The organism is Clostridium homopropionicum DSM 5847, assembly GCF_001263795.1.
GTDB classification, from domain to species: domain Bacteria; phylum Bacillota; class Clostridia; order Clostridiales; family Clostridiaceae; genus Clostridium_H; species Clostridium_H homopropionicum.
In genome coordinates this window covers 1-57671 of the sequence record NZ_LHUR01000010.1, presented here as the reverse complement: position 1 = coordinate 57671, position 57671 = coordinate 1, and the positions used below count along the sequence as shown (strand labels likewise).

Annotated in this window: 56 protein-coding genes and 1 pseudogene (1 of these 57 running past the window's edge); 55 read left to right on the top strand and 2 right to left on the bottom strand. The window is 34.3% G+C overall.

All coding sequences use genetic code 11. The annotated features are described in order from the left end of the window. The 4 genes from CLHOM_RS01550 to CLHOM_RS01535 form a co-directional block, all read left to right on the top strand. Positions 1-3324, top strand: partial view of a phosphoribosylformylglycinamidine synthase gene (locus tag CLHOM_RS01550; protein ID WP_052219922.1) — the 3' portion only. 435 nt of this gene lie to the left of the window's left edge; only the last 3324 of its 3759 coding nucleotides appear in the window; the start codon falls outside the window, past its left edge; it ends in the stop codon at positions 3322-3324. A 135-nt stretch (positions 3325-3459) separates the two neighbouring features. Continuing rightward, positions 3460-4509 carry a [FeFe] hydrogenase H-cluster radical SAM maturase HydE gene (hydE, locus tag CLHOM_RS01545; RefSeq protein WP_052219921.1) on the top strand — a complete coding sequence of 350 codons (1050 nt, stop codon included), beginning with the start codon at positions 3460-3462 and terminating at the stop codon, positions 4507-4509. A gap of 246 nt (positions 4510-4755) precedes the next feature. Then, on the top strand, positions 4756-6957 hold the full coding sequence (locus CLHOM_RS01540; RefSeq protein ID WP_052219920.1) for a methyl-accepting chemotaxis protein: 2202 nt from the start codon (positions 4756-4758) through the stop codon (positions 6955-6957). 37 nt (positions 6958-6994) lie between these two features. Beyond that, positions 6995-7783: a carbon-nitrogen family hydrolase gene (locus CLHOM_RS01535; RefSeq protein WP_052219919.1), complete on the top strand. Its 789-nt coding sequence runs from the start codon at positions 6995-6997 to the stop codon at positions 7781-7783. A 57-nt stretch (positions 7784-7840) separates the two neighbouring features. Here CLHOM_RS01535 and CLHOM_RS01530 read toward each other — a convergent pair whose 3' ends face one another. After that, complete coding sequence (locus CLHOM_RS01530) at positions 7841-8731, bottom strand: MBL fold metallo-hydrolase (RefSeq protein ID WP_052219918.1); 891 nt, start codon at positions 8729-8731, stop codon at positions 7841-7843. Positions 8732-9020: 289 nt separating this feature from the next. Between CLHOM_RS01530 and CLHOM_RS01525 the strand changes: the two genes are divergently transcribed. The 5 genes from CLHOM_RS01525 to dcm all read left to right on the top strand — a co-directional run bounded on the left by CLHOM_RS01525 (position 9021) and on the right by dcm (position 15079). Further along, positions 9021-9284, top strand: coding sequence for an ATP cone domain-containing protein (locus tag CLHOM_RS01525; protein WP_052219917.1), 264 nt, complete (start codon positions 9021-9023; stop codon positions 9282-9284). Between the two features lie 128 nt (positions 9285-9412). Beyond that, entirely contained in the window at positions 9413-9841 is a 429-nt protein-coding gene (locus tag CLHOM_RS01520; RefSeq protein WP_052219916.1) for an RDD family protein, read from the top strand. Positions 9842-9859: 18 nt separating this feature from the next. After that, positions 9860-11215: a 23S rRNA (uracil(1939)-C(5))-methyltransferase RlmD gene (gene rlmD, locus CLHOM_RS01515; protein WP_052219915.1), complete on the top strand. Its 1356-nt coding sequence runs from the start codon at positions 9860-9862 to the stop codon at positions 11213-11215. Positions 11216-12223: 1008 nt separating this feature from the next. Then, positions 12224-13645 carry a Sau3AI family type II restriction endonuclease gene (locus tag CLHOM_RS01510; RefSeq protein ID WP_052219914.1) on the top strand — a complete coding sequence of 474 codons (1422 nt, stop codon included), beginning with the start codon at positions 12224-12226 and terminating at the stop codon, positions 13643-13645. Between the two features lie 138 nt (positions 13646-13783). Next, entirely contained in the window at positions 13784-15079 is a 1296-nt protein-coding gene (dcm, locus tag CLHOM_RS01505; RefSeq protein ID WP_052219913.1) for a DNA (cytosine-5-)-methyltransferase, read from the top strand. Positions 15080-15315: 236 nt separating this feature from the next. On the opposite strand, the gene CLHOM_RS01500 is transcribed toward dcm, so the two are convergent. Beyond that, positions 15316-18102 carry an NACHT domain-containing protein gene (locus tag CLHOM_RS01500; protein WP_052219912.1) on the bottom strand — a complete coding sequence of 929 codons (2787 nt, stop codon included), beginning with the start codon at positions 18100-18102 and terminating at the stop codon, positions 15316-15318. Positions 18103-18535: 433 nt separating this feature from the next. Between CLHOM_RS01500 and CLHOM_RS01495 the strand changes: the two genes are divergently transcribed. The 46 genes and pseudogenes from CLHOM_RS01495 to CLHOM_RS01270 all read left to right on the top strand — a co-directional run. Beyond that, positions 18536-19027: a sigma-70 family RNA polymerase sigma factor gene (locus CLHOM_RS01495; protein WP_052219911.1), complete on the top strand. Its 492-nt coding sequence runs from the start codon at positions 18536-18538 to the stop codon at positions 19025-19027. 114 nt (positions 19028-19141) lie between these two features. After that, positions 19142-19348 carry a hypothetical protein gene (locus CLHOM_RS01490; protein WP_052219910.1) on the top strand — a complete coding sequence of 69 codons (207 nt, stop codon included), beginning with the start codon at positions 19142-19144 and terminating at the stop codon, positions 19346-19348. Beyond that, entirely contained in the window at positions 19341-19682 is a 342-nt protein-coding gene (locus CLHOM_RS01485) for a hypothetical protein (protein ID WP_052219909.1), read from the top strand. Before CLHOM_RS01490 ends, CLHOM_RS01485 begins: the two co-directional genes overlap by 8 nt. Continuing rightward, on the top strand, positions 19675-20811 hold the full coding sequence (locus CLHOM_RS01480; protein ID WP_052219908.1) for a DUF2800 domain-containing protein: 1137 nt from the start codon (positions 19675-19677) through the stop codon (positions 20809-20811). Before CLHOM_RS01485 ends, CLHOM_RS01480 begins: the two co-directional genes overlap by 8 nt. A 4-nt stretch (positions 20812-20815) precedes the next feature. Further along, positions 20816-21364 (top strand): DUF2815 family protein, encoded by a 549-nt coding sequence (locus CLHOM_RS01475; RefSeq protein ID WP_052219907.1) that lies wholly within the window; start codon positions 20816-20818, stop codon positions 21362-21364. Positions 21365-21442: 78 nt separating this feature from the next. Further along, a complete protein-coding gene (locus tag CLHOM_RS01470; protein WP_052219906.1) occupies positions 21443-24319 on the top strand; it encodes a DNA polymerase in 2877 nt (958 codons plus the stop codon). Positions 24320-24410: 91 nt separating this feature from the next. After that, positions 24411-25079: a Rha family transcriptional regulator gene (locus tag CLHOM_RS01465; protein WP_052219905.1), complete on the top strand. Its 669-nt coding sequence runs from the start codon at positions 24411-24413 to the stop codon at positions 25077-25079. A 15-nt stretch (positions 25080-25094) separates the two neighbouring features. Beyond that, a complete protein-coding gene (locus CLHOM_RS01460; RefSeq protein ID WP_052219904.1) occupies positions 25095-25313 on the top strand; it encodes a hypothetical protein in 219 nt (72 codons plus the stop codon). Then, positions 25300-25734, top strand: coding sequence for a DUF7768 domain-containing protein (locus CLHOM_RS01455; protein WP_052219903.1), 435 nt, complete (start codon positions 25300-25302; stop codon positions 25732-25734). Before CLHOM_RS01460 ends, CLHOM_RS01455 begins: the two co-directional genes overlap by 14 nt. Then, positions 25731-28079: a virulence-associated E family protein gene (locus tag CLHOM_RS01450; protein ID WP_052219902.1), complete on the top strand. Its 2349-nt coding sequence runs from the start codon at positions 25731-25733 to the stop codon at positions 28077-28079. Before CLHOM_RS01455 ends, CLHOM_RS01450 begins: the two co-directional genes overlap by 4 nt. Positions 28080-28321: 242 nt before the next feature. Then, positions 28322-28531 (top strand): hypothetical protein, encoded by a 210-nt coding sequence (locus CLHOM_RS01445; RefSeq protein ID WP_052219901.1) that lies wholly within the window; start codon positions 28322-28324, stop codon positions 28529-28531. Beyond that, positions 28477-28770, top strand: coding sequence for a VRR-NUC domain-containing protein (locus tag CLHOM_RS01440; protein ID WP_052219900.1), 294 nt, complete (start codon positions 28477-28479; stop codon positions 28768-28770). Before CLHOM_RS01445 ends, CLHOM_RS01440 begins: the two co-directional genes overlap by 55 nt. Next, on the top strand, positions 28751-30103 hold the full coding sequence (locus CLHOM_RS01435; RefSeq protein WP_052219899.1) for a DEAD/DEAH box helicase: 1353 nt from the start codon (positions 28751-28753) through the stop codon (positions 30101-30103). The genes CLHOM_RS01440 and CLHOM_RS01435 overlap by 20 nt, the downstream gene beginning before the upstream one ends. Further along, positions 30100-30321, top strand: a complete 222-nt coding sequence (locus CLHOM_RS01430; protein WP_052219898.1) for a hypothetical protein — start codon at positions 30100-30102, stop codon at positions 30319-30321. The genes CLHOM_RS01435 and CLHOM_RS01430 overlap by 4 nt, the downstream gene beginning before the upstream one ends. Then, positions 30318-30740 (top strand): DUF1492 domain-containing protein, encoded by a 423-nt coding sequence (locus CLHOM_RS01425; RefSeq protein WP_052219897.1) that lies wholly within the window; start codon positions 30318-30320, stop codon positions 30738-30740. Before CLHOM_RS01430 ends, CLHOM_RS01425 begins: the two co-directional genes overlap by 4 nt. Continuing rightward, positions 30730-31374 carry an endonuclease domain-containing protein gene (locus CLHOM_RS01420; protein ID WP_052219896.1) on the top strand — a complete coding sequence of 215 codons (645 nt, stop codon included), beginning with the start codon at positions 30730-30732 and terminating at the stop codon, positions 31372-31374. Before CLHOM_RS01425 ends, CLHOM_RS01420 begins: the two co-directional genes overlap by 11 nt. A 300-nt stretch (positions 31375-31674) precedes the next feature. Then, complete coding sequence (locus CLHOM_RS01415) at positions 31675-32055, top strand: HNH endonuclease (protein ID WP_052219895.1); 381 nt, start codon at positions 31675-31677, stop codon at positions 32053-32055. Positions 32056-32338: 283 nt separating this feature from the next. Next, a complete protein-coding gene (locus tag CLHOM_RS01410) occupies positions 32339-33589 on the top strand; it encodes a site-specific DNA-methyltransferase (protein ID WP_052219894.1) in 1251 nt (416 codons plus the stop codon). After that, the gene (locus CLHOM_RS01405) at positions 33582-34940 is read left to right on the top strand and encodes a DNA cytosine methyltransferase (RefSeq protein ID WP_052220039.1); all 1359 of its coding nucleotides are present in this window, start codon (positions 33582-33584) and stop codon (positions 34938-34940) included. Before CLHOM_RS01410 ends, CLHOM_RS01405 begins: the two co-directional genes overlap by 8 nt. Positions 34941-35007: 67 nt before the next feature. Continuing rightward, positions 35008-35319, top strand: a complete 312-nt coding sequence (locus CLHOM_RS01400) for a DUF6329 domain-containing protein (RefSeq protein WP_011838226.1) — start codon at positions 35008-35010, stop codon at positions 35317-35319. 113 nt (positions 35320-35432) lie between these two features. Continuing rightward, positions 35433-36185 (top strand): hypothetical protein, encoded by a 753-nt coding sequence (locus tag CLHOM_RS01395; RefSeq protein ID WP_052219893.1) that lies wholly within the window; start codon positions 35433-35435, stop codon positions 36183-36185. Continuing rightward, entirely contained in the window at positions 36178-36393 is a 216-nt protein-coding gene (locus tag CLHOM_RS01390; RefSeq protein WP_052219892.1) for a hypothetical protein, read from the top strand. Before CLHOM_RS01395 ends, CLHOM_RS01390 begins: the two co-directional genes overlap by 8 nt. 59 nt (positions 36394-36452) lie before the next feature. Further along, positions 36453-36926: a phage terminase small subunit P27 family gene (locus tag CLHOM_RS01385; RefSeq protein WP_052219891.1), complete on the top strand. Its 474-nt coding sequence runs from the start codon at positions 36453-36455 to the stop codon at positions 36924-36926. Further along, entirely contained in the window at positions 36926-38476 is a 1551-nt protein-coding gene (locus tag CLHOM_RS01380; protein WP_052219890.1) for a terminase large subunit, read from the top strand. Before CLHOM_RS01385 ends, CLHOM_RS01380 begins: the two co-directional genes overlap by 1 nt. An 11-nt stretch (positions 38477-38487) precedes the next feature. Then, positions 38488-39747, top strand: a complete 1260-nt coding sequence (locus CLHOM_RS01375; RefSeq protein ID WP_052219889.1) for a phage portal protein — start codon at positions 38488-38490, stop codon at positions 39745-39747. A 4-nt stretch (positions 39748-39751) separates the two neighbouring features. Continuing rightward, on the top strand, positions 39752-40495 hold the full coding sequence (locus CLHOM_RS01370) for a head maturation protease, ClpP-related (protein ID WP_052219888.1): 744 nt from the start codon (positions 39752-39754) through the stop codon (positions 40493-40495). A gap of 33 nt (positions 40496-40528) precedes the next feature. After that, positions 40529-41812 (top strand): phage major capsid protein, encoded by a 1284-nt coding sequence (locus tag CLHOM_RS01365; RefSeq protein ID WP_074782840.1) that lies wholly within the window; start codon positions 40529-40531, stop codon positions 41810-41812. A 13-nt stretch (positions 41813-41825) separates the two neighbouring features. After that, the gene (locus tag CLHOM_RS01360) at positions 41826-42308 is read left to right on the top strand and encodes a hypothetical protein (RefSeq protein WP_052219886.1); all 483 of its coding nucleotides are present in this window, start codon (positions 41826-41828) and stop codon (positions 42306-42308) included. 39 nt (positions 42309-42347) lie between these two features. Next, positions 42348-42920, top strand: a complete 573-nt coding sequence (locus CLHOM_RS01355) for a head-tail connector protein (RefSeq protein ID WP_052219885.1) — start codon at positions 42348-42350, stop codon at positions 42918-42920. Then, entirely contained in the window at positions 42917-43243 is a 327-nt protein-coding gene (locus CLHOM_RS01350) for a phage head closure protein (RefSeq protein ID WP_052219884.1), read from the top strand. Before CLHOM_RS01355 ends, CLHOM_RS01350 begins: the two co-directional genes overlap by 4 nt. After that, positions 43236-43628, top strand: a complete 393-nt coding sequence (locus CLHOM_RS01345) for an HK97-gp10 family putative phage morphogenesis protein (RefSeq protein ID WP_052219883.1) — start codon at positions 43236-43238, stop codon at positions 43626-43628. Before CLHOM_RS01350 ends, CLHOM_RS01345 begins: the two co-directional genes overlap by 8 nt. After that, positions 43625-43969, top strand: coding sequence for a hypothetical protein (locus CLHOM_RS01340; RefSeq protein ID WP_052219882.1), 345 nt, complete (start codon positions 43625-43627; stop codon positions 43967-43969). Before CLHOM_RS01345 ends, CLHOM_RS01340 begins: the two co-directional genes overlap by 4 nt. Further along, positions 43962-44534, top strand: a complete 573-nt coding sequence (locus CLHOM_RS01335; protein WP_052219881.1) for a major tail protein — start codon at positions 43962-43964, stop codon at positions 44532-44534. Before CLHOM_RS01340 ends, CLHOM_RS01335 begins: the two co-directional genes overlap by 8 nt. 146 nt (positions 44535-44680) lie before the next feature. Next, positions 44681-44929 (top strand): (2Fe-2S)-binding protein, encoded by a 249-nt coding sequence (locus CLHOM_RS01330; protein WP_052219880.1) that lies wholly within the window; start codon positions 44681-44683, stop codon positions 44927-44929. 105 nt (positions 44930-45034) lie between these two features. After that, on the top strand, positions 45035-45358 hold the full coding sequence (locus tag CLHOM_RS01325) for a hypothetical protein (RefSeq protein WP_052219879.1): 324 nt from the start codon (positions 45035-45037) through the stop codon (positions 45356-45358). 209 nt (positions 45359-45567) lie between these two features. Further along, on the top strand, positions 45568-48204 hold the full coding sequence (locus tag CLHOM_RS01320; RefSeq protein WP_052219878.1) for a phage tail tape measure protein: 2637 nt from the start codon (positions 45568-45570) through the stop codon (positions 48202-48204). Continuing rightward, a complete protein-coding gene (locus CLHOM_RS01315; protein WP_052219877.1) occupies positions 48204-48908 on the top strand; it encodes a distal tail protein Dit in 705 nt (234 codons plus the stop codon). The genes CLHOM_RS01320 and CLHOM_RS01315 overlap by 1 nt, the downstream gene beginning before the upstream one ends. Beyond that, positions 48908-50812 (top strand): phage tail spike protein, encoded by a 1905-nt coding sequence (locus CLHOM_RS01310; RefSeq protein WP_052219876.1) that lies wholly within the window; start codon positions 48908-48910, stop codon positions 50810-50812. Before CLHOM_RS01315 ends, CLHOM_RS01310 begins: the two co-directional genes overlap by 1 nt. Before the next feature lie 12 nt (positions 50813-50824). Further along, entirely contained in the window at positions 50825-51982 is a 1158-nt protein-coding gene (locus CLHOM_RS01305; protein WP_052219875.1) for a hypothetical protein, read from the top strand. An 11-nt stretch (positions 51983-51993) separates the two neighbouring features. After that, positions 51994-53676, top strand: coding sequence for a hypothetical protein (locus CLHOM_RS01300; RefSeq protein ID WP_052219874.1), 1683 nt, complete (start codon positions 51994-51996; stop codon positions 53674-53676). 16 nt (positions 53677-53692) lie between these two features. Beyond that, positions 53693-54103: a phage holin family protein gene (locus CLHOM_RS01295; RefSeq protein WP_052219873.1), complete on the top strand. Its 411-nt coding sequence runs from the start codon at positions 53693-53695 to the stop codon at positions 54101-54103. Continuing rightward, a complete protein-coding gene (locus CLHOM_RS01290) occupies positions 54096-54779 on the top strand; it encodes an N-acetylmuramoyl-L-alanine amidase (protein ID WP_052219872.1) in 684 nt (227 codons plus the stop codon). Before CLHOM_RS01295 ends, CLHOM_RS01290 begins: the two co-directional genes overlap by 8 nt. A gap of 161 nt (positions 54780-54940) precedes the next feature. Next, positions 54941-55168 (top strand): SHOCT domain-containing protein, encoded by a 228-nt coding sequence (locus CLHOM_RS01285; RefSeq protein WP_052219871.1) that lies wholly within the window; start codon positions 54941-54943, stop codon positions 55166-55168. Positions 55169-55220: 52 nt separating this feature from the next. Continuing rightward, positions 55221-56780 carry a recombinase family protein gene (locus CLHOM_RS01280; RefSeq protein ID WP_052219870.1) on the top strand — a complete coding sequence of 520 codons (1560 nt, stop codon included), beginning with the start codon at positions 55221-55223 and terminating at the stop codon, positions 56778-56780. 4 nt (positions 56781-56784) lie between these two features. Then, positions 56785-57216, top strand: a complete 432-nt coding sequence (locus tag CLHOM_RS01275; protein ID WP_052219869.1) for a recombinase family protein — start codon at positions 56785-56787, stop codon at positions 57214-57216. Continuing rightward, a pseudogene (locus CLHOM_RS01270) lies at positions 57203-57553 on the top strand (recombinase family protein); the annotation flags it as partial. The gene CLHOM_RS01275 and the pseudogene CLHOM_RS01270, both read left to right, overlap by 14 nt. Positions 57554-57671: the final 118 nt, after the last annotated feature.

Genomic DNA, 57671 nt, shown 5'->3' with positions numbered 1-57671 from the left:
TCTATGGAAGCTTCCCTTGAAAAACCTTTAACCTTAGAAATGGAATGGGAAGTTCCAAAGGATGTTGAAATACTAGACGGCTTTACAGATAAGACAGAAGAGGAACTTTTAAAGCTTATGGAACAGTTAGGCCTTGCCATGAGCTTTGAAGATTTAAAGTTCTGTCAAGGGTATTTTAAAGAAACTGAAAAAAGAAATCCTTCTTTAACTGAAATTAAGGTTATAGACACCTATTGGTCAGATCACTGTAGACATACAACCTTCCAAACAAAAATCGAGGATGTAAAGTTTGAAGAAGGAAAGTATACTACTCCAATTAAAACTGCTTATGAAGAATATTTAGCTTCAAGAAACTACGTATATGGAGATAGAGAAAAAGATGTATGCCTTATGGACATTGCTGTAATGGGTATGAAGGAATTAAGAAAAAGAGGACTTCTAGATGATTTAGAGGTTTCAGATGAAATTAATGCCTGCAGCGTAGAATGTGACGTAGAGATAGATGGTAAACTTGAAAAATATCTTATAATGTTTAAAAATGAAACTCACAATCATCCAACTGAAATTGAGCCTTTTGGAGGAGCAGCTACATGTCTTGGAGGAGCAATCCGTGACCCGTTATCAGGAAGATCCTATGTTTACGGGGCAATGAGAGTAACAGGAAGTGCTGATCCAAGAAAGCCTGTAGAGGAAACTATTCCAGGGAAACTTCCACAAAGACAAATTACTATAAAGGCTGCTCATGGTTACAGTTCTTATGGAAATCAAATAGGACTTGCTACTGGTTATGTTGGTGAAGTTTATGATGAAGATTTTGTGGCTAAGAGAATGGAAATTGGAGCAGTAATTGCAGCTGCACCTAAAGAAAATGTAATTCGTTTAGTTCCTGAAAAGGGAGATTCAATAATTTTAGTCGGCGGAAGAACAGGAAGAGACGGCTGCGGTGGAGCTACAGGTTCTTCAAAGGAGCACGATGAAACCTCAATACTAAACTGTGGTGCTGAAGTACAAAAAGGAAATCCTCCAACAGAAAGAAAGCTTCAAAGATTATTCAGAAATCCGAAGGTAAGCAAGATAATTAAAAGATGTAATGACTTTGGTGCTGGTGGAGTTTCAGTTGCCATTGGAGAACTTAGCGAAGGACTAGATATAAATTTAGACTTAGTTTCTAAAAAATATGAAGGCTTAGATGGAACTGAGCTTGCAATTTCTGAATCACAAGAAAGAATGGCTGTAGTTGTAAGCAAGGAAGATGCTGAAAAGTTTATAGAGTACTCTAAAGAGGAAAACTTAGAAGCTATTGAAGTTGCGAGGGTTACAGATAACAGAAGACTTAAAATGACTTGGAGAGATAAGACAATTGTTGATATAAGCAGAGATTTCCTTGACACTAATGGTGTAAAACAAAGAATCAACGTTAATATAACAAGTCCTTCTGAAGAATCTTATTTTGAAAAAGAGATTTGTGAAGATATAAAGGCTAAATGGCTTGAAACTATGGCTGACTTAAATGTCTGCAGTCAAAAAGGCTTAGTTGAAAGATTTGATAACTCTATTGGAGCAGGAACAGTATTAATGCCTTTTGGAGGAAAATATGAAAGTACTCCAACTGAAGCTATGTGCTTTAAAGTGCCAGTTTTAGAGGGTGAAACTACTACAGGAACCTTAATGTCTTACGGATATAATCCAAAGATAGGTAAATGGAGTCCATTCCATGGAGCACTTTATGCAGTAATCGAAGCTGTAACTAAAATAGTAGCAGCTGGAGGGGATTATAAAAATATAAGATTAACTCTTCAAGAGTACTTTGAAAAACTTGGTAATGATCCAGTTAAGTGGGGAAAACCATTAAGTGCATTACTTGGAGCCTTTTATGCTCAAAAGATGCTGGAAATTCCGGCAATAGGCGGAAAGGATAGTATGTCAGGAACCTTTAAGGACATAAATGTTCCACCAACTTTAGTAGCTTTTGCTGTAGATGTAGCAAATACTGACAAGGTTATTTCTCCTGAGTTTAAGAAAAAAGGAACAAGAGTAATTTTATTAAAGGCAAATAGAGATGAATACAATCTTCCTAAATTTGATGAATTAAAGAAAAATTATCAGGTAGTAAATAAGCTTATAAATGAAGGTTTAGTCCTTTCTGCTCATACTGTTAAAATGGGTGGTATTGCAGAAGCAATTACTAAAATGTGCTTTGGAAACAAAATTGGTATGAGTTTTTCAAATAATGTTAAAGCAAAAGACTTATTTACAGAAGATTATGGTTCAATAATCCTTGAAATAGATGATAAGGTAGAAATCAAAGAAGAGTTTAAGGATGTAAACTACTCATTAATTGGCTTTACAAAGGGAGCTCCTATAATAAAAATACAAAACGAAGAAATAGGCTTAGAAGAAATTTTAGCTAAATGGGAAGGCACACTTGAAAAAGTATTCCCTACAAAAGCAGAAGAAATAAAGGGTGAAATTCAATTAAAGCTATACGATAATAAATCTGCTAAAGCACCTGCTATAAAACTCGCAAAACCTAAGGTGTTCATTCCAGTATTCCCAGGTACAAATTGTGAATATGATGTAGAAAAAGCCTTTAGAAATGCAGGAGCAGAAACAGAAATAGGCGTATTCAGAAACCTTACAGCAGGAGATATTGAAGAGTCTGTAGAAGCTATGGTAAAGGGCATTAGTTCTTCTCAAATAATAATGCTTCCAGGAGGCTTTAGTGCTGGAGATGAACCAGAGGGTTCAGGTAAATTCATAGCAACAGCCTTTAGAAATCCTAAGGTTAAGAATGCAGTTATGGAGCTTTTAAACAAGAGAGACGGCTTGATGCTGGGAATTTGTAACGGCTTCCAAGTGTTAATTAAGCTTGGCTTAGTTCCATACGGAGAAATCAGAGATATCGATGAAAGCTGCCCAACCTTAACTTATAACAAAATTGGAAGACATATGTCTAAGATAGTTAATACAAAGGTTGTATCAAACCTTTCACCTTGGTTTAACAATGTAACTTTAGGCGATGTTCACAGCATAGCTCTTTCACATGGAGAAGGAAGATTTGTTTGCTCAAATGAACTAGGTGAAGAATTATTTAAGAAAGGTCAAGTAACTACTCAATATGTTGACTTTGACGGAAATCCAACCTGTGACATTGAATTTAATCCTAATGGCTCAGCCTTTGCAATTGAAGGTATAACAAGTCCAGATGGAAGAGTACTTGGAAAGATGGGTCACTCAGAGAGAATAGGAAAGAATGTTTACAAAAATATCCTAGGGGAAAAGGACCAAAAATTATTTGAAGCAGGAGTTAACTACTTCAAATAAATATAAATGCTAAATATAAGGTATAGAGCTAATTATTGCTTTATACCTTTTTAGCATTGACCAAATTAATAATTATTATTAATATATATATTAGATTACATGCAATATAAAAATATAATTAAAGGATGAATATATATGAAGGAATTAATCCAAAAGCTTTATAAAGAGAACCATCTTGAAGAAAATGAGATATTGGATTTACTTAATAATATAAATAAAGAAGATACAGAAGATATTATTTCTAAGGCTTTAGATACAAAAGAAAGAGTCTATGGTAAAAAAGTCTTTATGAGAGGCTTAATTGAATTCACAAATTATTGTAAAAATAACTGCGTATATTGCGGTATAAGAGCATTAAATAGGAATGCAGATAGGTATAGGTTAACCTTAGAAGAAATTATGGAGGCAGCAGAAGAAGGATATAGATTGGGATATAGAACCTATGTACTTCAAGGAGGAGAAGATGACTATTTTATTGATGATAGAGTTGTTGAAATAATTAATAGTATAAAAAGTAAATTCCCAATGTGCGCAATAACCCTTTCCATAGGAGAGAAGTCCTATGAGTCCTATAAAAGGTTTTATGAGGCAGGTGCTGATAGATATCTGCTGCGTCATGAGATTGCTTCAAAGGAGCTGTATGATAAGCTTCACCCTAATATGAGCTTTGAGAATAGAATAAATTGCCTATATAATTTAAAAGAAATAGGATATCAAGTTGGTGCTGGCTTTATGGTAGGATTGCCAGGAGCAAGAAATGAATACTATGCTAAGGATTTGTGCTTTATAAAAGAATTAAAGCCACATATGGTTGGAATTGGACCTTTTATTCCTCAGAAGGATACTCCATTAGGAAAAGAAAGTAAGGGTACACTGGAAACTACTATACTAATGTTAGCGCTTACAAGATTACTTCTTCCAGAAGTTCTTCTTCCAGCAACTACTGCCCTTGGAACAATAAATCCATTAGGCAGAGAAATGGGCTTAAAGGCTGGAGCTAATGTAGTAATGCCAAATTTATCTCCAAGATCAGTAAGAGAAAAATACGCCTTATATGATAATAAAATATGCACTGGAGATGAGGCTGCTCACTGCAGAGGATGCATTGAAAGAAGAATTAACAGTGCTGGCTTTGAAGTTGATATGGGCAGGGGAGATAATATTACTTGGGAGAGAATTAAATAGTAGATTTATATTTGAAGCATTATAAAAATATATACTGAACTTTGGCTAATAGCAAAGGAAAGTTTAATTTTATAATGCTTTCTACATTTTATTGAAGGATAAATATAAAATTATTATAAATTCGCGCAAATAATTGATATAATAATAAAATTATAGTATTATGTTATTAAAATAGTATAAATATGTCTAGTTTTAAGGGAAAAATAGGGACAAACCATTGGAGACGTAATTAGCTAAGGAGGAAATATGGATATTAATCTTAAAATTTCACACTTTATTAATAGTAATTTGCAGCAGGAGTCAGAAAAAGTATTTGAGGGTATAGTTAGAGGAAGAAAAAGAGCTCTTGAAAACTGGTTTGAGGATAGATGGAATGAGTTAGAGCTTGTGTTAGATACTATAAATGCTTATTTAGACAAAGATGAGGTAAAAAGTGAAAAGCTTTTAGAGATAATAACGGATAAGAAAGAGCAGTTTAAGGACTTTTCAGAAATTTTCTTCATAAATTCACAAGGTAAAGTAAGTTTTTCTAGTTATACAGCGAATATGGGCAAAGACTTGAAAGATTTTCCAAATTATATAAGAGGTATGGAAGGCAAACCTTTAATGTATGGACCTTATATAGATGAAGAAAGTTTAAAGATTGGAGAATCTAATTCAAAGTTTTTTGATCAAGTAACCTTAATGTTTTCACTTCCATTTTATAATGAAAGTACAGGCAAAAAGGCAGTTTTATGTGGAAGAATTCCTAATGATGTGATGAGTGATGTACTTCAAGAGGAAGATACCCACATATATAAGGATTCTGGAGACAACTATCTATTTATGGTAAAGTCAAATAGAGGAATAGAACCAGGGACAGCTATTTCTAGAAGCAGATTTGAGGATGACACTTTTACTTTAGGAGATAACTTAAAAAGTGGTGTAAAAACAAAAAAATGGGGAACTATTAAAATAAATAAACATACTGAGTTTGAAATTATTTTTAAAGATCCAGCAACTAATAGCTTACACAAGGGAGTACAAAATACAATAAATAACGAAGATCACCTAGAAGTTTGGCCGGGATATCCTGATTATAGACATATTTTAGTTGGCGGAAAGGGAATAATTTTTCAACCAAAGTACTGCGAAGAAGTTTGGGGTATGCTATGCGAAGGTGATATTGAAGAGATATATAAATTTAGAAGTATTAATTTTAAGCTGCCTTTACTTCTTGGAGGCATAAGTGCAGTATCCTATGGAATAAATTATTTTTTAGCGAACTTTGATAATTATATAAGAATACCTTCAACAGTTGCAATTTTTCTTATTAATTTTTTAATTTCAGTTTTTGCAATTAATAAGCTAGTAAAAAAACCATTAAAAAGAACTATAAAAATACTTCAGGAAATAGCTGAAGGAGATGGAGATTTAACAAAAAGAGTAGGGCAGCTTTCTAATGATGAAATAGGAGAGGTTGCTAGATGGTTTAATAAGTTTTTAAATAATCAAATGACCTTAGTAAAAAGAATAGGCAGCTCTTCTAAAGACTCAGAAAAATCCTTAGAAAATTTATCATCAGTTATGAAAGAATTTCAAAGCAGTGCAGTAGCAATAGAAAAAGAAATATTCGATATGGTTACCTTTTCTAAAGCTCAAAATGAAATTTTCCAAAAGACAGAGAAGAATTTTAAGGTGATTACAGAAGAAGGTAAAAAAATAGACCATATATTAGGTAAAATAAACGAAAATACAAAAGAAACAAATGTAAATGTAATAAAAAATGGAGAAGCTTCTAAAGAAGTTCTTTCAACCATGGAAGTTCTTGAACAAGAGATGAAAAAAACCCTACGAAGTGTAAATGTATTGAAAAATTACTCTTCTGATATCTATAAGGTTGTAAATGTAATAGAAGAAATAAGTGGGCAGACAAAACTTCTTGCATTAAATGCTTCCATTGAGGCAGCTAGGGCAGGAGATAGTGGGAAAGGCTTCTCAGTGGTAGCTCAAGAGGTTTCAAATCTAGCTAATCAATCCAGCGAAGCTACTGTTTCTATTGGAGAGCTTATAAATAATGTTCAAAAGGAAACAGAAAATACCATTGCAAATGTTCAGGAAATATCCTTAGAGGTTGATAAAGTAAGCCATATTGTAAGATTATCTATAAATATGTTTGAAGAAATTCAAAAACATATTGCTGGTGTAACAAAGGATGTTGGAGAAATTTCTTTATTAATTAATGAACAGACTAAACAACTTAATGATATTACCACAAGTACTGAAAGCATAGCAAACAAAATAAACAAAGATACAGAAAAGAATGAAGGAAGAAGCGAAGCTATATTAAATATGATGAAATCTGTGATAGATCAATTAGCTTATGTTGACCAAGCTTCAAAGGTGTTATATAACAGTTCAAATAATTTAAATGAAATTGTAAGTGCTTTTAAGCTTATTGAAAAATAATATAATATAAATATAAAAAGTATTTGGAGATGATTTAATGAAGCTGGCACTAGCTCAAATGGATGTATTTTGGGAGGATAAAGAGAAAAATAAAATTACCTGTGAAGGCTTTTTAAAAAAGGCAAAGGAAGCTGCAGTGGATATAATAGCCTTCCCAGAAATGACTCTTACAGGTTTTTCACAGGCTGTAAGCAAAATTGGGGAAACCAATGAAGAGACAATAGATTGGTTTAAAAATAAGTCTTTAGAGTATAACATATGTACTTGCTTTGGATATGTAGAAAAGGGACAAGAAAAAGGGAAAAACAAACTTGCAGTTATATCTAAAGAGGGGAAAATAATAAATAGTTATACCAAAATTCATCCTTTCTCTTATAGTGGAGAAGACAAATACTATGAGGGTGGAAACGAGATTAATTTATTTAAGCTGCAGGATGCGGACATTTCAAGCTTTATATGTTATGATTTAAGATTTCCTGAAATATTTCAAATAGCTTCTAAAAAAGCTCAATTAATAATTGTAATAGCCAATTGGCCAGAGAGTAGAAGTGATGCATGGAAAACACTATTAAAGGCTAGAGCAATAGAAAATCAATGCTTTATTGCAGGGGTTAATCGGGTTGGCAGTGGAGATGGACTTGAATATAGTGGGGATTCAATGATTATTGATCCTAAAGGCAATATCTTAAAGAGTTCACACAATAGAGAAGAGCTTCTTATAGAAGAAATCCAAATAAGTGAAGTATCTAGAATAAGGGATAAATTTCCTTATAAAAGAGATAGAAAAGAAGAATTTTATTCTAAGTTGTTAAAGAATAACAAATAATATTAATAAGGTGACTAATTTAGAGATTGATTGCTAAGTTAGTCACCTTTAAAATTTCTATTTTTTATAGTAGTATAATTTCCCATTCTCTAAGGAAGAGTCAATTAGCTCTTTATCATATAGATAGGCAATAAAAGCTGAGATTGAGGTTAAATCTAACATATATCTTCTGAAGGTTAGAGAAATATCATTGTAGACTAGGATATTTTCAAGAATCTCCTCTTTAGTATAGGGCTGGTCTAAAAGTTCAAGAATAAAATCCATATTTTCATTAATGCTTTCAAAATTTTTTTCTACTAAAATATTAAATTCATCCTTTGAGTAAATTTCCTGTCCATGGCCAGTTATATAATAGTCTGCAGCTACATCCTTTAAGCTGTTAAGGGAATTAATCTGTGTTTCTATATTAAATAGGAAGGGAAAAGGATATTTCTTTAAGGTTTCATGGCTAAAAACACTATCTCCTAAAAAGCATACCTTCTCAGGGGTAATAATTCCTATATCTTCTTGAGAATGACCTGCAAGAGGTAGAATTTCAAATTTTTCATCGTTGATTTTCGTAATGCCATAATCTAAAGTAAAATCAACCTGAAAAGGCTTTATATTTTCAGTTAATTTTTTCATTGGACTTGAAGAAAATATTTTTATATAATTAAACTCTGGATTTTCCATACATACTCTTTCTTTACTAGAGGTATATACAAGAGTTCCAGGATAATTTTCTTTAAAAAAATGATTTCCTCCACAATGGTCTAAATGACTGTGAGTGTTAATAATATATTTAACATGAAGATTATTTTGTTTTAGTATCTCATGAATTTTTCTTGCAGATGAATTATTTATTCCACTGTCTATAAGTAAACAAAATTTATTTTTAAATACATATACTCCGATGCGGGTAGGAGAATTTATATAATAGGTATTTCCCTTTATTTTAGTAAGTTCCAATGATTACACATCCTTTATTGTAAGTTTTAGATAAAAAATATATCACATAAAAATATATCATATATGACAATGGTAAACAAATTGATTTTTTTTATTGACATATGATAATAAAAGTTGTATTATAACAGTGTAAATATTTACATTCATTACACTTTAATATTTACACTTATAATGGCAGTTGACTTAAAAAGCAATTGACATTTGTAAGTTCGTGAGGAGTAGCAGGCAGTTGACCTAAAGGCAATTGACCTGCTTTTGGTTAAAATGATACATTAGGGGGGCTGTATATATGTTAGTTATTAAAAAAAGTGGCAATCTTCAAGATTTTCAATTAGAAAAGATAAAGACATCCATAATGAGAGCATCCGATGATATAAATCAACCACTTAATGAAGCTGATACTCACATTTTAGCTGAAAAAATTAATAATGAAATTATGAAAAATTATGAAGAAAAGATAAAATGGTCAGAAATACGTACCATAGTTGTTGGAGCATTAACAAGTTGTGGTTTTAGTAATGTAGCAAAATCCTATGAAGAAGGTGCAAAATAAACCTCTGAATACAATTCAGAGGTTTTTCTATTTTAAATGTTTTGTTAATATATCTTGAAATACTTTACAGATGTAAAATACTAGTGCATAATAGTTTTTAGCGATAATAAAATAGTGGAGGGAAAAAAATGTTAGAGACAAATAATGAACAAGAAAAAGTAGATAAGGATGTTGAAATTAAAGAAGAAAATATTGAAGTAGAAAATGAAAATGTCACTGAAATTGAAAAAGTAGAAGAAGATACAGCTGTAAATGCTGAAGTAGAAAATAATGAAGAAATAGAAGCTGTAGAAAAGGATAGCACTAAAATAAACTTAAAGGATACTTTTACTTCATCAATAGTTGACTTAGCAGTTACAGCAGCAGCTACTGTGGTTGGACTGTTTTTAATTGATGCTATACTTAGAGTTACAGCTGGATATTATATAAAGGAAAAAGTATCATTTTCAGTAATTATTTTTGTTATAGTTTCATTATTATATACAAGTATTATGGAAAGCTCTAAAGGAGAGACTATTGGTAAAAGATTATTAAAATTAAAGGTAACTAGAGCATAATAATTTAGGAGACTACATATGAAAAAAAGAAAGTTTTATGAGTTTAATATAGAAGATACAGAATTTCCTGGCTTTGGAGTAGCCTATCATGAAGGCACTAAGGTGCTAATAAAAAACGCTCTTCCAGGACAAAAGGTTGAAGCCTTTGTAAACAAAAAGACTTCAGAATATGCTAAAGCAAGGTTAAGTAAAATCATAGAAGATGTGGATTATAAAATAGAACCGAAATGTTCTATTTTTAATTTCTGCGGTGGCTGCAGTCACCAATATATTCCCTATGAAATGCAGCTGGAGCATAAGGAGAAGCAAGTATTAAAGTTATTTAAAGAAGCAAATATAGAAGGCTTTGAATTCTTAGGTATCGAAGGAAGTCCTGAGGTTTTTGAGTATAGAAATAAAATGGAGTTTACCTTTGGAGATATTGAAAAGGGCGGAGAGTTAACCTTAGGTATGCACGCCAAAGGCAAAAGCTTTGGAATAGTTACTTCAAACATTTGCCATATAGTAGATGAAGACTTTAGAATTATTCTAGATAAAGTCTTAAACTATTTTAGAGAGAAAGCCCTGCCTCATTACAGAATAATGAGCCATGAAGGATATCTAAGAAACCTAGTTGTGAGAAAAGGAAAAAATACTGGAGAAATATTAATTAATATAGTAACTACCTCTCAAATAAACTTCAACCTTGATGAAATCACTGAAATGCTTACTTCGCTAAAGTACATGGGAGATCTTAAAGGAATAATTCATACAATAAATGATTCTCTATCCGATGTAGTTCAAGCAGACAGTACCGAAATATTATTTGGAAGAGATTATATTTTTGAAGAGATACTAGGTTTAAAGTTTAAAATATCACCTTTTTCCTTCTTTCAAACCAACTCTAAAGGAGCAGAAAAGCTCTACAGCATTGTTAGAGATTTTATGGGAGACGCTAAGTCAAAGACAGTTTTTGACCTTTACTGTGGTACAGGAACCATAGGGCAAATAGCTGCTCATAATGCAAAGAAGGTTATAGGAATAGAACTTATAGAAGAAGCAGTTATAGCTGCAAGAGAAAATGCAGAGCTAAATGGAATAGAAAACTGCGAATTTATAGCAGGAGATGTGGCAAAGGTTATAAAGGACGTAACAGAAAAACCAGATATAATAATTCTAGATCCACCAAGACCAGGTGTACATCCAGATGCCTTAAAGTACGTTGCAAAATTTGATCCTAAGGATATTGTGTATGTATCCTGCAATCCAAAGAGCTTAGTTGAGGATTTAAAGGTGTTAATAAGTGAAGGGTATAAGGTGGAGAAGGTTAAGGTAATGGATATGTTCCCGCATACTGGGCACGTTGAGACGGTAGCATTGATAACAAAAAAATAAATATAAAAGTGTGTAAAGCACTGATAAATAAAGGGTTTCTGAGATTGGGAGCAAAACTATCAGTTTTGTGATGGTGTGCTTCTGATTTAGAAATCCTTATTTTTATATTTATAGGGAAAATATCGGTGGGGAGTGTATTTTTATAGTTGAGTAGGTAAGTTAGATGTTGGGGAGGTTGAGTAGATGGGATAGATGTTAAAGAAGGTGAGTGGGTGAGTTGAATGGGGGGTAGAATAGGGACTTTAAATGTTAGTAATATTAAAAAGGCCATAATATACGTGGAGGCAGTTGTGAAGACAGTACATAAATAAGATGATATTAAAGGCTTTGAAGTTAATATTGGAGTATGTCTTATGTTTTCTCAGATTAAAAAAGTTTGAGGGAATGTTACTTTAGGATAACAATTACGAAGAGCTAAGTGGTGTTTGAGCAATAATAAATCAAGAATTTTCAGTGGAAAATTTTGTATATCAACAAAATACATAGTAAGAAAATAATTAAAATGTTATAATTAAGCTATTAATAGAAGAAATATATTCAATAAAAATTGATGTGTATTTCCATTTTTATCGTCAGACTAAATGTAGAATATTTATAAATACGAAAGATTATTAGGTTACTGAGATTTGATATTTATAGAGATATTAATCTTTATTTTAAGTAAATGGCTAAAAGTTAAGTTGGCATATAGCGTTTTATTAAAATTAAAAAGAGGTTTTGAATTGTTGTTTACTTCAAGATTAAAATTTTACGTGTGGTTGGAAAGTGGGAGGTAAATACCCTTATATTTTATATAGAATGATAGCTGAATATACATTCTTGAAGAAAATATAGTAAGGAAATTAACCGTTAATAAAACTTATAGAGTTAAGGGATTTTATGATAATTTTAAAAAGAGTGAAACATTGGTGAATCATGTAACCTGATTATACAAGTGATGTGTATTCTTATAGTACAAGAGGTTACACGGGAGCTAAAATATAGAAGATGGGGGTGGGGGAAAATAAGATGCATTATAAATATGATAAAAAAAATAAAGAATCAATAGAAGAATATGCACGAAGATTACTTAATAAAAGTTTAAATAATTTACATTTTGATACGGAAAATGCAAGGTTCAACAATGAAAAATCTAAAGGAAAATTAGGACAAACTATAGAAGAGGAGTACTTCGGATATAAAGTTAATAGTAGACAAGAAGCTGACTTTGATGAAGTAGGAGTAGAGTTAAAAGTATGTCCTCTTAGGACTATAAAACCCAAGCCTACTTCCGATAGTTTAAGAGAAAAAATGGGATATTCAGCAAAGGAAAGAATAGTACTTAGTATTATAGACTATTTTAAATTAAATGATGAAACCTGGGATAATAATTCATTAATGAAGAAATGTAAAGAACTTCTTTTGATGTTTTATATGTATGAAAAAGATGTTGCTAAAGAAGATTTAATATTTAGGATTATTAGTTTATGGACTCCATCAGAACAAGATTTGAATATTATTAAAAATGATTGGAATACAATAGCTACAAAAGTTAAGAATGGTAAAGCACATGAGATTTCTGAAGGAGACACAATGTATTTGGGTGCATGTACTAAAGGTAGTACTGCAGAAAAAAGTATGAGAAATCAACCTAATTCAAATCTTTTAGCACAACAGAGAGCATTTTCATATAAGAGGTCATATGTAGATTATATAATAGAAGAATTACTGAGAAAAGAACTGTATAGACAATTTAAGCCAGCTAAGGTTTTAAGTAATAAAGATATGCTTTTTGATGAAAAAATTTATAATGTTTTTAACGGAATTTTAAATAAAAACCTTGAGGAAATTATAAATATGTATTCAATTAAAAGAGAGAGAAAAGCTAAGAATTTTATAAGGCTTGTAATAGATGATGTTTGTAAAGCAGTTTTTGGAGATAAGCTTGATAACTTTGATGAATTTAAAAAAGCCAACATTGAAATTAAAACTATTTTATTAAAACCTAATGGTATGCCAAAAGAATCTATGTCTTTTGAGCAAATAAATTATTGTGAAATAGTAAATGAAGACTGGGAAACATCAACTATAAAAGATAAGTTTGAAAATAAGAAACATTTATGGATAATATTTAAGAGTAAAATTAATTTTGAAAAGCAATCAGAGTTGAATTTAGATGATATGGTACTTTGTAAAGTGATGTTTTGGAACATGCCTATATTAGATTTAAATAATAGTATGTACAAGGTATGGGTTGACACTACAAATAAAATTAAAAATGGTGATTATAATAACTTTATAAAAATTAGTGATGGAGAAATTGCACACATAAGACCTAAGGGACAAGATGTAAATGATTTAGCACCTACACCACAAGGTACTATGGAAAGAAAAAAATGTTTTTGGCTAAATGCTAAGTATGTAAAAGAGCAAATTGAAAAAGGAATTTAGTCTATTTTTTATAATACAATAGTTGGGCTTAAAAATAAAAATTCTTTGGGAAATTTAATATTTTTTTTCAGATCGATCTTTCTTTTTTTGATAACATATAGTATAATCTATACGTTATATATGAGGAGGTAAGATTTAATGGAATATACGATTTGTGAATTATTTGCTGGGGTTGGTGGGTTTAGAGTTGGATTTGAAAAGAGTTCTTTAGATTGGAAAACAGTTTGGGCAAACCAATGGGAACCTAGTAAAAAAGTTCAATATGCATTTGAATGTTATAAGCACCATTTTCAAGCCTCTGGTGGAATAGATGAATTTAGTAATATAGATATTGCTCAAGTTCCAGCAAATCATATTCCCAATCACACAGTATTAGTGGGAGGGTTCCCATGTCAGGATTATTCAGTAGCTAGTACTGGTGCCAAAGGGATACAAGGTAAAAAAGGGGTGCTTTGGTGGGAGATTGAAAGAATTTTAGAAGCTAAGAGACCACCATTTGTGCTTTTAGAAAATGTTGATAGATTACTAAAATCACCTGCAACGCAGCGAGGGCGTGATTTCGGAATTATAATAAACTGTCTTGGAAAATTAGGATACTCTGTTGAGTGGAGAGTCATAAATGCTGCTGAATATGGATTTCAGCAAAGAAGGAGACGCACATTCATTTTTGCAGTGCATAATTCAACTAATTATTATAAAGAATTAGGAAAGCAAGATGTATATGAAGAACTTCAACATTCAGGATTTTTTAGTTCTATATTTAATGTAGAAAATTTTCCACAAGAATTTATCAATAGTATAGATATAGAAGAAAAATATAAATTGGATACACTTAAAATTTCAGATAGCTTTAAATTTGATTTTAAAAATTCTGGTATTTACAGAAATGGAGTAATATATACGGTAGAAACTATTCCTAAAAATTTGTTAACAGAACATCAAATAACATTACAAGATGTTTTGGAAAAATATGTAGATGAAAAATACATTTTATCTGATGAGGATTTAGAAAAATGGACTTATATGAAAGGACCAAAAGCAATTGAAAGAACTTCTAAAGAAGGTCATAAATATATGTTTAGAGAGGGTGGAATAGCATTTCCAGATCCTATAGATAAACCAGCACGTACTATGTTGACAAGTGAGGCTAGCAAAAATAGAAGTACTCATGTTGTTTCTGACATTGCAACTGGAAAGCTAAGATTATTAACCCCATTAGAATGTGAAAGAATAAATGGATTTCCAGATAATTGGACTGATACAGGAATGACAGAATCATTTAGATATTTTTGCATGGGTAATGCTTTAGTAGTAAATTTAATAGAGCATATGGCAAGAAAGTTGCATGAGATAATAGAAAAGGAAAAATTAAAACAAGAATATAATGATGACTATAACAAAGAAATTGCAACTACTCAAATCACAGAACAATAGAGTAAGTGATATATAAAAGTAAGAGTAGAAATTTCAGTACCTTTAATAACTTCAAAAATAGCATAAAAATGGAATTGCCTTAAGAAACATAAAAAGAAACACCTACATGTGCCAATTGTACTATGTAGGTGTTTCTTTGTTTAATCAATATTTATGTAAAACTCCTTGAAATCACATTGCATTATTAAAATATTGATTTTTCAAAGTTTATCATATGAAATTTCATCGAACTTACGTTAAAACAAGTCAAATAGGCTGTCACCAGTAGGTCTTTGCTTCGCTTGCAGTTTTTCTAGGTACTGCCTTATCTTCACATATTCCTCTTTCAAGACGAATTCGTCATTGTCAAGGCAATCTAACAACTCTTTATATTCCTCTGGTTCTTCACGTATAGCCTCAACATCAAACTCATATACCCAGCCTACAGGATCTGGTGTCCCATATTCATCCTTATATTCCCAGTTTACATCATCAGCATCAACTAATGTTTGACTCTCATCCTCGTCAAAAACATAAACATATTCAGTCCTAACCAACGAGTCGTAGTGTGGGAAATCATTGCAATTGACAGACAATATTCCATTAAGCTGTTTAATAAAATCGAAAAGGTATGATTTTGGGGAATTCAATACAAATTCATTGGTTTCACCAATTTCATAACTCAGACTAGGATACATCGTTTCGAGGAATGTCCAGTATCCCTCCTCATTATCGCATAACTCATAAAGTCTGGTTAAAAATGGAATGAAGATGTACTCCTCCACCTTATCAGGAATCATATCATACAGCATGTTGAAAGTCTTGTCTCCATACATACGACTGTGTCGATTTTCAAAAAAATCTCCAATGCTTTTGAGGTTCTTGTCCTTTTGCTTTGAAAAATATAAGGCACAAAAATATTCCTGAAATGAGCGGTGGGTGAAGTGATACTTTCCGCTTTCAAAGTACATAAGGCACATATTAGAGCAAAGATCATACAGATAATCGCTTGCAGTGGTTATCCTATCATTAGCTTTTTCCCGTTCTTTTAATGAATTGTAATACTTCGCAAACTCATCTTCGGTTAATTCAAATTTCTCATCATAATAAGAGCGTGAACAGAGTTCAGCAAAATAATCGGCAAATTTATCAGCGGTCAATCCGGTTTTTAGTGTGCGTTTATATGCACCTTTGCTTGCATCGTGCTTTACAGCCAGGGCAGCAAATGCCTCCCTATAAAATACATGCATCTTTGATGGCACTTCTGCATATTGCTCAAAAGTTAATAGCATAATGGTTAACAGCAGAGGATTTTCTATGAAGGTGCTGTGTGTACGATATAGGTTGTTGTTCAATTCGTTGCGAAATTTATCTTTAATAATAGGCTCATCAGGTCTGAATTCTAAATTATCAATCAGCTTCAAAGCCTGTATCTTTGAAAATGGCTTTAATTGCAAAACCGTAAAACGTGAATAAGAGATAAATGATTGATAGGGGCGTGAAGATATAACAAAACAATTTTCAGGATACTTGTCTGTAAACACTTCTAACTCACGTTCAAACCGCTTTGCATAAGCTGATCCGATTTCATCTAACCCATCAAATAGTAATAAACATTTGCCTTTATTCAGAATATCTTCAAATTGCTCTTCTGTGATTTCACCGCAAAGACTTGTGACTTTTGAAAATGCATATTCAAACAAGCTATCAACCGTCTCATCAAAGTCCTTTAGGGGTATAAAAACAGGAATGGTTAGCATTTCCTCGTAATTCTCCACCGAGTTTAATAATAAATGGCGCATCATCATTGACTTACCAAGTCCACCTGTTCCAGCAAGGATTACAAAGCGAGAGCATTCCGAAAGTGATTTTACTGTTACGTTCTGGATTGTGGATAGCTTATATGATGTACCAAACTTTCCAGGAACAGGTATGCGGCGTTCAATATTGTTACAAACGTAAAAGTCATAAAATGGCTTAGGATGGTCATTATAAAGCAGCGTTTTAATCGTGCTGTATTTGCTTTTTGCATTTTGAAGATACGTAGAAAAATTGGGTTTCATTTTTTTCACTGGTGTTTGTGTAGCTGAAGTTACCGCATATTCACTAAATGTTAAATAATAGTATACTTCATTCACTATTCTGTTAAACACTTCGCTAGTGTTATTGAAAGGCATGTTTAAACTGCGCCTTCTCATTACTTCTTCCCAATCTTTAAATAGAATCGTGATGTTGTCTATAAAGGTTTTTAATTCCCCAGTGGCTTCGCTTTGTGACCTACCCAATCGGACAGTTTCCTTTAAGGCAAAGTAAAATTCATTCCAATCCTCATGTGTTGCTTGTCTCACAGGGTTTTTGCCAAGAGCATCAGCTATGTTTCGCATTATCTCATTTAACTCTTCAACCTGTTGATTAAGGGAATTTGATGAAACAACAGGTTGTGGATCTGTAAAGATAGCCATATTTAGGGGAATGTGGATATCCTCTGAAAGATGATCGACAAACTTGATTTTATCCTTATCCCCATCAAACCCTGTTACGTAACCATCGTTTATAGCCTTTGCAAAATCCTTGCCTACAGTATTATCAACAGCTCTTGCTGTATAGAGGAATACTCCAGCTAAGAATTCCTCTAATACAAACTCATTTTGAGTAAGCAGGGTGCTTTTGGTTATGTCGCTAACTAAGTCAACAACTGTGTCTCCATCTATTGTGGTATCGGAAGCTATTATATCGCGGATAGCGAGGACAGCTAGTTTTGTTTTATTAGGGTCTAAAATCGGAATTACCTTCTTTTTGAAGTATTCAGCTACTACCTTCACGTTAGCATCCTGTGCCTTCTCCGTTATATCTGCTGGCAAGCTGTTATTGCAGGAAACTAAACGAGTGGTCATATATCCGTTATCCGTAATATCATATGCTCTATTGAGTGACATCAAAACAATACCAATGAATTTTTTCTGCGGTGTTACAAGTTTTGTTTTCTTTTTTGGAATGCACGAACGAAGCACTGAGGCGTAAGTTCCAAAACATAATCTTTTCATTGATTGCCTCCTTACATTTACTTCAAATGAACTTCAAAGTCCTAACAAATGAACTCCAAAGTCAATACAATTTATCCTCAAATCCTAAATCTATAAACTATTATTAGAGGCTCTGATGTGGCTTTTATATCCACTAAATTAATTACAATTCAGAGCAATTTATACAAAATCACAATAACATAATGACTGGTACATGTCAATTCCTGGAGGAAGAGAATGGCATTTTACATGGTGTTTAAACAAATTTCTTGCTCGCACAGGAGCAACTAAACAAAATTTCAGTTATCAGAGGTAAATGTCCTATGAAGCCATTTCATTTAGTTTAATAGTGTACCACTAACCAGGAGTAGCCGAAAGGCTCCCGTTTAAAAAAAACGGCGAGTTTTTTGGCTGAATGTTATGCCCTTTTCTCGCATGAGAAAGGGGTATTTTTATGTTAAGAAATTACAAAACAAGTAAAAAGAACAGAACCAATTACATTTATTACTCAGCTGATGGACAGGCAATAAAAATTATACCAAATGAGAATGGAGTTACAGATGCTATAATTGCCACTCTACATAGCTTTGATGATGAAGAATACAATGCGGGTAGACGTGAGAAGTACCATGTGCCAGTGCATATGGATGCTTACCATGACAAAAATGAAGAGGATGCAGCTGACCGTAATGCATATCTTACTGATAATGCTTCTAATCCATTGGAAAGAATTATTAAGTCTATTGAAGAAACTGAGTATGAGGAAAAGATAGACAGGCTTAGAGCAGCGATTGAAACTCTAAAGCCTCAGCAGAAGGAATTAATAAAAAAAGTATTCTATGAAAAGCGCACTAATGTTTCTATAGCTGCAGAAGAAAGAGTAACGGAAGCTGCTATTAGAAAGCGTCTTAAAAAGATTTATGAGAATCTTAGCAAAAAAATCTAAAAATGGGGGAGCAAATCCCCCTAAATAAAGTTAAAAAAAGAAGGTTCGATTTCATTAAGATTTTTGCATATGGACAGAGGGGTAAATAAAAACCCTCAGAAAGGAGAGAAACCTATGAGTTTAAAACATAAGGTATGTATCAACATTGCACATCCAAGTGGCAACCATAACCCTATTATTGAGAGTGGTACAAGGCAAATCCGCAAAAGATTATTAGATTTTCTTTTCGGAGAAAAAGTAAATGTACTTGTTCTTACACCTGGAGATTCGGTTGAAACTGTGGAAATACGTGAAGTTAAAAGAGGTGAAAGCCGTGAGTAAGATTAAGTTGTTACTCGATGTAGTTTCAGATATGCGTTCTTTGGCAGATAGTATACAGGCTGTTTGTGATGCAATGGTAGAAAATGAACCTACAGATGCAGATAAGAAACCTGCTCCTGCAAAAGAAACAGAAGAAAAGAGACCAGCAAAGCCAGAGGTTAAGGAAGTCAAGCTGGAGGATGTAAGGGCAGTTCTAGCAGAAAAGAGCCAAGCTGGAATGACGGCCAAGGTGCGTGAAATTATTCAAAAATACGGAGCAACCAAGCTAAGTGAGATTGAGCCTAAGCATTATGCTGCTATTTTGAAAGATGCGGAGGGACTTATAGATGGGTAGTCATGCGATACTTTCTGCGTCTGGGGCGCATAGATGGCTAAATTGCCTACCATCGGCAATATTGGAACTTGAATTTGAAAATAAGGAAACTGCTGTAGTTGCTGAAGGTAGTGCCGCTCACGCCCTTTGTGAGCATAAACTTCGAAAGGCTCTTAGGCTTAGGAGTAAAAGACCTATATCAAATTATGATTCTGATGAGATGGAAGAGTATACAGATAATTATGTGGATTTTGTAATGGAGCAGTTAGAGATAGCAAAGCAAACCTGCAAGGATCCACTGGTACTTATAGAACAGAAACTAGATTTCTCTTGCTATGTGCCACAGGGTTTTGGGACAGGAGACTGCATTATTATTGCTGATGAAAAACTTCATATTATTGATTTTAAATATGGTATGGGAGTTTTAGTTGATGCAGCAGGCAATCCTCAAATGAAACTGTATGCATTAGGTGCTTTGGAAATTTATGATAGCCTTTATGACATTAAGGAAGTATCCATGACCATATTTCAACCACGCAGGGAGAATATCAGTACATGGACAATTCCAATACAAGAACTAAAGGACTGGGCAGAGAATGAATTAAAGCCAAAGGCTCAAATGGCAATTAACGGTGAAGGGGAATATATTCCAGGAGAGTGGTGTTGTTTTTGCAAAGCATCAGTAAAATGTCGTGCAAGAGCAGAAGAAAAGTTGAAATTAGCACAGTCTGAATTTAAACTGCCACCACTTTTAACGGATATGGAGATAGAAGAAATTCTTCACAAGCTACCAGACTTAACTAAGTGGGCAAATGAAATATTGGCTTATGCCACGGATGCTGCTATTAATCATGGGAAAGAGTGGAGAGGTTTTAAGATAGTAGAGGGACGTTCTATTCGCAAGTATAAAGATGAAGATGCTGTAGTAAAGGCAGCTAAAGCAAATGGTTATAAAGATATCTATCACCAGAGCCTTATTACAATTACAGAAATGCAAAAACTTATGGGTAAAAAGCAATTTGAGGAAATCTTAGGTGACCTCATCTATAAACCACCGGGAAAGCCGACACTGGTTCCAATTTCGGATAAAAGAGTGGCAATGAATATGTCAAATGCAAAAAATGAATTTAATGAAATTGAGGAGGAATAAAATTATGGCAAATGTAAACAGAACTAAGGTTATCACAGGGGTAAATACTCGTTTAAGCTATTTTCACGGCTGGGAGCCAGTTTCAATTAATGGAGGTACTGAGAAATATTCTGTATCAGTACTTATCCCAAAGACGGATACAGAAACTATAAATGCTATTAATGCCGCAATAGATGCAGCAATTGAAGAGGGTATTGCAAAGTTTGGTGGTAAAAAGCCAAATAAGGCAGCTATTAAACTACCTTTAAGAGATGGTGATGTTGAGCGTGAAGATGAAGCATACAAAGGACATTATTTTATAAATGCCAATAGTACAACTGCACCTCAAATTGTAGATAAGGCTGTAAAACCTATACTTGACCGTAATGAAGTATATAGCGGCTGCTATGCAAGGGTGTCTTTAAACTTCTATGCTTTTAATAGTAATGGCAACAAGGGTGTTGCTTGTGGACTTGGTAATATTCAAAAGATTAAGGATGGCGAGCCTTTAGGTGGAAGAACAAATGCAGCTGATGACTTTACAACTGTGGAAGATGATGACTTCTTGGCTTAAGAACTAAATAACTACAGTACAAGGTGGTGGAGGATATTCTTCTGCTGCCTTGTTTGCTTTTGAAAGGATGGTATTTATATGAAATCAATCTCAATAGATATTGAGACCTTTTCCAGTGTAAATCTTCAAAAGTCTGGAGTTTATCGATATGCCGAGAGCGAGGATTTTGAAATATTGCTATTTGGATATTCGGTAGATGGAGGAGAAGTTCAGGTGGTTGACCTTGCTAGAGGTGAGAAAATTCCGCAGGAAATTATATCGGCACTTACAGATGATTCGGTAATTAAATGGGCATTTAACACACAGTTTGAAAGAATCTGCTTATCAAAATGGATTGGTTTACCAACTGGGACTTATCTTTCTCCAAAGTCCTGGCATTGCACTATGATTTGGGCAGCAACTTTAGGCCTACCATTATCCCTTGAGGGTGTTGGAGCTGTACTAGGTCTTGAAAAGCAGAAACTGTCAGAAGGTAAAAATCTAATTAAATATTTTTGCATTCCTTGCTCTCCAACAAAAACTAATGGTGGCCGTACTCGTAATTTGCCACACCATGACATAGAAAAATGGGAAATGTTTATCTCTTATAACAAACGTGATGTGGAATCAGAAATGGCAATACAAAATAAATTATCCAAATTTCCTGTGTCAAAGACTGAGTGGCAAAATTACCACTTGGACCAAATAATCAATGACCGTGGTATTAATCTTGATATGGATTTTGTAAAGCAAGCAATTTCCTGTGATGAGAAATTCAAAATAGAAAATATGGAGAAGGCAAAGGAAATAACCGGTCTTGAAAATCCTAACTCTCCTGCACAATTAAAGGATTGGCTTCTTGAGCAGGGTATGGAAACAGATTCTCTCTCCAAGGCAGTAGTATCAGAGCTTCTTGTGAATGCAGATGGAGAAATACATGAGGCACTTTCAATTAGACAGCAACTTGCAAAAAGCAGTGTAAAGAAATATACAGCAATGGAAAATGCGGTTTGTAGTGATAGCAGAGCCAGAGGGTTAATTCAGTTTTATGGTGCAAATAGAACAGGGCGCTATTCAGGAAGGCTCATTCAGGTACAAAACCTGCCTCAAAATCATCTGAGGGATTTAAAGCAGGCTCGTGATCTAGTGAAGTTAGGGAACTTTATAGCTTTAGATTTACTCTATGACAGTATTCCAAATGTGCTATCAGAATTAATTAGAACAGCCTTTATACCAAAGAGTGGATGTAGGTTTATAGTAGCGGACTTTTCAGCAATTGAGGCTAGAGTTATAGCTTGGCTTGCAGGGGAGCAGTGGAGAATGGATGTATTTGCAAATGGTGGAGATATCTATTGTGCTTCAGCATCACAGATGTTTAATGTTCCTGTTGAGAAGAATGGTATTAACGGACATTTAAGGCAGAAAGGTAAGCAGGCAGAACTGGCTTGTATAGCACATGATAGTCTTGTGTTAACAGACAAAGGACTTGTTCCAATTCAAGATATTACAATCAAACATAAACTTTGGGATGGTGAAGACTGGGTAAAACATGACGGTGTCATTTGTAGAGGTGAAAAGGAGGTTTTAACCTATGAAGGACTTACAGCTACAAAAGATCATCTTGTATGGGTCGAAGGGAAATCGAGGCCAATACAATTTGGAGAAGCTGCCACCAGCAAAGCACATCTCATACAAACCGGAAATGGTAGGAGAGCGATATGGCTGGGTGAAAATAATAAGTGCACAGAAGAGATGGAATGCAAAGATGAATCATTGCTATGTCCTAACACAATGCACAGGTTGTCACAGTATACAGTGGCAAAATTTAAACAGCTTAAAATCTGGAAAATCAAAAGGCTGCCAGAGATGCTCTCAACAAAGGAATATACCTTTGTGGCTACAGAAAAGACTTACTGCCGCAAAGCAGCGTTGCGAGAATCCAAAGGCAAGGAATTACCATTTATATGGGGGAAGGGGTATAAAATTCAATTTTCCCTCAGTTCTCAGTGCAGGAATATGGATATTGGAAAATGTAGAAAATGTACGCCAAGATTTAGAGATGGACAGGATAGACAACAATGGAAATTACGAAGAGGGCAATATTCGTTTTGTTCCAAGAAGTATAAATCAAGCCAACAGAAGAATATCAGTAATCCCAGATTTCAAACAAGAAAATTGGCCCTATGCAAGAAGTGTTGTTACAAGGATGATATCCAATGGCATGACAAGAGAAGAAATTATAAAAGAAGCAGAAATGGCAGTTATAGAACAGAGAAAGAACTGGAGACTAATCCAAGCAAGGTTAGAGTTTATGACATATTAAATGCAGGCAAGAATCACAGATTTACTGTTTCAAATGTGTTAGTTCATAACTGTGGCTATGGAGGGTCAGTTGGTGCATTAAAAGCAATGGGGGCAATTCAGATGGGACTTACTGAGGAAGAGTTACAACCATTAGTAAATGCATGGAGGAAGTCTAATCCTAATATTGTACGTTTATGGTGGGATGTTGATAAAGCAGTTAAAAGTAGCATTAAAGAAAGAACTATAACAACAAGCCAAGGTATTAATTTTATATATCAAAGCGGAATTCTATTTATTAGGCTGCCAAGCGGCAGAAGACTTGCATATGTAAAACCACTTATTGGAGAGAACAGGTTTGGTGGTGAGTCTGTTACCTATGAAGGTGTTGGCGGCACTAAAAAGTGGGAACGCATAGAAAGTTATGGTCCTAAGTTTGTAGAGAATATTGTCCAAGCAATTAGCCGTGATATTTTAGCGGAGGCAATGCTTAGATTAGCATCCCATGGATTTGAAATTGTTATGCACGTTCATGATGAGGTGGTTCTTGAAGTTCCAGTAGCGAAATCTTCTATAGAAGAAGTATGCAGGATTATGAGTGAAACACCAACATGGGCAAAAGGACTGATTCTTAATGCTGATGGCTATGAGTGTGAATTTTATAGAAAAGATTAAGAAGGTATCAATTTAGAGGGTTCGATTCTTTCAGATTTTTTGCATATAGGCAGAGGAGTAATCCTCGGACTATATTACAGGAGGTTTTCTTATGAAAGAATTGATACCCAAAGACCAATATGGAATATTTGTTGACACAAAGGACACCGCAAGAGTGGATAGCTTGTTTGTAGCTGATTTCTTTGAGAAGGAACATAAAAATGTTCTACGTGACATTGCCAAAATCACTGACTCCAAATCTGGATTGAGTAAAGAATTTGCTCGGCTCAATTTTGAGCAGACCTCATATACAGATGGTTGGAACAGAAAGCAAAAGGCCTATGCCATGACCCGTGATGGGTTCACTATGTTAGTCATGGGATATACAGGACAAAAAGCAATGCGTTTTAAGGAACTATACATCAAGAGATTTAATGAAATGGAGCAATTTATAAAAACATTAGTTTCTGCGCGTAAGGAGTTCCCATTACTAACGGAAAACATCAAGCTGCTGCATGACAATCCTAAACCTTATCACTTCAGTAATGAGTGTGATATGCTAAACCGCATTGTAATTGGAATGTCAGCAAAGCAGTTCAGACTGGCAAACGGAATAGAAAAAGGGAAAAGCATTAGACCATATCTGAGCGATGAGCAAATAAGTATGCTTGAAACCCTACAAAAAGTTGATGTAGGTTTGCTTGTAGCTGTACCTGATTATGAGCAGCGTAAGCGTTACCTTGAATGGTACGTTACAAAATTAAAGAACAAGGAAATATAAAAGGGGGAAAAATCAATGTTTTATGTTAAAGAAAAAATTAGCGATGCTATGGAAATAGTGGTTGAAATAAATGATGAAAATGTATTCTGCACCTGTCTTGGTTGTGGCTGTGAAGTTAATGTTGACCTTTCAGAAATATTTAGTAATGGTGATGCAGATTTATACGGTACTAATGTTTATTGCAGTGAATGTAGCAAAAAGGTAAGAGAGGAAAAATGCTATGACCATAAGTAAATTTAATTCCGAGGGCTATTATGATCCCACTCCTTATGCTGCAATTACTAATGTTATTAAAGAGGAGAAGGCAGAAAGAAATTCTGCCTTTAAACCTCTTGTATATATTTGTTCTCCTTATTCAGGGGATATTGATATAAATGTAAAAAAGGCACGAGCTTTCTGTAGGTTTGCACTGGAGAAAAATTGTATTCCTCTTGCTCCTCACCTGCTATTTCCTCAGTTTATGGATGATGACATTCCACAGGAGCGGGAACTAGCTATGTTTATGAATATGGTTTTGCTTGGTAAATGCAATGAACTATGGGTATTTGGTGACATTATTTCAAAGGGTATGGCAGAAGAAATTGCAAAGGCAAAGAAACGCAAACAGTTAATCAGATATTTTAATGAGAAGTTACAGGAGGTTGACAGTTTATGAAAATTGCAATCGGTAATAGCCGTATGGATAAAAAGTGGAAGAACACTGATATCTCATGGGAGGATTTTTGCTCCCGTGTAAAGACTACTCAAAAAACAACAGAAACCGTAGAAGAATATCGCAAGCTAAAGAGAGGACAGCAGGATGATATTAAAGATGTAGGTGGTTTTGTTGGAGGGCATTTAAAAGAGGGGAGACGTAAGAAAAATCATGTGCTTTGTCGGTCACTTTTAACACTAGATATGGATTATGCAACATCAGATGTGTGGGAGCAGATTACAATGCTTTTTGATTTTAAATGCTGCATATATTCAACTCATAAACATACACCAGAAAATCCAAGACTTCGCTTAATTATTCCTCTTGCTCGTGAAATTAGTGAAGAAGAATATGCAGCTGTGTCTCGTATGGTAGCAAAAGAAATAGGTATTGACCTTTTTGATGATACAACCTATGAGGCAGAACGTCTTATGTACTGGCCATCTACCTCTTCTAATGGTGTATTTGTATATAAAGAAAATGATGGAGCTTTACTTGACCCAGATTTATACCTTGCTAAATATGATAACTGGCATGATACAACTACATGGCCAGTATCTTCACGTCAATCGGAGATTATAAAAAGAAGTTTAAAAGAACAAGCAGATCCCCTTTTAAAGGAGGGGGTTATAGGGACATTCTGCCGTACTTATGGGGTTCGTGATGCAATTGAAAAATTCTTAAATGATGTTTATGCCCCATCAGCTATGGAAGGCCGCTATGATTATATTCCTGCTGATAGCAGTGCAGGCGTAATAATTTATGATGATAAATTTGCATATAGCCATCATGCTACAGACCCTGCAAGTGGTCTACTTTTAAATGCCTTTGACCTTGTACGTATCCATAAGTTTGGCTTTCTTGATGATAAGATATCTGCAAATACAGCGGCAAGTAAACTTCCATCCTATGTGGCAATGTGTGAGTTTGCAATTAAGGATACTGCAGTAAAAGCAGAATTTGCAAAAGAAAGACAAGCTCAGGCAGAGGAGGAATTTTCAGAGGATGATTGGCAGACAGCTTTAGGACTTGATAAACAAGGCAAAGTAAAGGACACTCTGGATAATATTGTGCTGATTTTACGCAATGATAATGAATTAAAACATATAGCTTTTAACTGCCATGGTGATGGTATAGATGCCAAAGGCGGTTTACCTTGGGAACAAGTAAAGTGTGGCTGGAATGATTCGGATAACGCATCTTTAAAGGTGTATCTAAGTAATAAATATGGAGTTTATGCTCCTACTAAAACAAAAGATGCTGTTTTGGCAGTTGCTACGGAAAGAGCGTATCATCCCATCAAGGAGTATCTTGATAATTTGCCAAAATGGGATGGTGTAACCCGTGTAGAAAATCTTCTTATAGATTATTTCGGTGCTGATGATAACACATATACAAAAGCAGTAATTAGAAAAACGATGGTGGCAGCAGTAGCACGCATTTACAATCCAGGAACAAAATTTGATAGTGTGCTTATCTTAAATGGCCCACAGGGTATTGGTAAGTCAACCTTCTTTTCAAAACTAGCTGGAGAATGGTTTTCGGATAGTTTAACCATCACAGATATGAAAGATAAGTCAGGTCCAGAAAAGTTGCAGGGATATTGGATCTTAGAACTAGGGGAACTTGCTGGAATGCGTAAAACTGATGTTGAAATTGTTAAATCTTTTATTTCAAGAGTAGATGATAAATATAGGGCAAGCTATGGAGTTAATGTAGAAAACCATCCAAGACAGTGTGTTATTGTTGGTTCTACTAATGCTGAGAATGGATTTTTGCGTGATATTACAGGTAACCGTAGATTTTGGCCAGTTCGTATCAGCGGCAATTCTGCTAAAAAATCATGGCAAATTACTACTGAAGAAGTGAAGCAGATTTGGGCAGAGGCTATTTATCTATATGAAAAAGGTGAAAAACTCTACCTTGAAGGTGATGATGCTATTCTTGCCAGTGGTGAGCAAGCTGATGCCATGGAAACTGATGAGCGTGAAGGTTTGGTGCGTACTTATCTTGATACTCTTTTGCCAGAGGATTGGGACAAAATGTCTTTATATGAACGCAGAAATTTCCTTGGAGGCAGCGAATTTGGAGGTGGCACCCGTGTAGGTACTGTAAAACGAAACCTTGTCTGCAACATGGAAATTTGGTGTGAGTGTTTTGGCAAGGATGCATCTTCTATGAAAACAGCAGATTCTTATGCTATTGCTGCTATTATGAGAAAAATTGGAGAATGGCATAAAGGTGATAGGAGAAGCTTTTCAATTTACGGACAACAAAGAAGTTATAGCAGAACATTGTCTAAATAATCGGCAAAGCTTGGCTATCTATTTTTGACAAGCGTTAGCTTTGTCTGTTGGTAGTCTTTTAAATTGTCATTAACATAACTGTTGGTATTAAAGCATTTAGGGAAAGTATGACGAGTTAGACAAGAATTAATCTATCTATAGGTTACTATATACTATTAATAGTAAAATACGTCTTATCGCGCGTAATAGGAAATTCAGTCAATTCGTCATAGTTGTCTGCTAAAGGAAAGGAAGAGGTAAATATGATCCTAGAAGATATTTTACAAGATAATTTTATGGAGTATAGAGAAGTTTATAAAAAAGCAGATGAAAAAGGTATGACAAAGAATGAAGTGAAAGCAGAAAAGGATAAGCTTGGAATTAAAACTATTACTTTAGTGAATGGAGATGAGAGGTTATGGCTGTGGTATATTCCGAAAAACGTGTGGAACAAGTTCTCATTAAAACAGTAAAAAAGATGGGAGGCATTTGTCCTAAGTTTGTATCTCCTGGATTTGATGGAGTGCCAGATCGATTGGTTCTTTTACCAAAGGGCAAGGTAGCCTTTGTTGAATTAAAAGCAAAAGGTAAGAAAATGAGACCACTGCAAGTAAAGAGAAAAAGACAGCTGGAAAAGCTCGGATTTTTGGTTTACTGCATAGATGATGTTAGCCAGATTGGGGGCATTTTAAGTGAAATACAATCCTCATGACTATCAAAGTTTTGCAACTAATTTCATTTTAGAAAATCCTATAGCAGCAGTGCTACTTGATATGGGTTTAGGAAAGAGTGTTATAACCCTTACTGCCATATTTGACCTTTGTCTTGATAGCTTTGAAGTTTCAAAGGTTTTAGTCATTGCACCACTTAGAGTTGCTAGAGATACATGGCCTTTAGAAATAAAAAAATGGGATCATCTTAATGGACTTACTTATTCAGTAGCTGTAGGCAGTGAAATACAAAGGAAAGCAGCACTTATGCAGAAGGTAAATATTTATCTTATTAATCGTGAAAATGTGGACTGGCTGATAAATGAAAGTGGTACTCCTTTTGATTATGACATGGTTGTAATTGATGAGCTATCATCGTTTAAGTCCTATAGTGCTAAGAGATTTAAAAGCTTATTAAAAGTAAGACCTAAAGTAAAACGAATTGTGGGACTTACTGGAACACCAAGCAGTAACGGATTAATGGATTTATGGGCAGAGTTTAGGATCCTTGATATGGGAGAAAGGCTTGGAAGATTTATAACCCATTACCGTAATAACTTATTTGAACCTGATAAAAGAAATCAGCAGATGGTGTTTAGCTATAAACCCAAAGCAGGTGCTGAAGATGCAATTTATCGCCTTATTTCGGATATTACCATTTCTATGAAAAGTACGGATTATTTGAAAATGCCAGAATGCGTTATAAATGAGGTTGTTGTAACACTTTCTGAAAAAGAACAAAAAGCCTATAACAGCTTAAAACAAGATTTAGTGATATCAATTAAAGATGAGGAAATAGATGCAGTAAATGCTGCAGCTTTATCAAATAAGCTTTGTCAGATGGCAAATGGTGCTGTGTATGGTGAGGACAAGCAGATATTTGAGATACACGATAAAAAGTTAGATGTACTAGAAGATTTAATAGAATCAGCAAATGGAAAGCCTGTACTTGTTGCTTATTGGTTTAATCATGATTTAGAAAGAATTAAAAAGAGGTTTAAGGTTCGTGAAATCAAAACCTCAAAAGATATTAAGGATTGGAATAATGGTGAAATAGAAATAGCAGTAATACATCCTGCATCAGCAGGACATGGACTAAACCTTCAAGCTGGAGGTTCAACTCTTATATGGTTTGGGCTTACTTGGAGTTTAGAGCTTTATCAGCAAACCAATGCAAGATTATGGAGGCAGGGACAAAATGAAACAGTTGTTATCCACCACATTATTACTAAGGGTACTATTGATGAGGATATTATGAGAGCTTTAAAACGAAAAGAAAAAGTACAATCAGATTTAATAGATGCAGTAAAGGCTAATATTGGAGGTGAATTATGACTGATAATTATCAAGAACTTGCTAATGCTATAGTTTTATTGGCAGTGCAAGATTATAGAAAAGCATTGAAAAAACTATCAATTTCCCCTCATAATAGAATGCTGACAAGTGAAATAAGGAAACTTGAACGTTTTTTTCGGTCAAACTATTGCAGATTACTTACTGATATAGATGGTGAAACACTTATTAAAAAACTTAGGCAGGAGGTTTTAAAATGACGGCAAAAGAATACTTAAGGCAACTTTCAAGAACAGAAGCCTTTATAAATGCAAAGAAACAAAGAGCTGAGGCATTGCGAAGACTAGCTGAAACTTCATCTTCTCCTGTGATGAACGGAATGCCAAGAAACCCTAATGGTGGAGGTTCAACTATGGCAGAGGCTATTTGTAAAGCCATTATGATAGAGTCAGAAATAAAGGAAGATGAGATAGCTTTACAGGAGAGAAAAGTGTTTCTCTTAGAACTTATAGGTAAAATAGAAAACACTGAACATCAAACAGTTTTAATTAAGCGATATTTTGAAAAATTATCGTGGGATAGAATTGCAGAGTGTATGTTTTATTCTACAAGATGGATATATAAATTACACGGTCAAGCATTAGAAGATTTGGAAGGAGTGTTTAAACATGAGTCATAAAGAAGCCATTGAAGATAAGATTCCTATTCAAAAAGATTCTAAGGGTTTTAATTGGTACTATCCACCTTGTAAGATTTGTGGCACTCCTGTACCTAATTGGTCTTATATCCGTATCACGAACTATATTTGTAATTCTTGCCGAAAAGAATTAGTTAAATTAGAATTTGAATATAGAGGTAACTCAACAGTAGATAAAAAAGAGAAAAAGCTACAGAATGCGTTAAAGCGAATAGAAAAAGTGGCAAATATTAAGGATTATAAAAAAGCAATTACATTTGTACGTAGAGGATTTAATAATAAAAGTTGGTATCAAAGTACGGAAGAGATAATGGTGGCACTTGAACTAGTAAAACAGGGAATTAAAGCATATCACCAAGTTAAGGTATATGATTATAAAGTGGATTTTGTTATTCCTGATTTAAAAGTGGCCTTGGAAGTTGATGGTCCTATATACCACAACAAAAATAAGAAGGAGACTATAAGGGATGAAGTTATATCACAAAAATTAGGTGATGGATATGAAGTTATAAGGATTTCCACAGAAAATATAAATCTTAATATAACAAAACTTCTTCCAGCTATTAAAGCAGTACTTTGTTCTCGTAAGAAAAAGAGTTCACCTAAGTTCAGTTGAGTTCAGTTGAGTTCACATAGCCCCTATGTTAAAATGGTGTTAGTAAAAATATAGTAAAAAGCAAAGTCATTGCAGGTAGAACTGTGGTGGCTTTCTTTTATAGTGAGGGTTGAGAAAATGTTAACCTAAAATCAGTTAAATAACCTTTTTTATAGGTATGAAAAAAATAGAAAGAGCTACTGCTATTAAAAAACTTATAGTTAAAGGTTATAGCATAGATAAAGCTACAAAGAGTTATAACATATGGAGAAAGTATTGTATTACATCTCTTTTTAATATAGATTAGGAGGAACAGTAGCTATGCCAAGAAAACCAAGGAAGCCTTGTAGCTACCCAAACTGTCCAGAGCTTACAGAAGGTAGGTACTGTGAAAAACATCAAAAGGAAATAGATCAAAGCTACAATAAAAACTGTAGACCTTACAGCTACCTTTATAACACAAGCAAGTGGAGGAAGCTTCGCAAGCAGTTCCTACTCGAGCACCCACTTTGTGAGGAATGTAAAAGAAAGGGTATTGTTACTGCTGCTGAAGTGGTTGACCACATTAAGCCTCATGAAGGTGATGAAAGATTGTTCTGGGACGAGAGTAACTGGCAAGCTTTATGCAAGTGCTGTCATGATAAGAAGACTGCTAAGGAAGATGGAAGATGGGGAAAGAAAGGAAGAGTTTACTCCTATTAGAGTTATAAACAAGAGTTTGTTGGTAATCTGTAGACAACCTGTTGATAATTTTTTAGCAGGGGAGGGGGTACTATTTCCTTACAGCCTAAAAACCCTACGTCGGGCGGTCCCCTTCGTACTAAAAATCGCATAATTCTAGGGGCGGGGTATAAGACCAACGTTGAATATAAACAACTATTGAATTTAAAAGGTTTAAGAAGTGTTACACCTTAAAAAAGTTATGTTAAAACATAGGCTTTTTAGGGTGTATTTTTATTGATTTTTATAAAGGATGGTGAAAGTATTGGATATTCAAAAAATAGCTGTTGAGAAATTAAATCCAGCTAAATATAATCCACGTAAAGATTTAAAAAAGGGTGATCCAGAATATGAAAAGCTTAAAAGGTCAATTGAAACCTTTGGCTATGTTCAACCAGTAATTTGGAATAAGAAAACAGGACATATCGTTGGAGGGCATCAACGATTCAAAATTCTAAAGGAGCAGGGAGTAGCAGAGGTTGAATGTGTTGTTGTTGAAATGGATGAAGCTGAGGAAAAGGCATTAAATATTGCTTTAAACAAAGTAAGTGGTGATTGGGATATGCCAAAGCTTGCTGAACTTTTAGAGGACTTAGATAAATCAATGTTTGATGTATCGCTTACAGGTTTTGATGCTGCTGAAATAGATGACCTATTTTCTAAGGTTCATGATAAAGATGTGAAGGAAGATGACTTTGATACAGATAAGGTACTTGAAGAAATTAAAAATCCAATATCTAAAGCAGGAGATATTTGGCTTTTAGGAAAGCATAGACTTATTTGTGGTGATAGTACAAAGCTTTCAGATGTTGAAAGGCTGATGGAAGGAAAAAAGGCAAACCTTTGTGTTACTGATCCGCCTTATAATGTCAATTACTCAGCAGGCAAAGAAAATGAGAGAGTTATAAAAAATGATAATATGGAAGACAGTAAATTTTATGATTTTCTACTTGCAGCATATAAAAATGCTTTTGAGGTTTTAGATGATGGAGCTGGAGCTTATATTTTTCATGCTGATACTGAAGGACTTAACTTTAGAAAAGCTTTTAAGGATGCAGGATTTCATTTAGCAAATGTGTGTATTTGGGTAAAACAGAGCCTAGTATTAGGGCGAAGCGATTATCAGTGGCAACATGAGCCAGTGCTCTATGGTTGGAAACCAACAGGAAAACATAGGTGGTATTCAGATAGAAAACAGACAACTGTTTGGAATTTTGATAGACCTAAAAAAAGTCCCGATCATCCAACTATGAAGCCAGTACCTTTAATGGCCTATCCAATACAAAATAGCAGTATGACCAATTGCATTATTTACGAGCCATTTGCAGGAAGTGGTTCTACATTAATTGCCTGTGAGCAGACGGGTAGGATATGCTATGCAGTAGAACTTGATGAAAAATATTGTGATGTTATTGTTAAAAGATTCATTGAAGCTGTTGGAGAAGATGGAGTTTTCTTAATTAGAGATGGTGAAAAAATAAAATATGCTGATATCAAAAAGGAAGGTTGTGATTAATATGACCTTCCTTGATTTTTGTGCTGGAATAGGTGGCTTTAGATTAGGTTTAGAATTAGCAGGTCATAAATGTATTGGATTTTGTGAAAAAGATAAATTTGCAGTTAAATCATATAGAGCTATGTATGATACAGAAGGAGAGTGGTATGCAGATGATGTTACAAAACTCAGACCAGAAGAAATCCCAAGAGCAGATATCTGGTGCTTCGGATTCCCATGCCAAGACATCTCAGTGGCAGGAAAACAGCGAGGAATCAGAGGAAAAAGAAGTGGAATTTATTTCAGCATTATTGACCTCATCAAAGGCAAAGAAGAAAAAGATAAACCCACATACTTACTTATTGAGAACGTTAAAAACCTGCTATCAATTAATAATGGATTTGACTTTGCCACAGTTCTCTCTGAACTGGACCAAACAGGGTATGATGCAATCTGGCAGGTGCTTAACTCTAAAGACTTCGGAGTTCCCCAAAACCGAGAGCGCGTGTTCATTATTGCAAATCTTAGAACCAGAGGTAGACGAGAAGTATTACCTATCACAGGAGAAAACACAGCAGCTCTTAAGCAAATTATAGGTGGAAGTCAAGGATATAGAGTATATGATGCTGAGGGTGTTTCTTGTACTATTCAAAGTAGTGCAGGAGGAGTTGGTGCTAAAACTGGTCTTTATTGTATCGGTAATATTAACCCAAGTGGCAATGGAGCAAGTGGAAATGTTTATAATTCAGAAGGAATTTCACCTGCTTTAACAGCAAATGGTGGAGGGTTAGGTGCTAAAACAGGATTATATTTTATAGATCAATCGAATACCAAACCACAGCTGACTGAAACTTCAAGGTGTATAACTTCAAGATATACAGCAGGAGTGGTTAACAGAACTGCAATGAATAGTGCTGTTTTTGAAGCTTATCCTGTTATTACACCAGAGAGAAATGATAAAAGACAAAATGGCAGAAGAATGAAAAACGCTGATGAGCCAATGTTTACTTTAACAAGCCAAGATAGGCATGGAGTTGCAATAAAAAATGCCACTAAAAAAGGTTATGTAGAAGCAAATATTGGTGATAGTATATATTTGAATTTCCCTAATAGTACAACTAGAAGAGGTAGAGTTGGCAAAGGGATTACTGGTACTTTAGATACTTCATGTGCTGTTGGAACACTTGATAGTAATTATCGCATTCGCAGACTAACTCCTAAAGAATGCTTTAGGCTTCAAGGCTTCCCAGATGAACTATTTGAAAAAGCTAAAGCTGTTAATTCAGATGCTCAGCTTTATAAACAAGCTGGCAATGCAGTAACTGTAAATGTTGCTTTTGCAGTAGCTAAAAGTTTACCCAAAAGTGAATGAAATGCTTGATATATGTGTGTTTTAGAGTGATATATAGTATAACAAAAACACACTTGGAGGTTTTAGAATGATAGCATTATTTGGAAGAAAGGTTTTAAATTTAAAGGAACTTAAAGAACTTACAAAAGAAGCTAAGAAGGATGGAGTAAAAGGAACAGCCTACGAAGTTACAAAAGAAATTGAACTAAGAGATGAGGAATTTAAAGAATTTGCAAAAGACTTCTGCAAAGACCAGCCTTGGATAACCAAAGAAGATGGTGGTTGCAACGAAAAAGGAGAGCTAAGATGCATAAGGGTTAGGAACACAAAAACAAAGAAAAGCATTTTAGTAGATTCAGAAGGCTACACCTACCCAAGGTACACAGCGATTGAAAATTAGACAGAAGCAGGCTGAAGGGCCTGTTTTCTTCTTAAAATATTTATACAAAGTACTTGCTATTAACTGTGTTTAGAGTGATATATGTAACTACCAAAACACAGGGAGGAATGAAGATGGATAGAAAAGAAATAGTTAAAATTTTAAGTGAAGCCTTAGGTTCTCAAGCAAAGTATCTTGGAGCACCAAGCTTTGCCTATGAAATTAAAACGGAAAAGGAAATCTACACAATAGATAGGCAAGGAACCATTATAACTTCGCAAGGTAGGTTTGTTAAACTTAACGAAATTTTAAAGGGAGAGGATTCTGAAGAAAAAATAGAGGCTACAGCTATTGATAGTTTTAATTTAGAAATTCCATTAGGAGAGCATACAGGAAGAACACTAATGAATATTTTAAATATGCTTTACAGTAAACAGCAGTTAATTGTTAAAACCTTAGAATTAAAAGAACCTTTTATTGAGAAAACCTTTATAAAGAATTTGAATTTAAAGAGAACAGAAACTTTAGAAGAATTTCAAAATGCTATTACTGAAGTTGGAACTGATGGTTGCAAAGGCATATTCTTTGATTTTGAGAAAGGAACCTTTACCTTTAAGCTATTAGGTGAAATCTTAAGCCATGAAAAAATATATGCATTTATAGAACTTGTATCTTTAATAAATGTGAACGCACAAAAATTAAAACACACCTCTTTTAAGCAGGCTCAGGAGGATAACCCTAAATATGCATTCAGAACTTGGCTCATTCGCCTTGGCATGAATGGAAGTAAGTATAAAGATATAAGGAAAACACTTCTTTCAAATCTTGAAGGCAGTTGTGCTTTTAGAAAATTACAACAGGAAGGAAGTGCTGAAATAAATGGATAGATTTTTTACTCAGAAAACCTGTGATCGCTGTGGAGAAAGCTTAAAAGAGGGCAGAATAATGTCAATGTATAATGAGGATTGCATTTGCTTAAGCTGCAAGGAAAAGGAAAGGAAACGTAGTGATTATAAAGAAGCTGTAGAAGCTGAATATGAAGAAGTTAAAAGAGGAAATTACAACTACAAGGGGATAAAAGGAAAAACAAAATGAGTTTAAGGGTCTACGATTGTAGGCTCTTTTTTAGTTAGCCAAAAGAGGAGGTGATACCTATGGCACAGAGAGGAAGAAAACCAAAGCCTACAGCAATTAAAGTTCTTGAAGGAAATCCAGGGAAAAGACCACTTAATCAAAATGAACCAAAACCAGAGAAAAAGGCTCCAAAATGTCCAACTTGGCTTGAAACAGAAGCTAAGAAGGAATGGAGAAGGATGAGTAAAACCCTAGAAGCTATAGGTGTCTTAACTCAAGTAGATGCCTCAGCTTTTGCAGGTTACTGCCAAGCCTATGCAAGGTGGAAGGAAGCAGAAGAGTTTTTATCAAAGCATGGCACTATTTTTAAAACTCCATCAGGATATATTCAGCAGGTTCCTCAAGTATCCATCGCTCAGACTTATCTTAAAATTATGAAGGACTTTTGCTCAGAGTTTGGACTTACTCCTGCTGCAAGGTCAAGAATAGCAGTATCTACAATAGAGGGAAGTTCTGAGGACCCAATGGAGGATATCCTTAGGGTGGTGAAGTGATGTTTGATGAAATAAAAGCTCAAAGAGCTGTAAATTTTATAAACAATCTTAAGCATACCAAAGGAGTATGGCATGGAGTTCCTTTTGATTTACTTCCTTGGCAGGATAAAATAATCAGAGATATATTTGGAACTGTTAAAGATAATGGATTTAGGCAATATAACACAGCCTATGTTGAAATACCTAAAAAGAATGGTAAATCTGAAATTGCGGCAGCTATAGCACTTTATCTTACCTGTGCAGATAGTGAATGGGGAGCTGAGGTTTATGGCTGTGCAGCTGACAGGCAGCAAGCTTCAATAGTATTTGATGTAGCTGTAGATATGGTTGACCAATGCCCTGCACTTAAGAAAAGGATAAAACCTATAATATCTCAAAAGAGATTAGTATATATGCCTTTAGGAAGTTTTTATCAAGTGCTATCCTCTGAGGCGTTTTCAAAACATGGACTTAATGTACATGGAGTTATATTTGACGAGCTTCATGCACAACCTACTAGAGAATTATATGATGTTATGACCAAGGGCAGTGGAGATGCTAGAATGCAGCCGCTGTTCTTTTTAATTACTACAGCAGGTACTGATAGAAACTCTATATGTTATGAAGTACATCAAAAGGCAGATGATATTCTGAGAGGTAAAAAATTTGATCCAACCTTTTATCCTGTTATTTATGGAATTAAAGATGAGGATGATTGGAGCTTAGAGGAAAATTGGTATAAAGCTAATCCTTCACTTGGACATACCATACCTATTGAAAAGGTCAGAGATGCTTTTAATAGTGCAAAGGAAAATCCAGCAGAAGAAAATATATTCCGTCAGCTAAGACTTAATCAGTGGGTAAAACAATCAGTAAGATGGATGCCTATGGATATATGGGATAAATGCTCTTTTGCTGTTGATATAGATAAATTAAAAGGCAGGGAATGTTATGGTGGACTTGACCTTTCAAGTACCAATGATATTACAGCCTTTGTATTAATATTTCCACCAACACCAACAGATGATAAATATTATGTACTTCCTTTCTTTTGGATACCAGAAGAAAACTTAAAGCTTAGAGTTAGACGTGACCATGTGCCTTATGATGTGTGGGCAAAGCAAGGGTTTCTTAAAACTACAGAGGGAAATGTTATTCATTATGGATTTATTGAAAGCTTTATAGAGGACTTAGGAAAGAAATATAACATAAAACAAATAGCTTTTGACCGCTGGGGAGCCGTGCAGATGGTTCAAAATCTTGAAGGCTTAGGCTTTACTGTAGTTCCTTTTGGTCAAGGGTATAAAGATATGAGTCCACCAACTAAAGAGCTTATGAAGATAACCTTAGAAAAGAAAATAGCTCATGGAGGGCATCCAGTTTTATCTTGGATGATGGATAACGTATATGTTAGAACTGACCCTGCTGGAAACATAAAGCCTGATAAAGAAAAATCCACTGAAAAAATAGATGGAGTGGTTGCACTTATTATGGCTTTAGACAGAGCCATTAGAAAAGAAATTAAGGAAAATATCTATGAAAAACGTGGTATGAGAAGTTTACTGGATTAGGGGGGTATACTTTGAAATTTAGAGATAGAATGAAATTATTTATGACTCCACAAAATGCATTATTTGAGGTTCTTCAGAAATATTCTGAGGACTTTTTAAGTGGAGAAGAAGTACCTGCAGATAACAATTTAAGAATTGATACAGATACAGCTATGAGTTTTTCTGCAGTATTTGCCTGCAATAGAGTTTTATCAGAAACATTGGCAAGCTGTCCTATTATGCTTTATGAAAAAGATGATAAAGGAAATAGGCATCAAGTTACAGACGTTGTTGAATATGGCTTGCTTCATTATGCACCAAATGCAGAAATGACTCCAGTTCAATTTAAAGAGTTTGGGATGACAAATATAAACCTTGGTGGAAACTTTATAGCACAAAAGGTTTTTAATATGCATGGAGAGCTTTTAGAGCTTAGACCTATATCATGGGACAGAGTAAGGATTGATATAGATAAGTCTACTGGAAAGCTCCTTTATTTTATAGATGGGAAGACAGAGCCTAAAACAAGAGATGAAATTCTGCATATTCCAGGATTAACTTTAGACGGTTATATAGGAATAACACCGCTTAGTTATGCGGCACTTACTATTGATATTGGACTATCTCAAGATAAATTTGAAAGAAATTTCTATCATAATAGAGCTTCTACCAGTGGAATATTTCAGTATCCAAATGAACTTGGAGATGAAGCTTTTCAAAGACTTAAAAAGGATATAACTAAAAATTACACAGGTCTTTCAAATGCAGGAGTTCCTATGATACTTGAAGGGGGAGGACAGTTTAAAGAAATAACCATGAAGCTAACAGATGCACAGTTCTTAGAATCTAAGAGGTTCAGAATAGAAGATGTGTGCAGGATATTTAGAATACCTCTTCACTTGGTGCAGGACTTAACAAGATCCACTAATAACAATATTGAACACCAAAGTCTTGAGTTTATAGTCTACACCATGCTTCCTTGGTTTAAACGGTGGGAGGAGAATTTAAATCTACAGCTATTATCAAAGGAATCAAGAAGAAAAAATAGATATTATGAATTCAATATTAGCGGACTGCTTCGAGGAGATATTAAATCCAGATATGAAGCCTATGCACAGGGAAGGCAATGGGGTTGGCTTTCTGTTAATGATATTAGAAGACTTGAAAATATGAACCCTATAGAGAACGGTGACCGATATCTAGAGCCCCTCAATATGAGCGAAGCAGGAAAGCAGGAACAGCTTAAGGCTTTAAGGGAAGAAGTGTTTAATTTAATAAGTGAAAGGAAGTGATAGAATGCCATTTTGGAATTTTAAAAATAATGAAGAAAATGAGGAGGAGATAGAACTTAGAATTGATGGTGACATTGCCATGGATGATGATTTTTGGTCCTTGCTATTTGGTATAGAAAATGTTACTCCCAAGGGATTTATTTCAGAGCTTGCTCAGTACAAAGGTAAAGATATAAATGTTTGGATTAATTCCTATGGTGGAGATGTTTATGCAGCTTCAAGAATTTATACTGCTTTAAAGGAGCATAAAGGAAAAGTTAAAGTAAAAATTGATGGTGTAGCAATTTCAGCAGCTTCAGTTATAGCCATGGCAGGAGATGAAATTCTAATGTCTCCAACTTCAATATTGATGATTCACAACCCTTGGGGAAACTTTCAGGGTGAAGCTAAGGATTTAAGACATGGTGCTGATGTGCTGGATGAAGTAAAGGAAACCATAATCAATGCTTATCAGCTTAAGACGAAAAAATCCAGAGCAAAAATATCACAGATGATGGATGAAGAAACATGGATGAGTGCTAAGAAAGCACTAGCTGAAGGCTTTGTAGATGGAATGCTTTATACAGAAAATAAAGAAGGATCAGTAGAAAATTCCTTTATGTTTAGCAGATTTGCTATTCAAAATAGTTTAAATACCAGAACTAGAGATTTTATAAAACAGTATAATCAAAGATTTAAAGAAACCTATAAAGATGAAGAAAAAATTAAATTATTAAAATCAAAACTTGCCTTAGAGTGTGAACTTTAGGGCATCTATTATTTTGAAAGGTAGGTAATGTATATGTCAGAGAAAATGAAAGAATTATTAGCTCAGTTATCAAATTTAGAAACAGAATCTAAAAAACTTATAAATAAAGAGGATGCTACAGCTGATGAAATAAATGCAAAGCTTGCGGAGATAAAGGCTCACAAAGCCAAGATTGAAGCACAAAAAGAGATTGATGCAATGGATGCTGAAAGACAAAAACAAGCACAAACACCAGTAAATGAACCAATATATGCTCAGCCTAAAAACCATGATGAAAAGAAGTGGAAGAGCATGGGTGAGTTTTTGGGTGCTGTTGCTAAGGCTTCATCTCCAGGTGGAAGAATGGACAACAGATTAACCTATCAGAACTCAGCCACAGGCTTAAATGAAAGTGTAGCTTCTGAAGGTGGCTTCCTTCTTGAGAATGACTTTATTAATGATTTGTTTGAATCCATGATGACTCAAAGTCAAGTGGCGAACAGAATAAGAATGATTCCTATAGGAGCTAATACCAATAGGCTTAGAGCACTTGGAATTGACGAAAATAGCAGAGCAAACGGAAGTAGATGGGGTGGAGTTCAAGCTTACTGGGTAGCAGAAGCTGAAACAGCAGCTCAAAGTAAACCAAAGTTTAAAGAGATTGAAATGTCCCTTCAAAAACTTTTAGCACTTTGCTATGTAACTGATGATTTGCTTCAAGATACTACAGCTTTAGAAGCTATAGTAAGGCAAGCCTATGCAGATGAAATGAGTTTTAAGATTGATGATGCAATTATTAATGGTACTGGTGTTGGAATGCCTCTTGGAATACTTAATTCGGATGCGCTTGTAACTGTACCTAAAGAAAAAGACCAAGCGGCAGGAACAATAAAGTATGAAAATATACTTAAAATGTGGAGTTCAATGCCTGCAAGACTTAGAGCAAATGCAGTATGGTATATAAATCAAGAGATAGAACCACAGCTATACACTATGGCTCTTAATATTGGAACTGGAGGAGCACCAGTGTTTATGCCTTCTGGTGGTGCAGCAACTTCTCAGTACAGCACATTACTTAACAGACCAATTATTCCAATAGAGCAGTGCTCACCTCTTGGTAAAAAGGGAGATATAATCTTAGCAGATCCAACTCAGTACATTGGAATAGATAAGAAAGCACCATCAGCAGATGTTTCTATTCATGTAAGATTCCTTTATGATGAGCAGGTATTTAGATTCATCTATAAGTTCAATGGAATGCCATATAAGAATAAACCAATAATGCCTTACAAAGGTGCAAATCCATTGAGCCCATTTGTGACTTTAGGTGATAGATAGGAGGTAGAAAGCAATGATAACAACTTTAGTTGAAAAATATAAAGTGGTTCAGGCTGTAGAGCCGAAGACCACTAATGCTGCGATAACAGGGGCATATGTAAGTCTTAAAAATGTAATAAGAGGAGCGGTTGTAGTAAACCTAACTCAGGCAGTAGGCCACGCAACTCAAGTTTACTTGTATCAGGCAAAGGATGTTTCAGGAACTGATGCAAAACCTTTAACAAATACTGTTCCAGTATGGGCAAATGAAGATGTATCTTCAGGAGATTCACTTACAAGAAAAGCAGACGGGGTAAGTTACACTGTAGCAAATACAGCAAAAAATAAGCAGGTAGTATTTCATATTGATCCTGCAAAGCTTGATATAAATGAAGGATTTACTTGCCTTAATGTAAGAATTGGGGCAAGCACACAAGCTACTAATTTTGCATCTGCAGATTACATTTTAGACAGTAAGTACGCAGGAGATAACCCTTCATCTGTAGTTGTTGATTAAACTCGGAGCCTTTTGGCTTCTTTCTTTTGAGGTGATAAAATGGCAATAAAAATGATAACCCCTCCAGTAGCTGAACCAATTACTTTAGAGGAAGCAAAACAGCATTTGAGAGTTGATGGTAATGATGATGACTTTCTTATACAAAGTCTTATAAAGCAGGCTAGAGAATGGTGTGAAGATTATCAAAACAGAAAATATATAACTCAGACTTTGGAATTAGTACTTGACAGCTTTCCACAAGGGAATGCCATAATCTTTTATAACTGTTCCCCAGTGCAAAAGGTAGAAAGCATAAAGTATTATGCTGTAAACAGACAGGAATATTTATTTGATGAGAGCAATTATATTTCTGATTTAGATGGCTTTGTAGGCAGAGTTGTTTTAAATAGAGGAAAGCACTGGCCCATAGTGGAACTTCAATCTGTAAATGCCGTAAGAGTTAGAGTTGTTGCAGGCTATGGAGATAGTGGAGATAAAGTGCCTGAAGCAATAAAGTGGGCAATTATTCTTCAAATGAAGCTTTTATATGATGACTACAGGCCAGAGGAAAAAACAAAATTAGAGGAAGCAAGAAATGCTCTTCTTTCTATGAATAGGGTGATTCCTGTATGAAATCAGAGGAGTTAAAACATAGAATAACACTTCAAACTTTCTCAACTACAGTAAATGATAATGGTTTTGAAGTTGAAGAATGGACAGATTTTAAAGAGTTATGGGCGGCTGTTACAAATCTTCATGGCAGAGAATACTTTGAAGCAGCAGCTGTTCAAGCTGAAAATACTGTTAAATTTACTATACGGTATGTGCCAAATATTGAAACAGCAATGAGGATTTTATTTAAAGGAAAGCAGTACGATATAACATCTATCGATAACATAAAATATGCCAATAAATTTATAGAAATCAAGGCTATGGAGGTTGATAGTAGTGGCTAAGATAGAACTTGAAGGAATGCAGGAGCTTATAGATAGAGTTAATAAACTTGGTGCTAAGGGTGAAGTTATAAAAAAGAAAACTTTAGATAAAGCAGGAAAACTAGTTAAGGAAAGCATGGAGAAAAAGGCTCCAAGGTCAAGATTAAGTAAAAAACACATGGCTGATAATATAAAGGTTTCAGATATAGAAAAAGAAAATGGAGTGGATTTTGTAGAGATTGGTCCTAATAAAGGAGATAATTCAGAGTTCTTTTATTCAAAATTCAGCGAGTGGGGGACAAGTACACAGCCAGCACAGCATTGGGCAGAGAACTCTGTCCTTGAGAATAAAAGAGAGATAAATAATATTATAAAGGAAGAACTGCAAAGGGGACTTGAGGAATGATAAATAAATTGATTATAGACACCTTAAAGCCTCTTAAAATTCCAGTAGCCTTTCAAAAGTACAGTGGAAAAGCAGAAACATATATTACTTTTCATGAGTATTTAGCTGCAGGTGAAAAGTATGAAGATGATGAGGAAGCTTTAACAGCACATTATATCCAAGTAGATGTGTGGTCAAAGAGTGATTATACAGATATAGTCAAAACAATAAAAGAACTTTTGCTTAAAGCAGGGTTCAAAAGATTAAATGAAATAGACCTTTATGAAGTGGATACAAAAATCTATCATAAGGGTCTTAAATTTTATTATTTAGAAGAAATGGAGAGTGATTCAAATGGCTAGACAAATAGGATTAAAAGATATTCATATAGCTGTTTTAACAAAGGATGACAGTACTGGTGTTACTTACAGCACTCCGGAAAAGTTAGAAAGAGCAATAAGTGCAAAGCTTTCTCCAAAATCAAATTCAGATAATATTTATTCTGATGATGCGGTGGAAGATATTATTACTGCCTTTGAAGGAGTAGATGTTGAAATAGAAGTTAATCAGCTTTCTCTTACAAGCAGAGCAAAACTTCAAGGAGCAAAGGTTGTAAAAGGTGTCCTTATAGAAAATAAGGATGATATGCCACCAACTATAGCACTTGGCTTTAAATCAAAGAAAAACAATGGAAAATACAGATATGTATGGCTACTTAAGGGTAAATTCGAACTGGCAACAGATGAATATGATACAGAGGCAGAAAAGCCAAAGGCTCAGAGTGCAAAGCTAAAGGGTAAATTCTATTCAAGGGACTTTGATGGAAATTACAGATTTATCTGTGATGAGGATGCTCAGGGAGTAGATGCAACAATTATTAGTGGGTGGTTTACTGCAGTTCCTAGTGAGCCAGTGGAAACACCATAAAATTATTTTGGAACATTGATTTAATGGCAAAGAACTATTTGGTATAATAAAGCATATAGTTAGCATACAGTTAGTACACAGTGATAGTAAATTGTAAAATAATTCTTATTTATTTAATCTTTAATTTATGTTGGAGGTAAAAGGATATGAGTAGTAAAAAATGTTCTTGTTGTTGTGATGAAAGTAAAAAAGTGATAATTGGGGAGTATGTGTGTTATTGCAATCATGTTACAGAGCAAGATATTATAAATGCTATAAATAATGGTGCAACAACAGTTGAAAAAGTAATAGAAGTAACAGGTGCGATGAAAAATAGTAACTGTGCTGTTAATAATCCTAAAGGTACATGTTGTTACTCAGATATTGTTTATGTATTTAATAAACATAATAAATAAAATGAGCTTTATTCGAATTTAATTTGCTTTTTTATATTACAACCTAACAGGGAAATAAACATCCCTGTTTTTTTGTACCTAAAATTCAGAATGGAGTTGATAAATTTGAAAGCATCAGAACTAAAAAATAAAGGAATAAAGTTCAAGCTAAGTGATAAAGAATATGAACTTAAATTTGATATGAACACTTTCTGTGAGTTAGAAGAGGTCTATGGTGATATTAATAGAGCCTTTGAAGATTTACAGAATAGAAAGATTAAAGCAATTAGAGCACTGATCTACTCAGCAATTAAAGCTGAAGATGAAAGTGTTACTCTTAAAGAAGTAGGAAAAATGCTTACTTTAAATGATATGGAGAGATTAGGTACAGCTATTAATGAGGCATTGGTAATAGCAATGCCAGAAGTAACTGAAAACATGGGGGAATAGAAAGCCATTCTGATTCTACATCGTGGGATTGGGAATGGCTCTTTTATTTAGGGACTAACCTTTTAAAGATGACAGAGGAGCAGTTTTGGCACAGTACACCTAAGAAGTTACAAGCACTTTTTAATGTTTACAAAAGAGTAAATGGAATAGAGGAAGAACAGGAGCTTGATTATATAGATAACATTATTTTTTAGCAGGGAGGTGAGATGATGGCAAGAGATGCAAATACCGTAGTTGCAAGAGTTGGTCTTGATGACAGAGGTTTTCAGGAAGGTGTAGCAAAAATACAAAGAGGACTTAAACTTGTTCAAAGTGAATTTGCAGCAGCTTCTTCTAAGCTTGGTGATTTTGGTAAATCTGAAGAAGGTCTAAGGCTTAAAGCAGATACTTTAAATAAACAGATAGAGCTTCAAAAGGATAAAGTTGCAGCATTAGAAAAAGCATATCAAAAGAGTGTAGAAACAAAGGGTGAAGATGCAAAGGCTACTGAAAATCTTAAAATTAAACTCAATTATGCTACAGCAGAGCTTAATAAAATGGAGAATGAGCTGAAAGCAACAACAAGAGAACTTAAGGAAAAAAGCTCAGCTTGGTATAAGCTGTCTCAAAGCATGAATAGTGCAGGTGAAAAGATGAAATCTGTGGGAGACAAGATGTCTTCTGTAGGAAGTAAGCTTTCTACTGCTGTAACACTTCCTCTACTTGGAATAGGAACTGCTGCAACAAAAATGGCTATGGATGCAGTTGAATCAGAAAACCTCTTTGAAGTAGCAATGGGGTCTATGGCTGGTGATGCAAGGAAGTGGTCAGAGGAAACCTCTAAAGCTTTAGGATTAAATGCCTACAATGTTAGAAAAAATGTAGCTACATATAATGCTATGCTAACATCAATGGGGTTAACTTCACAGGAATCCTTAAAGATGTCAGAAGGATTAACGCAGCTTTCCTATGATATGGCTTCCTTTTATAATTTAAAACCAGAAGAGGCATTTGAAAAATTAAAGTCTGGTATAAGTGGAGAAGCAGAGCCACTTAAGGCCTTAGGTATTTTAGTTAATGATAATACAATTAAAACCTATGCTTATTCTCATGGAATTGCAAAACAAGGTGAAGCTTTAACAGAACAGCAGAAGGTAATGGCAAGATATGGGGTTATTATGGAATCTACGAAAAATGCTCAAGGCGACCTTGCAAGAACCATGGATTCTCCTACAAATAAACTTAGAGTAATGAAAGAACAGGCAGAGCAATTAGGTATTCAGTTTGGACAGCTTTTGATTCCTATACTTGAAAAACTAATAGGAATAGTAAAACCTTTAATGGATAAATTTCAAGGCTTATCTAAAGAGCAGCAGGAGATGATTGTGAAAATAGGTTTAGTTGTTGCAGCAGTTGGACCTATTATAGGAATAATAGGTAAAGTAATCAGCATAGCAGGAACACTTTCTACTTTAATTGGAAGTATATCAGGGGCAATGGCAGCAGCAGGAGGTGCTTCAGTAGCACTTGGTGCTGTATTTACAGCATTAACTGGTCCAGTTGGAATTGCAATAGCTGCAATAGCTGGACTTATTGCCGTTGGAGTTCTTTTATATAAAAACTGGGATACTATAAAAGTTTCGATAAGCGGCATATGGGAATGGCTTAAAACTAGCATTAGTAATTCTGTAACTGCAATAAAAACAGCAATAGTTTCTACTTGGGAATCAATAAAAGCTGTGGTTCTTCCAATAGTTGAGGGTATAGCAAATGTTATTAAAACTATCTGGGAGGGTGTAAAGACGGGATTTGCTTTCTTATGGGAAGTAATAAAAGCTATGTTTATCAGTGCTTGGACTATTATTTCATCCATTGTTCAAACCTATATAAATATAGTTACTGCTGTTATAAGTGTTGCTTGGCAACTTATCCAAGTCGCAACAACCACTGTGTGGAATGCTGTGTCTGGAGTGATAAGTACTGTTTGGAATGGTATAGTCAGTTTTCTAAATCCAATTATTCAAGCAATAGGAAATACAATTACTACTGCATGGAATAACATAAAAACTGTTACAGCAACGGTGTTTAATGCAGTTTCATCAATAATAAATACGGTTTGGAACTCAATAGTGAATTTTATTACCCCAATAATAAATACCATAGTGTCCACCTTAACCACAGCTTGGAATATCATAAAATCAGTAACAACTACTGTATGGAATGCTATACAATCAGCATTAAATGCAGTTTGGAATGGAATAAAAAATACCACCACATCTGTTTGGAACTCTATATCAAGTTTCTTTTCAAGTATGTGGAGCGGAGTATCAAGCCTTTTTACAAATGCTGTTAATGGCATTAAAAATACTGTATCTAATGTATGGAGCAGTATTTTGTCAATTACAACTAGTATATGGAATAATATTAAATCTGCAATAATGACTCCAATCAATGCTGCAGTGAATTTTGTTAAGGAGCAGATAGATAAAATTAAAGGTTTCTTTGACAGATTGGATATTAAATTTCCACATATAAAACTGCCACACTTCAGTATTAAAGGTGAATTCAGCTTAAAGCCTCCAAGTGTACCACACTTAGGAGTTGATTGGTATGCAAAGGGAGGTATATTTAATAGACCTAGTATAATTGGTGTCGGAGAATCAGGAACTGAAGCTGTTCTTCCAATTGACAGGCTTGATGAACTTATGGCTAGGGCAATTGAAAAAGTAAAAGGAAGTAATGGTGGTGGAGGATTAGCACTTCACATAGAAAACTTCATTAATAATTCAGATAAGGACATAGAACAGCTTGCTTATGAACTAGAGTTTTACAGGCAGAGAGTAGCAATGGGAAGGGGTGGTGCTTAATGCTTAGTTTCAATTTTGGTGGAAAAAATAGTTATAGTGATTATGGCATTATTATTTCTAAAAGACCATCTCTGCCATCACCAAAAAGAAGAGTATCTTATATCGATATTCCAGGAAGAGATTCAAATTTGAGATATGATGAAGGTACTTTTGAAGATATAACAATTGCAATAGAATGCAGTATTAAAGGCAATAACATAGCTGAAAAGCTAGATAACATAAAGGCATGGCTATTTGGGGTAGGAGAAAGTGATTTAATATTTAGTTTTCAAGATGATAAAAAATATAAAGCACAAGTAGTTAATGCTATAGATTTTAAACAAGTATTCAAATACACATCTGTTTTCCCAATAATATTTAATTGCAGACCCTTTAAATATGCTGTGCAGAATAACATATTTACTATTACTGAAAATGGAGTTTCAATAATAAATCCAGGTACTCTTAAAAGTGAACCAATAATATCAGTCTATGGTTCTGGGAAGATAAGCCTTAAAGTTAACGAAACTACTGTGAACTTAAATGATATAACAGGAAAAATTATATTAGATTCAGTTTTGCAAGATGCCTATAATGATGGAGGAGATAACTTAAACAACAAGGTAAATGGTGATTTCATAACTTTAAAAACAGGCTCGAATAAATTTGAGTGGACTGGAAGTGTTACTAAAATAGAATTAGTTCCAAATTGGCGGTGGTTGTGATGATTTATGTATATGATAAAAAGACAAGCAGAGGAAACTTTGATAATAATGGCCTTGCAGTTTTGGATGAATGTATAACAGCAGAAGTAACCCATGAACTAAATGGAGATTACAGCCTTGAACTTGAATATCCAGTTGTATCAAGAAAGGTGCAGTATTTAGAAGAATTTAATATTATTAAAGCAGATGGACAACTTTTTAGGATATACAAGGTAGAGAGAATACAAGAGAAAATAAGTAAAGTTAAGGTATGGGCAAGACATATTTTTTATGATCTTGCTTTTTATTTTATAGAATCAGCAAAGGTGCTTAATGCAAATATGAAAGAAGCTCTTGAAGCAAGCATACCTCCGGAACTTCAAGGGTTATTTTTATTTAAGGCATTGGAAGAAAATATAGCACCTTTTGCTGTTAAAGAGGTTAATGCAGTAGATGCTATTTTTAGACTTATTGAAATTTATGGTGGAGAACTTTTTAGGGATAACTTCAATATAGAGATAAAAGAGTCTATTGGTGAAAATAACGGGATCTTAATAAAATACGGCAAAAACATAAAAGGAATGAAGGTTATTGAGGATACCAGTGAGCTTGCTACAAGGATATATGCAGTAGGAGCAAATAATCTATTGCTGCCAGAAAGATATATAGAAGTAGAGGGAGAAAGAGCAAAATTACTTCCCTATCCCATAACCAAAAGGGTCGAGTTTAAGGAGTGCAAGGATGTAGAAAGCCTTAGAGCAAGGGCTGAAGAATATGCTGAAAAGGCTGCAAGTCCAAAGGTATTTATAACAATAGATTTTATGGAGCTAAGTAAGACAGAAGAGTATAAAAATTATAGTTATCTTACTAAAGTAAGTGTTGGTGATTTTGTAAAGGTAAGAAATGAAAAGATAGCTGTAACAACAGACCTTAGGATTATAAAGAAGAAGACAGATTTAATTAATCCTATAAATACAAAAATAGAGCTTGGTGATCCTTTAAACACAATTATCGAAAAGCTTGATACCAGTAAGCTTTTAGAGGAAATAAACAGTGCAATAAGCGGTACTTTAAGCAGTGTAATAATTAAGAAAAACAGTGATACCATAACAATCAGTACTAGCAGCTATCCTGCTATGATAGTTGGAATAACTGCAAAGGCAGATACAAATTTAAATTGTAATATTACTATGACTGGGAAGGCAAGTGTAGACTGCACATTAACAATTCTGTTTTCCTTAGATGGAAAATACTATGATTTTAAACCAATTCAAAAATTAGCATCAGGAGATAATGTTATAGGATTGCCGCTTCCAATGCCGCAGGTAACAGCAGGAGACCATACTTTTATGGTAGAGATGAAAGTTTCAAATGGAATATTTACCATTGAAAAGAATAACCTGCAGGTAAGTATTGAGGGAAGAGATTTAGAGGGGGGACTAAGTGCAAGTATACCAAGAGCAGAAATTGTTTATACCTTTCTTTATAATTTGTTCAATATCAAGATTGGAACATACAGTTTTAATACAGGACACAGTTTTAAGTATTATTTAGACAACAATGTGAGTGGAGTAGATAGCTATAGTCTTGAGAATTTCAATACAAGATTTAATATTGCTACTATATCTCATGGAAACCCAAAGTTAACCTTAAATGTAATGGGAATTATAGAAGAATTTAATAACAGTAAATCAAGCAGCTATGCTTTTGACGCCGATTGGGTTGAGTTTAGTTCTGATTACGATAAAAACAAAGATGGAACTTATGACTTTTATAATAGGGCTACTATAAAAGAACCTGTTTTAAAAAGAGAAGGCGGATATATTGAGGACTTAGGAAATGGCGTAATTTATGCTGCAAATGTGCCGGATACAACACTTTATAAGGATTTGATTGCAATAAATGCATATCTTAAGCAAAGTTAGGAGGAGATGATAATGCCGGTTATAAATCAAATGTCACTTCCAAAGGGAAATGCAGGTATGACACTTTATGGTACAAGAAATGATGATAGTACAGTAACTCTTCCTGATATAGGCTTTAACTTTAATTACAATGGTTTAGCCATAAGACAGCTTTACACAAGCGGTAATACCTGGGTAGGCTTTGGTTCGGCAACAGAACATCTTTGTATTAACAGAAGAGATGCCAGCTATAATAATCTTTATTATGTCAGTGAAGTAGAATACAGCACGAAGCTTTTCAGGGTAAGGTTTGAAGGAAACAGTTCCTATAGCAGTTGGGGCAGTAATGACCTTATTTGGGAACTTTCTATTTTTGAAACTGGAGTAATAAGGATTGTTGTTGAGAAGATACCTAACAACGGCACAAATAGTTTTGTAAATCCAAATGTAGGCACGCAATCATTGACATTAGCAGCAGGGAAATCATATATTTTTACTCCAGTTGATTTATCAGGCAAAAATTACACAGTTCAGGAAGGTTCATATATTCCATGCATAACGAAATTTCTTATGGTGGATAGTAATGGAGTTAAAAATTATCAAGGCAGCACATGGACTAAAATTGGAGATTTACCTCTTACAGAAGAAATGTTTAAAACCTACGGCGTTGATACTCTGCCTGCATCTATGGCAGGACTTTCAGGCACTTCACCTGATCTTTATATTTATACTGATAATCCAGATGTTAAGGCAAATAAAAACAGCAATAGATTCGTTATTGAAAAGACAGTAACAAGTAAGCCAAAGGTAATTATTCAAAACTATGATTTTAACATACATGATGAGAAAAAGATAAATAAACTTGAAGCAATTGTTCAGTATACTAAGAAAGATTCAAATCTAAATGACGTTACAACCAATGGAAAGATAAGAATGGCTTTAAGTGTTGATTCGGGATTAAGCTGGCTTACCTATAATATTAATACATCAAGCTTTGAAAATATTGATATTACAGATTCTGTCGTATTTCTTGTAAACGGAATAAATCCTACAATACTTGCAAGCTTAGATTATGCAGCTTTAAATACAATGATTGCTCAAAAAAGGAAACTGAGGTTTGCTTATATTTTAGATAAACCAACCTTAAATGATGTGTGCAAATTAAGGAAGATAAAAATTTTATACAATTGAGGGGTGATGATATGTTTATTGAAGGACAGCCTTACGAAAGTATTGCTTACAATAAAGATTTGCTTTCAGGTGAGATTTCTGAAAATAAAAAGAGTAAGAGGCAGAGAGGCATTAAAGGAAAGGTTTTATTAGAACTTTTTAATGCAGAAACTAAGGAGAAAATAAAAGAGGCATACACAGAAAATTTAATACCAGATTTGTTTTTCAAAGATACATTCTTAGGACATTTTGTTCAAGGTATTATGGGTGCAGGAAATACAAGAAGATGTGATAATTACAGCTGGTTTGAATATTTATATTTAACTGATAATGACAAACCGGAAAATGCTAATGAGCAAAGAGTTATGGGAAATATTATAGGCTTTGCCCATAGAAATACTACTTACTCTGGAAATGACACAAGGCGAGGAACTATAAATAGAGCAGAATCAAAATTTGAAGTTACAGATTCTAAAATAAAGATGAATTTTGTATTTGATTTTCCAACCCATGCGGCAAATGGGAAAATTGAAAGTATTTACTGGGCAGAAAGCGACCCAGATAATAAAGATTACTTTTACACTGGTGCTGCCTTATATGGAAGGGAAGGTGGAGATACTGACTATGGAGTTAACAGTATAGCCTGTCCTAGAAGATACTGGGTGGCAACAGTTATGTTTCCAAATGCTAGAACTGTAAAATTTACATCGCCAACAAAAGGATGGGTGCTTTTAGACTCAAGAAGTACAGGAGTTACGCAAACAAGTTATTTACATTTTCCTGAAAGTTTGAAGAACCACTGGCTGATGATGCCTTTTGATTTGAACACTAGTGATATTGTTCTATGGGATCAAGTTGTAAAATTATTAAATTCTGATGGTAACCCACTTAATATTGATAGTAATCATGCAGTTAAAAAATATGATGGCCTTTCCTACGTCTGCCCATATATTCAGCCAGATGGAGAACTTATTTTTATTGGGTATTACCTTTACAGTATAAATAGTGAAAGCTATATGAGAATATATAAGTGGACAAAAGTAGGAGTTCAATTAAGTTTTGTTGATATAAATATGAGCCAAACTTTTAAGGATACAGCTTATAATGTACCTTTCAATTACAGAACTGTTTCAAGTGATGGGATTTATCTTGATGGTTGTATTGATATTGTTGGATATACTTCAAGAACAGACTCTCAGTATAATGAAACTGTTTATACCAATAGATGGATCAGAGTAGATGCAGCAGGTAACAAGGTTCAGGATATGAACATAAAGCCGAAAATCGGTAATTCTATTTGGTTTGGGAAAATGGGGATGGACAGTGGAAATATTGAGCGTAGATGCCTTATACACTCATTTTATAGAAGTGTTAACAGAATCTATTTATACTATAACGGCACTCAAGGAGGAACAAGTTTTTATCAAGTAATTACTCCTCAGGGTAATTTGCTTGAGCCATATAAAATGTATTTTAGTTTTCCCAGCGGATATAGTTACTATTACTATCAGAATATCTTAGGCACAGATAGATGGATTAGCAGATATATGGGTAGTTCCTATAATTGTTTGTTTATCCAAGCCCTTTTAACAAGCAGACCTATTGGGGCACATACCAAGCTTGCACAGCCTGTTGAAAAAACTGAAGCAAATACAATGAAAGTTCAGTATATGTTTGAGGTAGATTTGATTAACTATGGAGAAGATTTTTATTAGAGTGGAGGGATTTACAGTGAAAAATTCAATTAATTTTATTCAAGCAGTATTTGCTGCTATTGGAGGCTATATTGGCTGGTTTTTAGGAGGGGTTGATGGCTTTATGTATGCACTGATTACCTTTGTTGTCATTGATTATGTAACAGGCCTCATGGTAGCAGTGCTGGAAAGAAAGCTATCAAGTGAGGTTGGATTTAGGGGGATATTTAAAAAGGTTTTAATTTTTGTAATGGTAGGCATAGGGAACATAATAGATGTTCATTTGATTAAGAACGGTAGTGCAATTCGTACTGCTGTTATTTTTTTCTACATTTCTAATGAAGGTATAAGTATTATAGAAAATTCAGCTAAGGTTGGACTGCCAATACCAGAGAAACTAAAGTATGTTTTAAAACAGCTAAATAAGGAGGATGAGATTAATGGCTAGATTATGTTTTGATTATGGACATGGAGGAGAAGATCCAGGAGCAACTTATAATGGGAGAAAGGAAAGCAATGATGTTCTAAGTATAGGCAGAGCTGTAGCAGCAGAGGTAAGAAGGCATGGGATTACTGTAGATGAAACAAGAACTTCAGATATTACAGTAAGTCTTAATGATAGAAGTAATTTTGAAAATAGAAATACCTATGATTATTTCATATCTTTTCATAGAAATGCCTTTCAGCCAGAGCAAGCAAGAGGAGTAGAAACCTATACTTATTTAAATCCAGGAGCAAAATCAAAAAGTTTGGCTCAAAGGATACAAACATCACTTGTAGCCTTAGGTTTTACAGATAGAGGAGTTAAAGAGGCTAACTATCATGTGTTAAGGGAAACCAAAGCTTCAGCAGTTCTTGTTGAGATAGGTTTTATTGATAACACATGGGATAATAATTTATTTGATTCAAAGAGAAATGAAATAATAAAGGCTTTAACAAAAGCAATATTAGCACACATAGGTATTAATTATATTGAACCTTCAGAACCAAAACAATCTGCAAGTGGAGAAACTATTTATAGAGTTATGGCAGGTTCATACGCAGTAAGAGAAAATGCTGAAAATCAAGTTCAGAAGTTAAAGGCAGCAGGCTTTGATGCTATAATTATGATATTTAATAAGTAGGAATTTTATAAATAACTGATATAAATTGCCTGTTGGAGTTTAATCGCTCCTTCAGGCTTTTTTTATTTGCACTGAAAATTTTAATACTTTTAAGGGTTCGATTAACCTCCAGTTTTTGCATATAGGTACAAGGCATATTTGCAGAAACGGAGGTTTGATTCATGAAGGTAACAAAAATTATAGAGGAACATATAGAAAATTCAACTCCAACAAGGGAAGTTACAACAGAACAATTGCAAAGAGAATTTGATTATTTTAGGGCAGAGAACTTATTAAAAACTTTGCTTGAAAAAGGGCTTATTACTCCTTTTGAATTTAATAAAATAACAGAACTAAATCGTAAAACTTTCTCCCCATTTCTAGCGGAGATTATGCCCTTAAATCGTTGATATATAAAGGCTGTAGAGGTAATATGTGACGTAACGAAAGTGAGGTGAGACGATGAAAAAGATAACAAGAATAGATAAAAGTTCTGAAGGTACAGCTTTAAAAGAGAAACTTCGAGTAGCTGCTTACTGCAGAGTATCAACAGATAGCGAAGAACAACTGGTAAGCCTTGAAACGCAGAAGTTACATTATGAGGCCTATATAAAAGCAAATCCTAACTGGGAGTTTGCAGGGCTATATTATGATGAAGGTATCTCAGGTACAAAAAAGGAAAAACGTTCAGAACTTCTAAGGCTGATATCAGATTGTGAACATAAAAAGATAGATTTTATTGTTACAAAGTCTATAAGTAGGTTTGCAAGGAATACCACTGATTGTTTGGAATTGGTGCGTAAATTAGTTGATCTTGGAGTTTATATTTATTTTGAAAAAGAGAATTTAAACACCAAATCAATGGAAAGTGAATTAATGCTATCAATATTAAGTGGTTTAGCAGAAAGCGAGTCAGTATCAATTGCTGAAAATAATAAATGGTCAGTACAAAGGCGATTTCAAAATGGGACTTATAAGATATCATATCCGCCATATGGTTATGATTATGTAGATGGAGAAATGGTGGTAAATAAAGAGCAAGCCGAAGTGGTGAAATTAATTTTTTCTGAGGTACTATCTGGTAAGGGTACACAAAAGATTGCAGAGGAATTAATACAAAGAGGTAGTCCTACCAAAAGAGGTGGCAAATGGACATCTACTACTATTCGAGGCATTTTATCAAATGAAAAGTATGTAGGAGATGTTATTTTACAGAAAACCTATACTGACAGCCATTTCAACAGGCATACCAACCGAGGAGAGAAAGACCAATATTATATTAAAAACCATCATGAGGCAATTATCAGCAGAGAAGATTTTGATGCAGTAGAGTTGCTTATCAATCAACGGGGAAAAGAAAAAGGTATTGAAAAAGGCAGTGATAAGTATCAAAACCGTTACCCTTTTTCAGGAAAAATAATATGCTCTGAATGTGGCAGCACCTTTAAGCGAAGGGTTCATAGCTGTGGAAACAACAAGTACATTGCATGGTGTTGCTCCAAGCATTTATCACAGCCAGCAGAATGTACTATGCTATTTACTAGAGAAAAAGATGTAGAATTTGCATTTGTAACTATGATGAATAAGCTGATTTTTGGGAGGAAGTTTATCCTAAAACCATTACTGGATGGATTGCGTGGCATGAGTAAATCAGATAGCCTTTTAAGGATAAAAGAGTTAGAGAAATTAATAGAAAAAAATGCAGAGCAGAAAGAGATGCTTGTAAAGCTTATGGCAAAGGGATATCTTGAACCTGCTCTTTTTAATAAAGAAAATAATGAACTGCAAATGGAGGCAGATAACTATAGACAGCAACAAGAAACGCTAACCCATGCTATAAATGGAGAATTATCTAAGGTGCAGGAAGTTAGTAGATTATTGAAGTTTACAAATAAAGCTGAAATGCTAAATGCCTTTGACGGAGAGTTATTTAGTGAGTACGTTGAAAAGATTGTAGTTTTTTCAAGAACAGAGATAGGGTTTCAATTAAAGTGTGGAATTACGCTAAGAGAAAGGATGTGAAAAAATGGGGCATACACCTTACGGTTATATAATAGAAAACGGGATAGCAGTTATTGACGAAGAAAAGGCAAGTAATGTAAGAAAGCTATACCAAGGTTATTTACAAGGTTTATCTTTATCGGCAGCAGCAAAGGAGGCAGGAATTGAAACTTACCATGGAACTGCAGGAAAAATGTTAAGAAATAAGCGTTATTTAGGAGATGACTATTATCCATCAATTATTGATAAAGAAACCTTTGAAAAGGCAGAAGAGGAAAGATTAAGAAGGGCAAAAAGACTTGGCAGGATTTTTGAACCAAAAGAAATAGGAAAGATAAATATTCCTACAGAATTTATAGTGGGAGAAGTTACACAAAAATATATAAACCCATTTAAACAAGCAGAGTATGCTTATAGTTTAATAGAAAGAGAGGGTGCTATGAATGGCAGTCAGTAGAAATGTTATGGTTATTCCCGCAAGAAAACGTGTTGGAAATAACATAGTAGATGAAAAGCCAAAACTTCGTGTTGCTGCTTATTGCAGAGTTTCTACCGATAGTGATGAGCAGGCAAGCAGCTATGAAGTGCAGATAGAGCATTATACAGAATTTATTAAAAAGAATCCAGAGTGGGCATTTGCAGGTATTTTTGCAGATGATGGAATCAGTGGTACTAATACTAAAAAGCGTGATGAGTTTAATAGAATGATTGAGGAATGCATGGCAGGAAATATTGATATGGTTATAACTAAGTCAATCAGCCGCTTTGCTAGGAATACTTTGGATTGTGTGCGTCCGTAAGGACATAAAAATATCGCCCCACAGGGGTTATAGACTGGAGAGTTGTCTATATGGTTACTTGACTGACCTTTGAGGGAAACCAAATATAAGGGAACACAGCACGTCAAGAAAG

Bases quoted from the DNA above. Each gene is read 5' to 3' on its own strand.
- hydE (WP_052219921.1), top strand. From the start codon at position 3,460: ATGAAGGAATTAATCCAAAAGCTTTATAAAGAGAACCATCTTGAAGAA.
- CLHOM_RS01430 (WP_052219898.1), top strand. From the start codon at position 30,100: ATGACTGATAATTATCAAGAACTTGCTAATGCTATAGTTTTATTGGCA.
- CLHOM_RS01520 (WP_052219916.1), top strand. From the start codon at position 9,413: ATGTTAGAGACAAATAATGAACAAGAAAAAGTAGATAAGGATGTTGAA.
- CLHOM_RS01445 (WP_052219901.1), top strand. From the start codon at position 28,322: ATGATCCTAGAAGATATTTTACAAGATAATTTTATGGAGTATAGAGAA.
- CLHOM_RS01300 (WP_052219874.1), top strand. From the start codon at position 51,994: ATGTTTATTGAAGGACAGCCTTACGAAAGTATTGCTTACAATAAAGAT.
- CLHOM_RS01365 (WP_074782840.1), top strand. From the start codon at position 40,529: ATGTCAGAGAAAATGAAAGAATTATTAGCTCAGTTATCAAATTTAGAA.
- CLHOM_RS01305 (WP_052219875.1), top strand. From the start codon at position 50,825: ATGCCGGTTATAAATCAAATGTCACTTCCAAAGGGAAATGCAGGTATG.
- CLHOM_RS01310 (WP_052219876.1), top strand. From the start codon at position 48,908: ATGATTTATGTATATGATAAAAAGACAAGCAGAGGAAACTTTGATAAT.
- CLHOM_RS01535 (WP_052219919.1), top strand. From the start codon at position 6,995: ATGAAGCTGGCACTAGCTCAAATGGATGTATTTTGGGAGGATAAAGAG.
- CLHOM_RS01340 (WP_052219882.1), top strand. From the start codon at position 43,625: ATGATAAATAAATTGATTATAGACACCTTAAAGCCTCTTAAAATTCCA.
- CLHOM_RS01285 (WP_052219871.1), top strand. From the start codon at position 54,941: ATGAAGGTAACAAAAATTATAGAGGAACATATAGAAAATTCAACTCCA.
- CLHOM_RS01420 (WP_052219896.1), top strand. From the start codon at position 30,730: ATGAGTCATAAAGAAGCCATTGAAGATAAGATTCCTATTCAAAAAGAT.
- CLHOM_RS01455 (WP_052219903.1), top strand. From the start codon at position 25,300: ATGACCATAAGTAAATTTAATTCCGAGGGCTATTATGATCCCACTCCT.
- CLHOM_RS01495 (WP_052219911.1), top strand. From the start codon at position 18,536: ATGTTAAGAAATTACAAAACAAGTAAAAAGAACAGAACCAATTACATT.
- CLHOM_RS01440 (WP_052219900.1), top strand. From the start codon at position 28,477: ATGGCTGTGGTATATTCCGAAAAACGTGTGGAACAAGTTCTCATTAAA.
- CLHOM_RS01330 (WP_052219880.1), top strand. From the start codon at position 44,681: ATGAGTAGTAAAAAATGTTCTTGTTGTTGTGATGAAAGTAAAAAAGTG.
- CLHOM_RS01335 (WP_052219881.1), top strand. From the start codon at position 43,962: ATGGCTAGACAAATAGGATTAAAAGATATTCATATAGCTGTTTTAACA.
- CLHOM_RS01275 (WP_052219869.1), top strand. From the start codon at position 56,785: ATGGGGCATACACCTTACGGTTATATAATAGAAAACGGGATAGCAGTT.
- CLHOM_RS01510 (WP_052219914.1), top strand. From the start codon at position 12,224: ATGCATTATAAATATGATAAAAAAAATAAAGAATCAATAGAAGAATAT.
- CLHOM_RS01525 (WP_052219917.1), top strand. From the start codon at position 9,021: ATGTTAGTTATTAAAAAAAGTGGCAATCTTCAAGATTTTCAATTAGAA.
- CLHOM_RS01425 (WP_052219897.1), top strand. From the start codon at position 30,318: ATGACGGCAAAAGAATACTTAAGGCAACTTTCAAGAACAGAAGCCTTT.
- CLHOM_RS01470 (WP_052219906.1), top strand. From the start codon at position 21,443: ATGAAATCAATCTCAATAGATATTGAGACCTTTTCCAGTGTAAATCTT.
- CLHOM_RS01355 (WP_052219885.1), top strand. From the start codon at position 42,348: ATGGCAATAAAAATGATAACCCCTCCAGTAGCTGAACCAATTACTTTA.
- CLHOM_RS01320 (WP_052219878.1), top strand. From the start codon at position 45,568: ATGGCAAGAGATGCAAATACCGTAGTTGCAAGAGTTGGTCTTGATGAC.
- CLHOM_RS01390 (WP_052219892.1), top strand. From the start codon at position 36,178: ATGGATAGATTTTTTACTCAGAAAACCTGTGATCGCTGTGGAGAAAGC.
- CLHOM_RS01540 (WP_052219920.1), top strand. From the start codon at position 4,756: ATGGATATTAATCTTAAAATTTCACACTTTATTAATAGTAATTTGCAG.
- CLHOM_RS01465 (WP_052219905.1), top strand. From the start codon at position 24,411: ATGAAAGAATTGATACCCAAAGACCAATATGGAATATTTGTTGACACA.
- CLHOM_RS01350 (WP_052219884.1), top strand. From the start codon at position 42,917: ATGAAATCAGAGGAGTTAAAACATAGAATAACACTTCAAACTTTCTCA.
- CLHOM_RS01395 (WP_052219893.1), top strand. From the start codon at position 35,433: ATGGATAGAAAAGAAATAGTTAAAATTTTAAGTGAAGCCTTAGGTTCT.
- CLHOM_RS01415 (WP_052219895.1), top strand. From the start codon at position 31,675: ATGCCAAGAAAACCAAGGAAGCCTTGTAGCTACCCAAACTGTCCAGAG.
- CLHOM_RS01475 (WP_052219907.1), top strand. From the start codon at position 20,816: ATGGCAAATGTAAACAGAACTAAGGTTATCACAGGGGTAAATACTCGT.
- CLHOM_RS01490 (WP_052219910.1), top strand. From the start codon at position 19,142: ATGAGTTTAAAACATAAGGTATGTATCAACATTGCACATCCAAGTGGC.
- rlmD (WP_052219915.1), top strand. From the start codon at position 9,860: ATGAAAAAAAGAAAGTTTTATGAGTTTAATATAGAAGATACAGAATTT.
- CLHOM_RS01480 (WP_052219908.1), top strand. From the start codon at position 19,675: ATGGGTAGTCATGCGATACTTTCTGCGTCTGGGGCGCATAGATGGCTA.
- CLHOM_RS01370 (WP_052219888.1), top strand. From the start codon at position 39,752: ATGCCATTTTGGAATTTTAAAAATAATGAAGAAAATGAGGAGGAGATA.
- CLHOM_RS01385 (WP_052219891.1), top strand. From the start codon at position 36,453: ATGGCACAGAGAGGAAGAAAACCAAAGCCTACAGCAATTAAAGTTCTT.
- CLHOM_RS01450 (WP_052219902.1), top strand. From the start codon at position 25,731: ATGAAAATTGCAATCGGTAATAGCCGTATGGATAAAAAGTGGAAGAAC.
- CLHOM_RS01460 (WP_052219904.1), top strand. From the start codon at position 25,095: ATGTTTTATGTTAAAGAAAAAATTAGCGATGCTATGGAAATAGTGGTT.
- CLHOM_RS01290 (WP_052219872.1), top strand. From the start codon at position 54,096: ATGGCTAGATTATGTTTTGATTATGGACATGGAGGAGAAGATCCAGGA.
- CLHOM_RS01315 (WP_052219877.1), top strand. From the start codon at position 48,204: ATGCTTAGTTTCAATTTTGGTGGAAAAAATAGTTATAGTGATTATGGC.
- dcm (WP_052219913.1), top strand. From the start codon at position 13,784: ATGGAATATACGATTTGTGAATTATTTGCTGGGGTTGGTGGGTTTAGA.
- CLHOM_RS01380 (WP_052219890.1), top strand. From the start codon at position 36,926: ATGTTTGATGAAATAAAAGCTCAAAGAGCTGTAAATTTTATAAACAAT.
- CLHOM_RS01500 (WP_052219912.1), bottom strand. From the start codon at position 18,102: ATGAAAAGATTATGTTTTGGAACTTACGCCTCAGTGCTTCGTTCGTGC.
- CLHOM_RS01400 (WP_011838226.1), top strand. From the start codon at position 35,008: ATGATAGCATTATTTGGAAGAAAGGTTTTAAATTTAAAGGAACTTAAA.
- CLHOM_RS01360 (WP_052219886.1), top strand. From the start codon at position 41,826: ATGATAACAACTTTAGTTGAAAAATATAAAGTGGTTCAGGCTGTAGAG.
- CLHOM_RS01280 (WP_052219870.1), top strand. From the start codon at position 55,221: ATGAAAAAGATAACAAGAATAGATAAAAGTTCTGAAGGTACAGCTTTA.